The 45,911-nt window shown below is 39.1% G+C and carries 42 protein-coding genes; 17 read left to right on the top strand and 25 right to left on the bottom strand.

What is annotated here, in order from left to right:
• Together VGE44_RS10250 and VGE44_RS10255 are read right to left on the bottom strand one after the other, a co-directional pair.
• Nucleotides 1-824: sugar phosphate isomerase/epimerase (locus VGE44_RS10250; RefSeq protein WP_331078629.1), on the bottom strand; the 824-nt coding region annotated here is incomplete at its 3' end.
• Between the two features lie 9 nt (nucleotides 825-833).
• A complete protein-coding gene (locus VGE44_RS10255) occupies nucleotides 834-1,991 on the bottom strand; it encodes a Gfo/Idh/MocA family oxidoreductase (protein ID WP_331078631.1) in 1,158 nt (385 codons plus the stop codon).
• Nucleotides 1,992-2,308: 317 nt separating this feature from the next.
• Between VGE44_RS10255 and VGE44_RS10260 the strand changes: the two genes are divergently transcribed.
• Nucleotides 2,309-3,325 (top strand): DUF3500 domain-containing protein, encoded by a 1,017-nt coding sequence (locus VGE44_RS10260; RefSeq protein WP_331078633.1) that lies wholly within the window; start codon nucleotides 2,309-2,311, stop codon nucleotides 3,323-3,325.
• Between the two features lie 93 nt (nucleotides 3,326-3,418).
• Here VGE44_RS10260 and VGE44_RS10265 read toward each other — a convergent pair whose 3' ends face one another.
• Together VGE44_RS10265 and VGE44_RS10270 are read right to left on the bottom strand one after the other, a co-directional pair.
• A complete protein-coding gene (locus tag VGE44_RS10265) occupies nucleotides 3,419-3,748 on the bottom strand; it encodes a DUF3276 family protein (protein ID WP_331078635.1) in 330 nt (109 codons plus the stop codon).
• Between the two features lie 516 nt (nucleotides 3,749-4,264).
• Nucleotides 4,265-6,055, bottom strand: a complete 1,791-nt coding sequence (locus tag VGE44_RS10270) for an ABC transporter ATP-binding protein (RefSeq protein ID WP_331078637.1) — start codon at nucleotides 6,053-6,055, stop codon at nucleotides 4,265-4,267.
• Between the two features lie 210 nt (nucleotides 6,056-6,265).
• Here VGE44_RS10270 and VGE44_RS10275 point away from each other — a divergent pair, with 210 nt between their 5' ends.
• The 9 genes from VGE44_RS10275 (at nucleotide 6,266) to VGE44_RS10315 (ending at nucleotide 12,399) form a co-directional block, all read left to right on the top strand.
• Nucleotides 6,266-7,354, top strand: a complete 1,089-nt coding sequence (locus tag VGE44_RS10275; protein ID WP_331078639.1) for a Glu/Leu/Phe/Val dehydrogenase — start codon at nucleotides 6,266-6,268, stop codon at nucleotides 7,352-7,354.
• A 32-nt stretch (nucleotides 7,355-7,386) separates the two neighbouring features.
• Nucleotides 7,387-8,334 carry a transcription antitermination factor NusB gene (nusB, locus tag VGE44_RS10280; RefSeq protein ID WP_331078641.1) on the top strand — a complete coding sequence of 316 codons (948 nt, stop codon included), beginning with the start codon at nucleotides 7,387-7,389 and terminating at the stop codon, nucleotides 8,332-8,334.
• A gap of 56 nt (nucleotides 8,335-8,390) precedes the next feature.
• A complete protein-coding gene (locus VGE44_RS10285) occupies nucleotides 8,391-8,840 on the top strand; it encodes a DUF1573 domain-containing protein (RefSeq protein ID WP_331078643.1) in 450 nt (149 codons plus the stop codon).
• A 24-nt stretch (nucleotides 8,841-8,864) separates the two neighbouring features.
• Entirely contained in the window at nucleotides 8,865-9,155 is a 291-nt protein-coding gene (yajC, locus tag VGE44_RS10290) for a preprotein translocase subunit YajC (protein ID WP_305363692.1), read from the top strand.
• A gap of 82 nt (nucleotides 9,156-9,237) precedes the next feature.
• Nucleotides 9,238-10,185, top strand: coding sequence for a CdaR family protein (locus tag VGE44_RS10295; RefSeq protein ID WP_331078646.1), 948 nt, complete (start codon nucleotides 9,238-9,240; stop codon nucleotides 10,183-10,185).
• On the top strand, nucleotides 10,182-10,778 hold the full coding sequence (gene coaE / locus VGE44_RS10300) for a dephospho-CoA kinase (RefSeq protein WP_331078648.1): 597 nt from the start codon (nucleotides 10,182-10,184) through the stop codon (nucleotides 10,776-10,778). Before VGE44_RS10295 ends, coaE begins: the two co-directional genes overlap by 4 nt.
• A 1-nt stretch (nucleotide 10,779) precedes the next feature.
• Entirely contained in the window at nucleotides 10,780-11,730 is a 951-nt protein-coding gene (locus VGE44_RS10305; RefSeq protein ID WP_331078650.1) for an MBL fold metallo-hydrolase, read from the top strand.
• A complete protein-coding gene (locus VGE44_RS10310; RefSeq protein ID WP_331078652.1) occupies nucleotides 11,720-11,878 on the top strand; it encodes a DUF5522 domain-containing protein in 159 nt (52 codons plus the stop codon). The genes VGE44_RS10305 and VGE44_RS10310 overlap by 11 nt, the downstream gene beginning before the upstream one ends.
• Before the next feature lie 71 nt (nucleotides 11,879-11,949).
• Nucleotides 11,950-12,399 (top strand): MarR family winged helix-turn-helix transcriptional regulator, encoded by a 450-nt coding sequence (locus tag VGE44_RS10315; RefSeq protein WP_331078654.1) that lies wholly within the window; start codon nucleotides 11,950-11,952, stop codon nucleotides 12,397-12,399.
• A 151-nt stretch (nucleotides 12,400-12,550) separates the two neighbouring features.
• On the opposite strand, the gene VGE44_RS10320 is transcribed toward VGE44_RS10315, so the two are convergent.
• From VGE44_RS10320 to VGE44_RS10330, 3 genes are read right to left on the bottom strand one after another with little or no spacing between them, the layout of a single operon-like run.
• Nucleotides 12,551-13,264 (bottom strand): ZIP family metal transporter, encoded by a 714-nt coding sequence (locus VGE44_RS10320; protein WP_331078656.1) that lies wholly within the window; start codon nucleotides 13,262-13,264, stop codon nucleotides 12,551-12,553.
• Nucleotides 13,246-13,827 (bottom strand): phosphatase PAP2 family protein, encoded by a 582-nt coding sequence (locus tag VGE44_RS10325; RefSeq protein WP_331078658.1) that lies wholly within the window; start codon nucleotides 13,825-13,827, stop codon nucleotides 13,246-13,248. Before VGE44_RS10325 ends, VGE44_RS10320 begins: the two co-directional genes overlap by 19 nt.
• Nucleotides 13,820-14,557 (bottom strand): class I SAM-dependent methyltransferase, encoded by a 738-nt coding sequence (locus tag VGE44_RS10330; protein ID WP_331078710.1) that lies wholly within the window; start codon nucleotides 14,555-14,557, stop codon nucleotides 13,820-13,822. Before VGE44_RS10330 ends, VGE44_RS10325 begins: the two co-directional genes overlap by 8 nt.
• A gap of 96 nt (nucleotides 14,558-14,653) precedes the next feature.
• Between VGE44_RS10330 and glmM the strand changes: the two genes are divergently transcribed.
• The 4 genes from glmM (at nucleotide 14,654) to VGE44_RS10350 (ending at nucleotide 18,524) form a co-directional block, all read left to right on the top strand.
• Nucleotides 14,654-16,042, top strand: coding sequence for a phosphoglucosamine mutase (glmM, locus tag VGE44_RS10335; RefSeq protein WP_331078660.1), 1,389 nt, complete (start codon nucleotides 14,654-14,656; stop codon nucleotides 16,040-16,042).
• Nucleotides 16,043-16,151: 109 nt separating this feature from the next.
• Nucleotides 16,152-17,288 (top strand): cysteine desulfurase family protein, encoded by a 1,137-nt coding sequence (locus VGE44_RS10340; protein WP_331078662.1) that lies wholly within the window; start codon nucleotides 16,152-16,154, stop codon nucleotides 17,286-17,288.
• Nucleotides 17,289-17,378: 90 nt separating this feature from the next.
• On the top strand, nucleotides 17,379-17,561 hold the full coding sequence (locus VGE44_RS10345) for a hypothetical protein (protein ID WP_331078664.1): 183 nt from the start codon (nucleotides 17,379-17,381) through the stop codon (nucleotides 17,559-17,561).
• A 66-nt stretch (nucleotides 17,562-17,627) separates the two neighbouring features.
• Nucleotides 17,628-18,524, top strand: a complete 897-nt coding sequence (locus VGE44_RS10350) for an MBL fold metallo-hydrolase (protein WP_331078666.1) — start codon at nucleotides 17,628-17,630, stop codon at nucleotides 18,522-18,524.
• Between the two features lie 39 nt (nucleotides 18,525-18,563).
• Here the strand turns inward: VGE44_RS10350 and VGE44_RS10355 are convergent, their stop codons facing one another.
• From VGE44_RS10355 to accD, 5 genes are all read right to left on the bottom strand, one after another.
• Nucleotides 18,564-19,202 carry a response regulator transcription factor gene (locus tag VGE44_RS10355; RefSeq protein ID WP_331078668.1) on the bottom strand — a complete coding sequence of 213 codons (639 nt, stop codon included), beginning with the start codon at nucleotides 19,200-19,202 and terminating at the stop codon, nucleotides 18,564-18,566.
• Nucleotides 19,199-21,328: a sensor histidine kinase gene (locus VGE44_RS10360; protein WP_331078670.1), complete on the bottom strand. Its 2,130-nt coding sequence runs from the start codon at nucleotides 21,326-21,328 to the stop codon at nucleotides 19,199-19,201. The genes VGE44_RS10355 and VGE44_RS10360 overlap by 4 nt, the downstream gene beginning before the upstream one ends.
• A gap of 126 nt (nucleotides 21,329-21,454) precedes the next feature.
• On the bottom strand, nucleotides 21,455-22,300 hold the full coding sequence (locus VGE44_RS10365; protein ID WP_331078672.1) for a hypothetical protein: 846 nt from the start codon (nucleotides 22,298-22,300) through the stop codon (nucleotides 21,455-21,457).
• 55 nt (nucleotides 22,301-22,355) lie between these two features.
• Nucleotides 22,356-23,054, bottom strand: a complete 699-nt coding sequence (locus VGE44_RS10370; protein WP_331078674.1) for a hypothetical protein — start codon at nucleotides 23,052-23,054, stop codon at nucleotides 22,356-22,358.
• A 237-nt stretch (nucleotides 23,055-23,291) separates the two neighbouring features.
• Nucleotides 23,292-24,134: an acetyl-CoA carboxylase, carboxyltransferase subunit beta gene (gene accD, locus VGE44_RS10375; RefSeq protein WP_331078676.1), complete on the bottom strand. Its 843-nt coding sequence runs from the start codon at nucleotides 24,132-24,134 to the stop codon at nucleotides 23,292-23,294.
• Between the two features lie 165 nt (nucleotides 24,135-24,299).
• Here accD and fbaA point away from each other — a divergent pair, with 165 nt between their 5' ends.
• Both fbaA and VGE44_RS10385 read left to right on the top strand, forming a co-directional pair.
• Nucleotides 24,300-25,379, top strand: a complete 1,080-nt coding sequence (fbaA, locus tag VGE44_RS10380) for a class II fructose-bisphosphate aldolase (protein ID WP_331078678.1) — start codon at nucleotides 24,300-24,302, stop codon at nucleotides 25,377-25,379.
• Between the two features lie 63 nt (nucleotides 25,380-25,442).
• The gene (locus VGE44_RS10385; RefSeq protein ID WP_331078680.1) at nucleotides 25,443-25,871 is read left to right on the top strand and encodes a GNAT family N-acetyltransferase; all 429 of its coding nucleotides are present in this window, start codon (nucleotides 25,443-25,445) and stop codon (nucleotides 25,869-25,871) included.
• Between the two features lie 73 nt (nucleotides 25,872-25,944).
• On the opposite strand, the gene VGE44_RS10390 is transcribed toward VGE44_RS10385, so the two are convergent.
• The 8 genes from VGE44_RS10390 to VGE44_RS10425 all read right to left on the bottom strand — a co-directional run bounded on the left by VGE44_RS10390 (nucleotide 25,945) and on the right by VGE44_RS10425 (nucleotide 34,482).
• The gene (locus VGE44_RS10390) at nucleotides 25,945-26,793 is read right to left on the bottom strand and encodes a hydroxymethylglutaryl-CoA lyase (protein WP_331078682.1); all 849 of its coding nucleotides are present in this window, start codon (nucleotides 26,791-26,793) and stop codon (nucleotides 25,945-25,947) included.
• 68 nt (nucleotides 26,794-26,861) lie between these two features.
• Complete coding sequence (locus tag VGE44_RS10395; RefSeq protein WP_331078684.1) at nucleotides 26,862-28,169, bottom strand: NAD(P)/FAD-dependent oxidoreductase; 1,308 nt, start codon at nucleotides 28,167-28,169, stop codon at nucleotides 26,862-26,864.
• Between the two features lie 38 nt (nucleotides 28,170-28,207).
• The gene (locus VGE44_RS10400) at nucleotides 28,208-28,528 is read right to left on the bottom strand and encodes a 2Fe-2S iron-sulfur cluster-binding protein (protein ID WP_331078686.1); all 321 of its coding nucleotides are present in this window, start codon (nucleotides 28,526-28,528) and stop codon (nucleotides 28,208-28,210) included.
• Nucleotide 28,529: 1 nt separating this feature from the next.
• Complete coding sequence (locus VGE44_RS10405; protein WP_331078688.1) at nucleotides 28,530-29,534, bottom strand: NAD(P)/FAD-dependent oxidoreductase; 1,005 nt, start codon at nucleotides 29,532-29,534, stop codon at nucleotides 28,530-28,532.
• A 27-nt stretch (nucleotides 29,535-29,561) separates the two neighbouring features.
• Nucleotides 29,562-30,020, bottom strand: a complete 459-nt coding sequence (locus VGE44_RS10410) for a MarR family transcriptional regulator (protein WP_331078690.1) — start codon at nucleotides 30,018-30,020, stop codon at nucleotides 29,562-29,564.
• A 102-nt stretch (nucleotides 30,021-30,122) separates the two neighbouring features.
• Nucleotides 30,123-33,077, bottom strand: coding sequence for a protein translocase subunit SecDF (secDF, locus tag VGE44_RS10415; protein WP_331078692.1), 2,955 nt, complete (start codon nucleotides 33,075-33,077; stop codon nucleotides 30,123-30,125).
• Between the two features lie 115 nt (nucleotides 33,078-33,192).
• Nucleotides 33,193-33,678, bottom strand: coding sequence for a dihydrofolate reductase (locus tag VGE44_RS10420; RefSeq protein WP_331078694.1), 486 nt, complete (start codon nucleotides 33,676-33,678; stop codon nucleotides 33,193-33,195).
• Nucleotides 33,679-33,687: 9 nt separating this feature from the next.
• The gene (locus VGE44_RS10425; RefSeq protein ID WP_331078696.1) at nucleotides 33,688-34,482 is read right to left on the bottom strand and encodes a thymidylate synthase; all 795 of its coding nucleotides are present in this window, start codon (nucleotides 34,480-34,482) and stop codon (nucleotides 33,688-33,690) included.
• A 154-nt stretch (nucleotides 34,483-34,636) separates the two neighbouring features.
• Between VGE44_RS10425 and ispE the strand changes: the two genes are divergently transcribed.
• Nucleotides 34,637-35,440 carry a 4-(cytidine 5'-diphospho)-2-C-methyl-D-erythritol kinase gene (ispE, locus tag VGE44_RS10430; protein ID WP_331078698.1) on the top strand — a complete coding sequence of 268 codons (804 nt, stop codon included), beginning with the start codon at nucleotides 34,637-34,639 and terminating at the stop codon, nucleotides 35,438-35,440.
• Nucleotides 35,441-35,517: 77 nt separating this feature from the next.
• Here ispE and VGE44_RS10435 read toward each other — a convergent pair whose 3' ends face one another.
• The 5 genes from VGE44_RS10435 to VGE44_RS10455 form a co-directional block, all read right to left on the bottom strand.
• A complete protein-coding gene (locus VGE44_RS10435; RefSeq protein ID WP_331078700.1) occupies nucleotides 35,518-37,623 on the bottom strand; it encodes a S9 family peptidase in 2,106 nt (701 codons plus the stop codon).
• A 120-nt stretch (nucleotides 37,624-37,743) separates the two neighbouring features.
• Nucleotides 37,744-39,189, bottom strand: a complete 1,446-nt coding sequence (locus VGE44_RS10440; RefSeq protein WP_331078702.1) for a SusD/RagB family nutrient-binding outer membrane lipoprotein — start codon at nucleotides 39,187-39,189, stop codon at nucleotides 37,744-37,746.
• Between the two features lie 11 nt (nucleotides 39,190-39,200).
• Entirely contained in the window at nucleotides 39,201-42,326 is a 3,126-nt protein-coding gene (locus VGE44_RS10445; RefSeq protein ID WP_331078704.1) for a SusC/RagA family TonB-linked outer membrane protein, read from the bottom strand.
• Between the two features lie 267 nt (nucleotides 42,327-42,593).
• Nucleotides 42,594-42,890, bottom strand: a complete 297-nt coding sequence (locus VGE44_RS10450) for a hypothetical protein (RefSeq protein ID WP_331078706.1) — start codon at nucleotides 42,888-42,890, stop codon at nucleotides 42,594-42,596.
• A gap of 150 nt (nucleotides 42,891-43,040) precedes the next feature.
• The gene (locus VGE44_RS10455) at nucleotides 43,041-45,875 is read right to left on the bottom strand and encodes a hypothetical protein (protein WP_331078708.1); all 2,835 of its coding nucleotides are present in this window, start codon (nucleotides 45,873-45,875) and stop codon (nucleotides 43,041-43,043) included.
• Nucleotides 45,876-45,911: the final 36 nt, after the last annotated feature.

Consider the following 45,911-nt stretch of genomic DNA (forward strand, 5'->3'; position numbering starts at 1 on the left):
CCCGGAGAGCGATACCGGCCAGCCCTGTCGGCCCAGTTCTGGTATCCACCAAAGGTGCCCTGCTTGCCAGTTGAATTAAACTCTGCATCTTTCACATGGAATGCTTTGATGCGCTCATGATAATGGTCAATATATTGCACATAATCGAGGCATTGCAATACAAAGTGAGAGGGGTCATAAAGCAGACAGGCTCTTGAATGATTGTTCACTTTCTCAAGGAACATCTCATAGGTCACCCCATCGAAAAGGTCTTCGCCCGGATGGATTTCATAACAAACATCAACACCATGCTGATCAAAATGATCAAGGATTGGAAGCCATCGTCTGGCCAGTTCTTTAAATCCTGCATCAACCAGTCCGGCTGGCCTCTGCGGCCATGGATGCCAGGTATGCCATAATAATGATCCACTGAATGTCGCGTGGGCAGTGATGCCCATGTGCTTTGAAGCAATTGCAGCATATTTTAATTGTTGCACGGCCCATTCTGTACGGGCTTTTGGATTGTTATGCACACTTGCTGGAGCGAAACCATCGAAAAGCAGATCATAAGCCGGATTCACAGCAACAAGCTGTCCCTGCAAATGAGTTGAAAGCTCAGTAATTTCCATCCCGCAGGAATTAACAATCCCCTTGATTTCATCGGCATAGGTTTTACTTTCGGCAGCCTTTTGAAGATCAATACAGCGTGGATCCCAGGTTGGAATTTGTACGCCTTCGAATCCAAGACTTTTTGCCCATTTACATATTGATTCCAGGCTGTTGAATGGTGCGGTATCACCTAAAAACTGTGCAAGAAATATTGCAGGTCCCTTTATTGTCGTCATAATCTATTTTTAAACTTCAAAATTTGTCCATTTATCATTACTTAAGCTGCTATTTACCACATTATTGATAAAAGCCATTCCTCTGATGCCTTCATCAACTGAAGGGTAGTCGTATGCTTCGGGGGCTGCTTTTATACCTTCATTTTTCGCCGAAACACATAGGGCAAAATTCCGGTACAGATTAGCAAATGCTTCAAGATATCCTTCAGGATGACCTCCTGGAGTACGGCTGTTAAACGCAGCATAGCTTGATAACTGATGCCCGCCCGCTCTTAAAATTTGAACCGGCGCATCCAGCCATTTCAGAATTAAGGTATTGGGTTCCTGTTGTGCCCATTCGAGTCCGCCCTTTTCGCCATAAACCCTGATCCGGAGTGCATTTTCTTCTCCCGCTGCAATTTGCGATGCAATAAGTACTCCATTAGATCCATTATCGAATTTGAGAAGCACATTGCCGTCATCATCCAAAGCTCTTCCATCTACTACAATACTGAGATCTGCACACAATTGCGTAATCTTTAATCCACTGATATATTCAGCGAGATGAGCAGCATGGGTTCCAATATCACCCATACATCCGCTTTTTCCTGATCTTGCAGGGTCAGTACGCCATGCGGCCTGTGGGTTTCCATCCTTTTCAGATAATCTGCTCAGCCATCCCTGTGGATATTCTACAATTATCTTTCTGATCTTACCCAATTCGCCTGCTTTAACCATTTCCCTGGCCTGTTTAACCATGGGATAACCGGCATAGGTATGGGTCAGCAATAAACTGAGGCCGGTTTCTTCGGTTTTTTTCTTCAGCAGTTTAGCTTCCTCAAGTGTAAAGGTAATCGGTTTATCAATCACCACATGAAAGCCATGTTCCAGAGCCATCATTGCCGGAGCGAAATGTGCATGATTGGGAGTAACTATACTTACAAAATCCATCCGCTCACCGGCTGGAAGGCGACTCTCCTGAAGGATCATTTCTTCATAATTCGGATAAATCCGGTCTTTCGGTAGAAATAGGGTTCTGCCGCTTTCGATGGCTTTTTCCGGACTGGAACTGAGGGCTCCGCATACAAGCTCAATAAGGCCATCCATATTGGCTGCAATGCGGTGAATAGCTCCGATAAAGGCATCTTTACCGCCCCCAATCATTCCCATTCTTAATTTTCTTTTCATTACAGGTTAATATTATAACTAGTGTAAAAACAAACTTGTCAGGAACTAAAGTAATTAATCAGGTTTGGCTAAAATGTCGCTGATTTAACAATAACTATCACATTTAAAACATTTTTGCATTCTTTAATAGTTTAATAGGGTCTTCTTGAGAGATGCTCAAAGGAAAATTAAATTAAAATTCCATTGTTAAAGAAATTGCTCAATAAATGATATAAACTGATTCCCTATATTTATGTTGAATTAATTTATAATTAACTCTACTGTTCGATTAATTGCTTGTCTTTAATATAATTTATCAAGGATTTTTTAAAAGAAAAATGAAGAAAACCCTTTTTTTGCTGATCACATTGCTTTTAACGCAGGATATTGTCTTCGGACAGGATGCTGTTTCAACAGCTAATCGCTTTATTGCCTTGCTTAGTGAGGCCCAAAAGACTGAAAGTGTTTTTCCATTTGATGTGGAAGAACGGTATAATTTTCATTTTGTGCCGATGAAAAGGAGGGGGATCACTTTTAATGAAATGAATCCTCAGCAGCATAAACTGGCTTTGGATTTATTACGCTCATGTCTTAGTGAAGAAACTTTTCAAAAGACCAGGGAGATTATGCAATTGGAAGTTGTTTTGAAGGAACTGGAAAAAAGGAAACCTGAGGACAATTATCGGGATCCGGGCAATTACCACTTTACGATTTTCGGAAATCCTTCTCCTTCAGGTATTTGGGGATGGCGTTTTGAAGGACATCACATTTCGTTCAATTTCTCTTTCAACAGAAAAACACTCGTAGCTGGTACTCCGGGTTTCATGGGAAGTAACCCGGCAATCGTACTTAACGGTCCGATGGCAGGTAAACAAGTCTTAAAGCAGGAATCTGACAAAGGTTTTGCTTTAATCAATTCATTTACTGCAGCCCAGTTAAAAAAGGCCATCATTGATACGGTAGCATTCAAGGATATATTGACTTTTGATAAACGTAAAGCACTTTTGGGTAAGCCTGAGGGAATAAGGTATTCAGAATTAACTAAGGTTCAGCAATCATTATTACTGCAATTGATCAATGTTTACGTTCACAGATACAAGCATGATTTTGCTGAAAAAATGATACAGGAAATCAAAAAGGAGGGTTTGGATAATATTTGGTTTGCCTGGGCCGGGTACACCAAACCTGAGATAGGTAAAGGATCATATTATCGTGTTCAGGGACCGACAATCGTCATTGAGTATGATAATACTCAAAACAATGCTAACCATGTGCATTCTGTTGTCCGCGATTTAAAAAATGATTTTGGCGGGGATTTGTTATTGGATCATTATAAAAAGGGGCATTCACATTAAACCGGGAGTGAAGGATAAAAAAAGCCCCAACACAAGTTCTTGTTTGGGGCTTTTTTATAAATGAATAATTTATTCTGCCAGAATAAATCCGGATTATATTTCAAAAGAGAAATCATCACTATCCTTTGCAGGCTCAGTATGATTTTCTGAATATTCGTAACGCTTTTCTACGACTTCCTGGTGAGCTTTGATATAATCTATAGTTTCTTTAAGACCTTCAGCAAACTTTTCAAAGTCCTCTTTGTAAAGGAATATTTTGTGCTTGATAAAAACACCATCTTCTAAACGCTTCTTACTTTCAGTTACTGTAACATAGTAATCGTTTGAACGTGTAGCTTTAACATCGAAAAAGTAGGTGCGCTTCCCGGCTCGTACCTTCTTCGAAAAAACCTCTTCTCTTTCTTTGTTTTCGAAATCTCCCATAGTCATATTTAATTTTGATAGGGGTAAATATAATAGATATTAGTAAAGTAACAAATTGATTTTTTTTTGAAAAAGAAGGGTTTTAATTGACAATTGACAGTCACCAGCGTCTGAGGAAAGCTTGAAATGGAATTATCTAACGATTTAGGAGGTTCCAGCTTTCGCCGGAATGACAGCCCATGGGGTGGAATAGGGAGATTCCGGCGAAGGCCGGAATCTGAGTGGTATCATTACAGGTGCTTTTTGGGGTAAGCGATCCTGAGGAATTCAGGATCTCCCCGATACTAAAAAAATCATGTCATTAGATAAAATCGTATCCAATGAAAGCTGGAACCTCATTTTGCTTATCCTATAATTTTGATAAAGCAGAGGGCAAGCTGTTAAAAACGTCAATAAATCCCCATTTTATTTTATAGCCAATGCATTTGACTAGAAGTTTTATTTTAACCGGACACTACTGGTTGATAGTTTACAATATGGTGAGCGAATATCACCCTCATACCTCACACCTAAAGCCTATTCCCCCGCCGTCTGCTCCTCCAGCAGTTGCTTTTCAAACAAATCATAATAACTGCCTTTGAGGCTTATTAGTTCATCATGGGTGCCCTGTTCAATGATTTCTCCACTATCCATAACCAGAATTCTGTCTGCATTTTTAATAGTGGAAACCCTGTGAGCTATCAAAATGCTGGTTTTACCTGCCATTATTCTGCTTAGATTGTTAAGAATTTCTTCTTCTGTACGGGTGTCTACGGCAGAAAGGCAATCATCAAAAATAAGAATTTGTGGTTCTTTAATTATTGCCCTGGCAATAGAAAGTCTTTGTTTTTGTCCGCCGGATAAGGTAATTCCCCGCTCTCCAATCAGCGTTTCGAAGCCCTTGCTAAATTCCATGATATTTTCAAAAACTGCCGCATTTTTTGCAGCTATTTCAACTTTGTCTGGTTCAGTTTCTGTCATTCCAAAGGCAATATTATTATAAATTGTTTCAGAGAAGAGGAAAACTTCCTGAGGAACAAAGCCTATTTGCTGCCTGAAGTGTTGCAGATCAAGTTTTTCAATAGCTTTCCCATCGAGTAATATTTGTCCATCATCAACATCATACATTCGCATTAAAAGATTTGCAATGCTTGATTTTCCAGATCCTGTTCTCCCGATAATGGCAACAAACTCGCCACTTTTTACCTCAAACGAAATGTTTTTTATTGCCTGAATACCTGTGTCAGGATACCTGAAGTTCACATTCTTAAAGCTAATATTTCCTTTTAGCTCGGTCTTTTCTCCATTGACGGAAATAATCTCCGGCTTCGTGTTTAAAAATTCATTGATCCTTTTTTGGGAGGCAGCGGCCCTTTGTATCAGGGAGGTAACCCAACCCAGAGACATGACCGGAAATGTAAGCTGATTGACATAAACAATAAATTCAGCAATATTTCCTGAAGTGATATTGCCATTCATTACTTCAACCCCTCCGATATAAACCGTTACGATGGTACTTAGGCCGACGAGAAGCAGCATCATTGGATAGAAAAGTGCCTGAACCTGTACCAGCGACATTGAATGTAATTTGTAGTCTTCGCTTTCTGTATTAAACTTCTTCCGGATATCATCCTCCCGGACATAGGCTTTAATCACCCTAATGCCTGAGAAGGTCTCCTGAACAAAACTTGATAGTGATGAAAGCTGCTGCTGTATTTGTTCACTGCGATGGTTGATCATGGAATGAACATAATAGATTGTAATCGCCAGAAGAGGCAGAGGCAGCAATGAAAATACAGTAAGTCTTGTATTTACATTGAACATCGAGATAATGATCAGAATAAAGAGAACGCTCGTGTTAATTGTGTACATGATTCCCGGTCCAAGGTACATTCTGACCCGGCTTACATCTTCAGTTACCCTGTTCATCAAATCTCCTGTATTATTTCTGCGATAAAAGGCCATCGATAGTTTCTGATAATGCTGATAAATCTCATTTTTAAGATCGTACTCAATATGTCTTGACATCAGAATGATGGTTTGACGCATAAAAAACAAGAATATTCCTCTGAGCAGGGCTAATAGCAGTACAATTATTCCGAATAGCAATAAACTTTGGCCAAAAACCCTCGAGATCAGCTCCTGGCGTTCGAATCCATCGAAAAGTCTGAAAATAGCGATGTTTTCATTTACAAGGTCAAAAGCTATCCGTATGACCTGCGCCGGAAGTACTGCGAAAAGGTTTGAAATTATAACGAAAAGTACACCGGGCAGCAGACGCCAGCGATATTTATAGAAGAATTTATTGAGATAAGCCAGTTCTTTCATCTGATCCTTGTTTTGCAAAAGTAGATAGAATTTAGGGATTTGAGAATTGACAGTTGACAATGACAATCTCATTTTCAATGAACCAATAAATTACTGATAGCTGATACCTCATACCTGATACCTCACACCAATAAAAACAATTCCAAACCATTATGAAAAATTAAAACAACATTTTTTACTACTTTTGTGGCGTAAAGCCAGGCATCCAACATGATTTTATCTCAATTTGAAGAACATTCAGTCTTTAGTCAGCTTGACACATTCGGTCATCAAAAATTAGTTTATTGCAGCGATCCGGGCACCGGATTAAAAGCAATTATTGCCATTCATGATACTACACTTGGTCCAGCCTTGGGTGGAACCCGTATGTGGGCTTACAAAACAGAATCAGAGGCACTTCATGACGTTTTGCGATTATCACGCAGCATGACCTACAAAGCAGCCATTACAGGTTTAAACCTGGGTGGAGGTAAAGGAGTAATTATCGGAGATAGCCGATTACATAAATCAGAGGCTTTGATGCGCCGTTATGGCCGTTTTATTGAAAATTTGAACGGGTCATTTATCACAGCTGAAGAAGTAGGGACTAATCCAAGGGATATGGAATATATCCGGATGGAAACAAAATATGTTACTGGTGTTCCGGAATCGATTGGTGGTAGTGGTGATCCTTCACCTGTAACCGCAAGGGGTGTTTTCATGGGTATAAAAGCCTGTTTAAAGGAATGTTTCGGAAATGATAGTCTGGCAGGGAAGGCTGTGGCAGTGCAGGGAATAGGGCAGGTTGGTGAAAATCTCGTTTCTTTGCTTAGAAATGAAAATGCCAAGGTTTATATCAGTGATATCAATGAGGAGCGCTTGGGTCAGATTGCACAAAAATATGGTGCAATAGCTGTTGCCAATAATAACCTCTTTGATCTTGATATTGATATTTATTCACCATGCGCATTAGGTGCTACGGTTAATACAGAAACTATAAACCGTTTAAAATGTTCCATTATTGCGGGTTCTGCAAATAACCAGCTTGCTGATGAAGTTGTTCATGGCAATATGTTACTCGAAAAAGGTATTATGTATGCCCCTGATTATCTAATCAATGCCGGTGGACTGATCAATTGTTATTCAGAAATTGCCGGTTTTAATAAAAAGAAAACATTTCAGATGGCCGAAAATATTTATGAAGCCACCAGAAGGGTTTTACAAAAATCAAAACAAGAGAATATTCCAGCCAATGAGGCAGCAAATAAAATTGCTGAGAAGCGGATCGAGGATATCAGAAAAATAAAAGCTTCCTATTAATTTAGGATCAAGAAAAAAAATCGTTCTTATACATGTTAAATAGAAGGCATCTGAGGGTTAAAGCATTGCAGGTATTGTATTCTTACCAGCAATCGGAAGTAAAGGAAATATTGCCTTTTGAAAAGGCGCTTTTACAGAGTGTTGATAAGGTACATGAGATGTATTTCTGGTTACTTTCACTTTTAATTGAGGTAGCAGATTACAGCATAATTGATGCAGATGAACGGGCCAACAAACATTTGCCCTCTGAAGCTGATCTTAATGCAAGTGTAAAACTTCAGAATAATCTCTTTATCAGTTCATTAAAGCAGAATTCAGAATATCTGGCAGCTGTAAAGAAATATAAGATCTCCTGGAATTTTGACCCCGAAGTAAGTAAATCGATTTTCATTTCTTTAAAGAATTCTGCTGAGTACGCAAGCTTTAATAGTCTTGAGGTTCATACCATTCAGTCAGATAAGGATATCATCAAATATATCTTTAAGAAGCTTATCCTTAAATCGCCGGGTATTGAGCAGATCTTCGAAGAAAAGTTCATAAACTGGCCGGTGGATAAGGAAGTACTTCAGGCACTGGTGGCTAAAACATTCAAGAATTTTACAAGTGAAAATCCTGATGATAATAAACTTGCTCAGGTTTGTCCTAACTGGGATGAAGACCGGCCATTTATGCTGGATCTTTTTAAAAAGGTAGTCGCTTTTGAATCTGAATATCAGGAGATGATTGCACAAAAGACAAAAAACTGGGATTCTGAGCGTATAGCGGTGATGGATACCCTGTTGATGCGAATGGCCATTACCGAACTTATTCATTTCTCTTCAATACCTGTTAAAGTTACCATGAATGAGTATATTGAGATAGCAAAAGAATTCAGTACACCTAAGAGCAATTCATTCATAAACGGTATTTTAGATAAAATTTTAGCAGATCTGAAGACTTCGGGAAAGGTTCGTAAGTCAGGACGAGGATTAATGGAGTAAATTTGAACATGTATTTTTCATAGTGTTATTTTGTACAGCATAAATATTAATTAGTAATGAAAAAAATTTTTTTATCAATCGCCTGCCTTGTAGTTTTAGCAGCATGTAATAACCAGAAAACAGTTGAAAGCACTGCAGATTCAAAGGAAACTAGTGAAATTGCAGCAGTTGACACAGCCAGTGCACCCGCATTCAAATTTGAAAAGGAAGTTTATGACTTTGGAAAAGTCACAGATGGGGATGTTGTTACCTACGATTTCAAATTCAAGAATATTGGAAATAGCCCTTTAATTATTAGTAGTGCAACAGCAACCTGTGGATGTACTGTACCTGAATATCCTAAAGAGCCTGTAGCTCCGGGTGCTGATGGAGTTATTCGTGTGGTGTTTAACAGCGCAGGGAAACCGGGTATGCAGAATAAAATAGTAAGTATCACAGCTAATACAATACCATCTCTAACCGAACTGAACATACTTGGAATGGTTGAGGCGGCTAAAGCAAAATAAAAATCAAAATTAAACAAGAATAATATGGACATGCAACAGATCGGCCAGTTTTTACCAATGCTACTAATTATTGTGGTGTTTTATTTTTTTATGATACGCCCGCAAATGAAGAAAGCAAAGGATCATAAAAAGTTTGTGGAGGAATTAAAGAAAGGTGATAAAGTTATCACAACCTCAGGGATACATGGTAAAATTGTTGACTTGAACGAAACTACATTTCTAATTGAAGTTGAGAGCGGTACAAAGATTCGTTTTGAAAAATCTTCTGTTTCTCTGGAATCTTCAAAAGCTCTTAGCCAGTCAGCAGCTAAATAATACGATCATTAAATTAATATGAACGCCGCTTCATTTTTGAAGCGGCGTTTTTATTTGACTAAATTTGATTAATTCACCTGATATGCCTTTAATTAAATTTACTAAAATTGAAAGACGCAGGATCTCCCTGTTTTTCCTCTGCTTACTTATGGCAGTAGGAGCGTGGTTGTTCTTTGCACTTTCCAATAGGTATGTTTATCAGGTTCAGACCTTGGTACACTTTGTTGATCTGCCTGAAAACAGGGCATTCCATCCGCTTCAATCAGATACCATCAGGCTCCAGGTTGAAGGAACAGGCTGGCAATTATTGTTTTCTAAACTAAGGATAAGTCCGCCTTCGGTTAATATTGAGTTGAAGGAATTACAGAAGCAGCCTTTTATCGAACTATCTGATCAGATTCAAAAGATCAATAAGCAGGTGGGTTCTACACAAAAAGTGGTTTATATTCATCCGGATACACTTTATTTTGATTTTTCTTCAAGTACAGTCAAGAAAATTCCTGTGGTATTGAAACAGGATATTCAATTTAAAACTCAGTTTGGTATTTCAGATTCGGTTCAGATTAGTCCTGCATTTGTTACCATTACCGGACCAGTTAAAGAACTTGCGAACATAAAAAGCTGGGAGACAGAACTGCTGCGTTTGGATAAGGTGAGTGAAAGTATAAACATGAAAATTAATTTGAAACGACCTTCCAAGGCGAATATTACAATACATCCCGGCTTTGTCGATCTCAGATTAAATATTGATGAATTTACTGAGAAAGTAATTGAAATACCTGTTAAGGTTCTGAATAATAAGGAGTTCAGGAATGTAAAACTACTTCCCGATAAAGTGAAAGTTACTTTACTTAGCCCTTTAAGTAGGTATCCGGAAACCGATAGAAGTGATTTTGAACTGTTTGTTGATCTGAATAACTGGAAGGAAAAAGGATATACCCAGTTGCCGGTAAGAATAATGCGTATTCCTGAATTTTCCAGACTTGTAAAAATTGAACCTCAGACATTAGATTTTATAATTCAAAAATGATGCTGAAGATTGGTATAACCGGTGGGATAGGTAGCGGTAAAACTACGGTTTGTAAAGTATTCGAGCTTTTAGGTGTACCTGTATTCTACGCTGATGATGTCGCAAAGTCCATAATGCATACTGATCCGATATTAAAGTCAGGGATTCTTGAGGCATTTGGACAGAAATCTTATACCCAAAGCGGGGAATTAAACCGAAGCTATATCTCATCAATAGTATTCAATGATAAGCATGAACTGGAGAAATTGAATTCGCTTGTGCATCCTGCAGTTTTCAGAGCATTTGATACCTGGGTTTTAAGTCAAAAAGAAGCATCCTACGTAATTAAAGAAGCTGCTCTGCTGTATGAAAGTGATGCCTATAAGATGTGCGATCAGTCGATACTTGTAATCTCACCCATTGAAACCAGAATAAGCAGAGTTAAAGCCAGAGACGGGATTAGTGCTGAAGATATTCAATTGAGAATGAACCGGCAGTTTAGTGATGAACAGAAAATGAAGTTTGCAGATCATATTCTGAATAATGATGAGAAACAATTATTAATACCCCAAATTATTCAATTGCATCAGCAATTTTTGATGATTGGATCCTGATATGATTATTAACGATTTTTTGGTCATTAATGAGCGAGGTTTGTATTGCCGCTATGGCGATTTTTATCTGGATCCCCAAGTGGCTTCTGCCAATGCTGTTATTTCACATGCACATGGTGATCATGCCGTGAGAGGCAATGATTATGTGTATTGCACCCCAGCAACTGCTGCCATTATGCAGCATAGGTACCAAAAGAATGCTGGTTACAATATCCTTACTTATGATTGGTCTGAATCATTTGATTTAAATGGAGTATCTATCAGCTTCATTCCTGCCGGGCACATTCTGGGCTCTGCCCAGGTTCTTATGGAATACAAGGGTGTAAGATATTTATATACAGGCGATTATAAACTGCAGGATGATGCTACCTGCGAAAAAATTGAGTTTGTTAAGGCAGATGTTTTAATTAGCGAATCTACTTTTGCAGATCCCGCTGTTCAACATCCTTCGGCGTCTGATGAGATCAAAAAACTGAATTTATTTAATCATAATGTTTTGCTTGGCGCCTATTCTCTGGGCAAGGCACAAAGGCTTATTAATCTGATATCTGATCATTGTCCGCAGCGTCAGGTATTGGTGCACCATTCAATTACCGGGCTGAACAGGATTTACGAGCAATTTGGCTTTAATCCGGGTAAATATGAACTTTATACCCGTAAACAAATGAAACAGCCGGATCAGAATTTAGTCTATATAGTACCGCCTTTAACATTCAACAGCTATATCAGAGCAAAGAATGTGGTAAGGGCATTCGCATCGGGCTGGATGAATTTGCAGACAAATAATGACCTTAAAATTTTAATTTCGGATCATGTTGACTGGAATGATATACTCACCATGATCAGACAAGTTGAACCCGGGGAACTTTGGACACTTCATGGTAATGGGAAACATTTGAAATCTTATTTCAAAGACCAGTTAACTGTAAAATTGCTTAATCATGCTGATTGAAAATGTAGACTATTACATCAACGAAGAGGGTAATCTCGTGTTTACAGAAAAGTACCATTTAAAAAGAGGATATTGCTGCAAGAATAAGTGTTTGAATTGCCCATGGAAATATGGGGAGGATAAAAATATTAAGGCTAAGGTTAAATAATTTGTTATTAATTTTGAATACCTTTTGATTTTAACACTCAAATTAAGCCAGCCAATGTATTAATCATAAGAATGGAAATAGAAAAGGAAATTTACAACAAGAAATTTGAGGATAATCATCAGAAAGTGGTTGTAAACCTGATATATACTTATGGTTGGATAACCAATTTGCTCAGATTAAAGCTCAATAAACATGGTATTACACTCCAGCAATACAATATTTTGAGAATTTTAAGGGGTCAGTACCCTAATCCGGCAACGGTAAACATTCTGAAAGAACGTATGCTTGATAAAATGTCTGATGCATCCAGAATTGTTGAGCGTCTGGTACAGAAGGATCTGGTTAAACGATGTGTCAGCAATAAGGACCGAAGAGCGGTGGATATCCTGATCAGCCCAAAGGGTTTGGATATCCTTCAAAAACTCGATAATGAAGTCTCTTTGAAGGATCTGTTTTCCAAAAATCTGAGCGACGAAGAAGCCCATACCTTAAGTGGATTGCTGGATAAGATGAGAGGGTAGGATTTAGTTGACAGTTGACAGTTGACACCCGATAGCTATCGGGTTGACAGTTGAAAAATGTGTACTTAATATAATAAATTTTCCTCGAAAACGAAAATTTCTGCTTTTAGCTTTTAGCTTTCTGCTTAAAGCTTAAAGCTTTCTGCTTAAATCAGTGTAAATAAAACCCAATCAGTGCAATCCCGATACCAAGCAGCACTGCAACCATCTTTTTCAGATTAAATTTATGATCTACGCTCGACTCGAACAGGATTGTAGTTGAAATATGAAGGAATATACCAATGACTACTCCCATAATCCGGTCGAAATAAGCTTCTATATTACCTATTGATCCTCTGCCGATCTCAAAGCTTAACCAGTAGCCCATCGGACTCATCGCAGCAAAAAGAATTAATAATCCGACAATCTTAGCTTTGCCTAAATTGTTCTGCATCAAAACACTTCCCAGTGCGAATGCTGCTGGTATATGGTGTAAGGCAATTCCAAAAACAAGCTCATTATGCTGTTTCTGAGCTAAAGGCATCCCTTCCAGAAAGGCATGCAAGCATAAACTCGCCATGATCCCAACCGGGAAAACATAATGCTGATGATTGTGTTTATGGATGTGGCCGTGTTCTATCCCCTCAGAAAACTGTTCCATAACAATCTGAAGCAGAAAGCCTCCTAGAATATATAAACCTATATCCGGGTTCCCTGAATGATAAACATCGGGCATAAGATGCAGGATTGTAATAGCAAACAGATAGGCGCCACTAAAAGACAATACCAGTTTAAGACGGTTAGTGTTATCCGTCTTTAGAAGGAAGATCCCAAGGCCACCCAGCATAGAGCTGCTGAACAGCAAAATTAATTCCCAGATCCCCATCCTTTAAATGATTTATTCAGCATCAAAATTGTACTCATAACATATCCTATCAAAGAACCCAGAAGAGCTCCTCCCACTATGTCAAGAGGGAAATGGACACCGACATAAATTTGGGCAAAGCTGATAGAGAAAGCCCAGAATAAGCCAATTGGCAGAATTAGCCTCCATTTATGATAGAAAACAAGAATTAAAAATACAGCCAGTCCAAAATGGTTAGCAGCATGTGATGAAGGGAAACTATAGCCTGTGCCACAGGCAATGAGATTTCTGACTTCTTTTTTTATCTCGGGGTCATTGCATGGCCTTAATCGTTCAACACTGGGTTTGATTACTGAGGATGAAAAATAATCTGTCATGCCAAAGGTTAGTACTGCAAACAAAAGAATTAGCCAGCCTTTTTTACCATAGTTTCTTACTAAAAAGATAATAATAAACAAGTAAAGAGGAGTCCAGAAAAAGCGGTTTCTCAAAGCTGGCATAAGCCAGTCGAAAAAAGGATTACTCAGGCCCTGATTGATGCCAAAGAATAAATTCTGGTCAAACTGAATAATCTGTTCAAACATTGGCTTTTTGACAAATAAATATCAGACGGTCTGATTTTGTTTCATTGAATGGATTTAAGGAAAAGTCGCCAAAGTGATTTAAAATTTTAAAGCCACTTTTTTCGAACATATGTACAAAGTCTGCCAGAGTAAACGCCTTTACTTCTTCTTTAAATGAATAATCTTTATTCTTATGTTCAAAGGAAATGCTTTTTATGATCTTACCATCAGCTATTTTTTTGCTGATATAAAAATCAATGCCATCAACATGTTTAACCTCCTGATTGGTGAGATGGTGCATGATCTTATGACTGTTAAAATAGTCAAGGACCAGGATTCCATCCTTTTTTAATGATTTCCTGAATGTTTTTAAGGCATTAATATGATCTTTTTCTGTTTCGAAGTATCCAAAACTCGTAAAAAGGTTAAATGCAATATCAAAATAATTGATGTAAAACGGATATCGCATATCATGCACATAAAACTGAAGTTTTTCATTTTCAAACTGCTGGGCAAACTTAATATTGGATACTGACAGGTCAATTCCGGTCACATTATATCCTTTTTTATTCAGATATATGGAGTGTCTTCCACGTCCGCATGCGATATCAAGCAAATTGGAGTCTGCGCCTGGTTTCAGGTAGGCACATAGATTATCAATAAAAAATTCAGCTTCTGCATCATTGCGCTGATGGTACAGAATATGATAATAAGGAGAATTAAACCAGTTTTGAAACCACTTCTTTGGCATATGCAGATCACAGGATATAGAGGCAAATATATACATTTACTGTTTTACAGTTATGAATAGGATGTAATTGTTATTTTTGCTCAATAATTTTTAATTGTGGCTTTAATAAAATCGATCTCCGGAATCAGGGGTACAATAGGCGGATTGGCAGGAAATGGTTTGACACCAACTGACATCGTAAAATTTACTTCAGCTTATGGCCGTTGGGTCATAGCAAGTACAGGAAAGAATAAGGTAGTTATTGGCAGAGACGCCAGAATTTCGGGCGAAATGGTCCGTAATCTGGTGGTCGGTACCCTGCAAAGTATAGGAATTGACGTGGTCGATCTGGGCCTTTCAACCACACCAACAGTTGAAATTGCTGTGCCTGATGAGAATGCCGGAGGTGGCATTATTCTGACCGCCAGTCATAATCCAAAGCAATGGAATGCTCTGAAGCTTCTGAATGATAAAGGCGAGTTTATTTCTGATCAGGAGGGGCAATTAGTGCTTTCTATGGCCGAGGAGAGCGATTTTGAGTTTGCTGAGGTTAATAGTCTGGGTAAGGTTAGTTACGACGATACCTATTTACAAAAGCATATAGAAAAGGTACTGGCATTGCCGCTTGTGAATGCTGAAGCTGTGCGGAATGCTAATTTTAAAATAGCAATTGACTGTGTAAATTCTTCGGGTGGGATATTTGTTCCTGCACTGCTAAAAGCTTTGGGTGTAAAGACCATTTACGAGCTTTACTGTGAACCGGATGGTGAGTTTCCTCATAATCCTGAGCCACTACCTGAAAACCTGATTGATCTTTCGCGTATGGTAGTTGCCAAAAAGGCTGATCTGGGTATAGCCGTTGATCCGGATGTTGACAGATTGTGTTTCGTATGCGAAGATGGCTCAATGTTTGGAGAAGAATATACTCTGGTTGCCGTTTCTGATTATGTTCTAAAACATACGCCAGGTAATACGGTTTCCAATTTATCATCGACCCGAGCTTTAAGGGATGTAACCGAATCTGCAGGCGGAACTTATAATGCCGCTGCTGTAGGTGAAGTTAATGTGGTCAACAAGATGAAAGAGACTCAGGCTATTATTGGTGGAGAGGGAAATGGAGGTGTTATTTATCCTGAATCTCATTATGGACGGGATGCTTTGGTTGGGATAGCTTTATTTTTGACCCATCTTGCAATAAGCAGGCAATCTGTATCTGTACTCAGAGCTTCTTATCCTGCTTATTACATCTCAAAGAATAAAATCACACTGACTCCTGAAATGGATATCGATTCTCTCTTACTTGAGGTTGAAAAGAGATATGAAAATCAGCCCCATACTACTATTGATGGCTTAAAAATAGAATTTGATAAACAATGGGTTCATCTTCGTAAATCGAATACCGAACCAATAATCAGAATCTATTCTGAAAGTAGTTCAGAAACCGGTGCCGAATACCTCGCACAGAAAATCATATCCGATATAAAAGAAATATTGCGTTTAACTTAATAATCTGACCTAAGAACAAGTATTAATTTACTGAGTATATTTTCACCCATTTTACATCTGCTTTAACCAATGGCTGGTGTAAATTTAATCTGTTGAATAATTTATTAATATGCGTGTATACCTGGATAATGCGGCTACTACCCCTTTAGACAAAGAGGTGCTGAAGACGATTTATGAAGTAATGGAGAGTCATTATGGCAATCCTTCCTCCATTCACGCTCATGGGCGTGAGGTACGTACATTGATTGAAAAGGCGAGAAAGAGTGTCGCATCACTTCTGCATGCATCTCCCTCCGAATTTTTCTTTACTTCAGGCGGGACCGAGGCAGATAATATGGCTATTCGCTGTGGTATTATTGATCATAGAATAAAACATGCAATTACCAGTGCTATTGAACATCATGCTGTTTTGCATACTCTTCAGGCACTTGAGAGCAGTGGTTTGATCAGGTTGAGTTATGTAAATACAGATGAAAAGGGAACTATTGATTACCAGCATCTGGAAGAAATTCTCAGCACAAATGAACGCAGTTTTGTTTCACTGATGCATGCCAATAATGAACTGGGAACACTTACCGATATTGAAAAGGTGGGTGAATTATGTGAAAAGTATAATGCAATTTTCCATTGCGATACTGTGCAAACTATGGGGCACTATCCACATGATCTTAGCAAGCTGAAGGTTCACTTTCTCGTTTGCGCAGCACACAAACTGCATGGCCCTAAAGGAGTAGGCTTCCTTTATATCAACCATAATATTAAGATCAATCCAATGATTTTTGGGGGTTCTCAGGAGCGAAATATGCGGGGCGGGACCGAGAATGTATATGGCATTGCAGGTTTAGCAAAAGCACTTGAAATCGCCTATGCAGAGATGGATGAGCACCATGAGTACATTCAGGGGCTTAAATCTTATATGATGCACGAGTTAGTAAAAAACATACCAGGAATTGAGTTTAATGGTGAAACTGATCCTGAAAATAGTCTTTATACAGTGCTGAATGTTTCTTTTCCTGAAATGGAGATGGCCGAAATGCTGCTTTTTAGTCTTGATATTGCCGGCATTTCTGCATCTGGAGGCAGCGCGTGCAGTTCAGGAACCAATATTGGCTCGCATGTTTTAAATGGAATTCAGGCTAATCCAAACCGTCCTTCAGTTAGGTTTTCCTTCAGTAAATACAATACAAGGGAAGAGATTGATTATGTAGTTCTGAAGCTAAAGGAGCTTTGTCGTGTTGAGGTTTAATGCTGAATACAAATTTTTACATCTGATCAGTCTTGCTTTTCTATTCAATTTTTAGTAAATTGTATAAATACTTTAGAAAAGGAGGAAATCATGGCTAAAAAGCTTGTCCCCAAACATTCAGTGAAAGGTATTCCTAAAGATGAGCAGTCAATGCTGATACATGAAAAGCATTTTATTACAGGCTTAGTTCGGGGATACAGTTTCAGTCACCATTCCCACGGGCGTGTTAATCGTCATTCCATTGGATTCAATCATGAACCCGGAACGATGTAAATTTTTAATCCCGCAGCAGCGGGATTTTTTTTTATTTATATTTAGGATCATTTAATTTGATTTTTGATGCAACGCAGACAGTTTTTACAAGGTACAGGACTTTCACTGGCTATGTTAGCCATAGCGAATAATAAGACTCTGGCTAATTTCTTAATGCAGCCGGCGTATAAATTTACTCTTTTAAGAAATGATGTCGGGATATTTACAGAGCAGGGTGGTACAATAGCCTGGTTATCAAATAATTCAGGAATGGTAGTGGTCGATACACAATTTGTTGATCCGGCAACTCACCTGATAGCAGAGCTAAAGAAAATTTCGACAAAACCATTGAATTATCTGATCAATACCCATCATCACGGTGATCATACAGGTGGGAACCTTGCATTTAAAGGAATGGCTGAGAAGGTGGTTGGACATGCGAATTGTCTCGCTAACCATCAAAAAACTGCTGCTGCTCAGAAATCTGAAGACAAACAACTGTTTGCTGACACCGTATTCCAGAATCAATGGAAGGCTAAAGTGGGCTCAGAGCATATTCAGGCTCATTATTTTGGGGCCGGACATACCAATGGTGATATCATTGTACATTTTGAGCATGCCAATATTGCCCATATGGGGGACCTTATGTTTAATAAAAGATTTCCATTTATTGACCGACCAGGTGGGGCGAATATTCAAAGCTGGGTGAATGTTTTGGATAAAACCATTTCTAAATTCGATAAGGATACTTTATTTGTATTTGGTCATTCTGCAGATCCTTTGAAAGTTACAGGTGGTAAAGAGGAAATTAAGGCCATGCAGAACTACCTCGAGAAGCTGCTTTTGTTTGTAAAAAATGAGTTGAAAGCAGGAAAATCTAAAGATGATATCTTAAAAGCCCAGAGTATTCCTGGCGCAGAGGATTTTCAGGGGCAGGGAATACAAAGGAGTTTGACGGCTGCTTATGAAGAGCTAACAACATAGGTCTATTTAGTAGTTATGTGGCTTTAATTCAATGATAAATTATTGAATTAGTTTCATCGAGTATGCATATTTCATCAGACCGATAAGGGATTGGGTATTTGTCTTTCTGAAGATATTTTTGCGATGTGATTCTACCGTTCTTTCACTTATAAACAGCTTTTCAGAGATTTGCTTATTGCTATATTCCTGTTCGATCAAGCGTATAATTTCTATTTCCCTCGGTGTCAGTCTTTTTTCATCATTTTTATTGCTGAAGCTGTTAAGTATTTCTCTGGTGACATTCTCATCAAAGTATGTGCCTCCTGCCGCTACTTTGGCAATAGCCTCAATCAGTTCATGTTTTCCAGTGTTTTTTAAGATATAACCGGAGATTCCGGCATCAAGCATTTCTTTAATAATTTGATTTTCTCCATGCATGGAGATAGCGATTACTTTAAGATCCGGAAAGTCCTTTTTTAATAAACGTGTTAACTCGATTCCGTTCATTGCAGGCATACTTATATCAGTCAGCAAAATATCTGAGGGGAAAGTTCTTAGCCTTTCGGATACTTCCAATGGGTTTGTGGAAGATCCCGATATTCTGAATTGTTCAGACCCCTTAATCAGGGAAGAGATACCATCTATCACCAGTTGATGATCATCTACAATGAAAATATTATATATTGATTCTGTATTCATGATTTAGCTTTATTAGGAATATGTATGGCTACCAGTGTGCCTTTACCGGGCTCTGAGGAAATTTCTACAGTACCTTTAAGATAATTAACCCTGCTGATTATATTTTTTAATCCCATTCCAAAGTTTGTGTCAGAATTGGGTTTGGAGAATCCTTTTCCATTGTCTTCAATCATAGCATTGATGCCGTCCTCATCTCTGGATAATTGGATGTCAAGAGAACTGGCCTCGGCATGTTTAATAACGTTATTGACTGATTCCTGAATTATCCTGTACAAAACGGCTTCAATATTCTGATCGAGCTTTTCTTGTAAACCAAAGGTTTCCAGATTGATTTTTAGCTTTCGTGCGTCAATCTTATTGATAAAATCACGAATTGCAGCTGTCAAACCAGATTTCAGCAAAACATTAGGAGCCATTTGATGTGAGATGACTCGTACTTCTCGACAACTTTCATCAACCATATCCAGGGTTTTGCTAAAAATACTTTTACTTTGATCATCTCTGAACTCAATATGATCTGTGATTCCTGAAAGGTTTAATTTGACAGCTGAGAATAGCTGACCCAGACCATCATGTAACTCAGCTGCAATACGCTGACGTTCACTTTCTTCTGCCTTAATTACGGCCTGAGCTGCCTTTTCCTGCTGTTTAAGCATTTCAGACTGAAGTTTATTCTGATTCTTGATCTTAGATCTGTTATAAAGTAAAATTGCAATGATAATGAGTAAAAGCAAAACCCCAATGATAATTGCAATGATTATGTTTCTTTTCATTAACTCAAGTTTTTGAACTCTGTTTTGGGTGTCCAGAATTTTGATCTTTTGTTCTTTGTTGGTGGCCTCAAGCTCTTGCTTGCTAAGCAGATCCTTTTGCTGCCTCAGGTTCAGATCCTGATTATTTATCAAAAGTTGATTAGATTTTAGCTCTAGTTCATTGTTGATCAAAACCAGGTTTTTCTGGCTTAATTGGAGCTTTTGCAATTGATTTTGATTGTCAAGCAGAGTTATTCTCAAATCTTTTTTCTCTGTTTCATATTTTGTCCTTATTTCATTAAGGTTCTTATTATTGGTTTCATTGAGAATGATCTGATTCAGACTGTCTTTTGCCAGTACCGACTGATAGGCGGCCCTGAAATCACCGGATTTAGCATTAATAGCTGATAAGTACGAATATATTTTTTCAAGTGTATAAACCTGTTTGGTTTCAATAGCCAGATCTCTGGCTTTCATTGCATATTCTTTAGCTTTTTCATATTGAGATATTCCATCGTAAACTATGCTCATATCATGATAAATGATACTAAGCTTAGGCTTATCCCCATAGTCAAGCGCAAGTTTTTCTGCTTTGCTTAAAAAGTTCAGGCTTTCATTTGCATTCTTGTTTAATCGCCAGAGAACATCTCCAAGATTTAAGTTGATGCTAATCTGGTTTTTCAGGTTTTTGTTTTTTTCGGCAAGCTTCAGTGCCTCCCTGTAAATTTTCAGTGCTGATTCGTATTGATGGTTACTTAAATATGCAACTCCAAGTGAATTATAAAAGTTAGGCCGCATATTCTCTTCTTTAAGCCTAAAAGAGATTGAAATTGCTTCCTCAAAATACTGAATAGCATCTTTTGGCCTTTTCTGGCTGACCAGAATATTGCCAATATCAGCTAGTGAACCTGCTTTCAGTTGATAGTTTCCAAGTTCATCATATATTTTAATAGCATCAAGGCAGGCCCTGATTGCCAAGTCATATTTGCCTATTTCCTGAAGAGGGATATTTTTATTGGCAATTGCCTTTGCAAGAGCCAGCTTGTCATTGGCCTTTATAGCCAATCGTTCACTGTTACTAAAGTATTTTAGGGCGGAGTCGGGGCTTGAAGTAAAAGCCATTATTACCCCTTTTATGTTCCATCCGGTTGCCTCCGGTAGGGCTAGTTTATTTTTCTGACTTAACCTGATGATTGTATCAGCAATCAGGTTACCTTTAGCAGGATTTGTGAAAACCAGAGATTTTGCAAGCTGTGCCTTTTGGTTTAAATATTCCTCAACAGCATTCTGAGCAGAAGCTCTAGAGTTCAAAAGCAGGATGAAAGCGTAAATCAGAGAAATTTGAAAAAGTCTTCCAGAATGCCGGTAAATCATGCCGCCAATTTAATATTTATCCCTTATTTGATATAAGAAAGAGTTTAATTTTTGATCAGCCAATTTCGATTGAAATTGGCTGATCAATTTTGAAATTGCAATAGTGAGATTTTTGAACTAACAGTTTTATTCAAACTTTCCAATAAACTTCTTATCGTATTCTATTGAACCAATTGTTTTTCCATTGGTGAATGTAATCCTGTTGAAAGTGAAATAATTCACACTTGGATCGCCGGGTTCGAATCCGGGCTTTGTTACCTTTGCTTTCAATACATTTCCCTTTTCATCATACACGAAACTGCTTGTGTGAGCCTTTCCGTCTATTATTTCGGAAGTAATATTGCCATATTTATCATACTCATAAGCTAAAGTTTCCTGATAATAAGGTGAAATGGTTTTTTTGCTGATGAGATTGCCATTCAGGTACTTGCTTTCAATAGTGCCATCTTCCTTATTGTCTTTAAACTCAACTGATTTCATAAGGTATGTTCCCTTGCCATTATGTTCTGAATAAACACTGCTTAAAATCAGATTGTTTCCCTTATAGGTAAAGTCCTTTATTAAGTTCCCACTGGCATCATATTCAAAAGTCTTTTTTACAGGATCTTTCCCCTCTGTCAATATTTCAATTAATCTTCCGTTTTGATATTTGAATTTATCTATTGAGGTTCCGGCATCACCCTTTTGGGTTGACATTGCAAGTTGATCTCCATTGTATTGGAACTCAGTATTACTTGATACCAAAAAAAGATAGTTGAATTGTTCATCAATTCTTTTAGCCAGACCTTTCTCAAACAAAATGGTTTGTTTTTTGCTTACGTAATAGGATTCAAGTTCCTCATCGTAAGTGCATTCCATTAATTCGAATTTTGCCACATCAGGCGAAAGTTTAAAATCTGATGTTCTGTATTTTGGTTGGGAAAAGGAAATGCCACTCATAAGAAGCAATCCTGCAGTAAATAGTTTCTTCATAATTATATTAAAAAAATAGTTTTTTAAATAGTGATTCAGGCCTTGGTAATGAGGATCAGAATAGATATTGTACTCCAAATCCTATATGATTGCTTTTAAAGGATGAGGTTCCTCCATTTGCATTGGTCCATTTATATTTTCCAGTATCAAAAACCGCATTAAGAGTCATTTTCTCAGAATCCGACTGGAATATTTGGGGTTGTAATCCCCATCCGCTGAATTTCATGTTTCTTTTAACTCTAGCATCCTGAAATGTAGATGAGGAATAAGCTGTTTCAAGAATATCACCTTTTCCATATCCCACATCAAAATGGAGTCCGTTCAGTACAGATGCAATGGCAAAAAAAGCCGGAATTTGAATCAGAAATGGAAGTTTTCCCGGCAGAATTTTCTCAAGTCCATCTTCCATATGCTTGTTATAGGTGAATGGATAAATGCGGGCTCTGAAGTTAGGGACAAACACCTTGACTTCTGTTGAGAAATCATTTGCCCGGAAATTTGCATTGTCAGTACCTACAACTCCAGCCAGTCTGAAACCATAATTATCCTTTTTTGAGTAATTGATGTGGTAGGAGGCTTCAAGACTTGTAAATAGTTGCATCTCGTTACCTTTGGTTGCTACTTTACCGATATCGTCCATCGGTTTTGAAAATGAAGTTCCGAAATTGAATTTGACACCAAATTTGTTCGATTGTGCATTTAATGCTGATGAAATTATCATCAGTAAAATGAGAGGGATGTAATTAATTTTCATTTGATTATTTCTTTTTGTTGAATAAACTAAAGGTCGTTTGTAGTTTAGTCAACTAAAATCCCATCCTAAGGGTATTTTTCTATACCCACCAGCACGGATAAGAAAAGGGGGAGTATCGGCTTTAGCCATTATCAGGGGCTAATTTGGCGTGATTATCAAGAATTGAAAATTGCCTAAAATGCAGAAAGCCACGAAATAATCGTGGCCAGCTTTAAGTTCATAAGGATTGTAATATAATTAGCTGAGCATCTTCAGGAAAGATCCTAGTTTGGCTTTCATTTGTCTTCTGTCCACAATAAAATCCAGAAATCCATGTTCCAGAACGAATTCTGAGGTTTGGAAACCTTTAGGAAGATCTTTTTTGATGGTTTCTTTGATGACTCTCGGACCGGCAAAACCAATTAAAGCGCCGGGTTCTGAAATATTAATGTCGCCAAGCATAGCATAGGAGGCGGTAACTCCACCTGTTGTCGGATCAGTCAGTAATGAAATATATGGGATCTTAGCTTTGCTTAATAGTGCTAATTTGGCTGAGGTTTTTGCCATTTGCATAAGTGAAAAAGCAGCCTCCATCATCCTTGCCCCACCCGATTTTGAGATCATCAAGAATGGAATCTTATGCTTGATGCTGAAATCAATAGAACGGGCGATCTTCTCACCAACAACAGAACCCATTGAACCTCCAATAAAATTAAAGTCCATACAGGCTATTACCAGATTTTGCCCGGCTAATTTACCCGAAGCAGATCGTATTGCATCGTTTAAGCCGGTTTTTACATAACTTTCTTCCAGCCTGTCTGTATACTTTTTAGTATCGGTAAAATTCAAAGGATCAGCTGATCGTATATTTGGAAATAATTCAGTGAATTCATTGTCATCAAAAAGAATTTCAAAGTATTCTTTTGAGCCGATGCGTAAATGATAGGCACAGTATTGGCAAACGTATTTATTTTCTACCTGCTCTGCGTAATGCAGTGGTTTCTTACATGACGGACATTTATTCCACAACCCATCGGGTGTTTCTTTCTTCTCCTCTGTGGAAGTTATAATCCCCTTTTTTTCTCTCTTAAACCAGGCCATTTCGGATTTGTGTATAGCCTACAAAGAAACAAAAATTTTAAGAAAGCAATGCCCTTCAAAATGATAGAATAAAACTTATCCTTAAATGGATATAATAATTAAGCTCATTGCTTGATTTTGAGGCTATTTTTCATAATTTCGATCATCTTATAAAAAACTAAAATCATGAGTTTAAAAGAATTTAAAGGGGTTTTACATGGTGACGCTGTTCAGGAATTATTCGAAGTGGCCAAAAAACATCAGTTTGCCCTGCCAGCGGTTAATGTAATTGGTACAAATTCAATCAATGCCGTAATGGAGACAGCAAAGGCTGTTAATTCCCCTGTAATTATTCAACTTTCAAACGGAGGAGCTCAGTTCTATGCCGGCAAGTCCCTGAATAACGATAATTTAAATGCCTGTATACTTGGAGGAGTATCTGCGGCACAACATATCCATCTTCTGGCCGAGCATTATGGAGTAGCCGTTATTTTACATACAGACCATGCAGCCAAGAAACTTTTACCCTGGATTGATGGACTTATGGATCATGGTGAACGGTTTTTTGCGCAATACGGTAAACCACTTTATTCTTCACATATGCTTGATCTGTCTGAAGAGCCGATTGAAGAAAATATTGAGATCAGTAAGAAGTATTTAAGCCGGATGAAGGGATTGGGGATGACTCTTGAAATTGAGCTGGGAGTAACCGGCGGAGAGGAAGATGGCGTTGATAACAGTGATGTAGACAGTGCAAAATTGTATACTCAGCCTTCTGAAGTTGCTTATGCTTACAGGGAACTGAGCACCATCAGTGAGAAATTTACTGTTGCTGCTGCCTTTGGAAATGTGCATGGAGTCTATAAGCCTGGCAATGTGAAATTACAGCCGGTTATTCTGAAGAATTCTCAGGATTTTGTTCGTTCTGAGTTCAATATCAGTGCAGAGAAACCTGTGAATTTTGTGTTCCATGGTGGCTCAGGATCCACACAGGAAGAAATTCGTGAGGCGATATCCTATGGTGCTATTAAGATGAATATTGATACAGATATGCAATGGGCATTCTGGGAAGGAATAAAAGATTATTACAAGTCGAAAGAGGCTTACCTCCAAAGCCAGATTGGTAATCCGGAAGGGGAGGACTCTCCAAATAAAAAGTACTACGATCCGCGGGTCTGGCTTCGAAAGGGGGAGGATAATTTTGTCAAAAGACTGACCAAGGCATTTGAAGACCTCAATTGTATTAACGTCAACGACAGACTATAAACTATTTTAAAGGGCTTTTCTATATAGAAAGGCCCTTTATCTTGCTTAAATAATTTCAGGAAAATGGAAGATCAGATTAAAGTTGAAAAGGTTGCAAATGAAGCAGATCTTCAGCAGGTTTTTGCCATCCGGAGAAAAGTGTTCGTTGATGAGCAAAATTGCCCACCCGAACTGGAATGGGAATTTGAAGATGAGTCCATACATTTTCTTGCTAAGTTCAATGGTTCTCCTGCGGGTGCTTCGCGCTGGCGGAAAACTGAAAAAGGATACAAACTTGAGCGTTTTGCCGTGTTAAAAGAATTCAGAGGAAATGGAATGGGACAGGCACTGGTGGCTGCAGTTTTAAATGACCTTCCCGGGGATGCTGAGTATGTTTATCTGCACGCACAACTTGACGCAATGCCATTATATGCTAAATTCGGATTTAAAAAGGCAGGTGAACAGTTTGAGGAGGCGGGGATACAGCATTTTAAAATGACTCTCCAAGCTTAAAGCAGCAAGCATAAAGCTTAAAGCTGGAATTTGAGTTAAACGTCAAATCTCATTGTCAATTGTCAACTGTCAATTAATAAAACACCTTCGAAGAATATTCCATTGCTTCATTCCATTTCTCCAGATCAAGCCCATGATCTTCACCTTTTGCTTCCAGAAACGAAATAAGGCTCTCTGTTGCGATATTTCCTGTGAGATGATCAGATGCCATCGGGCAGCCTCCGTAGCCTTTCAGTGAGCTATCAAATCGTCTGCAGCCACTGCCCCAGGCGGCCTCTATTTTTTCGTGCCACGTAGATGGGGTACTGTGTAGATGAATTCCAAATTCGATTTCCGGAAAGCAGGATACCAGGTGTGGATACAGATATCTGATCTTTTCAGGGCTGGAGACCCCTGTTGTATCGGCTAATGATAGAATACTGGCACCTCTTTTTGCCAGTTCAGCAGCCCAATGTTCTACGATTTCATTACTCCATGGATCTCCATAAGGATTTCCAAAGCCCATTGAAAGATAGATAACCGCTTGCTTTCCAGACTTTTCACAAAGATTAAGTAATTTTTCAACCATAAGTAAGGATGTTTCAATTCCGGCATTGGTATTTCGCTGCTGGAATGTTTCAGAAACTGAAAAGGGGAATCCCAAATAAGAGATTTGCGGATGTTTTATAGCCTCCTCAATTCCTCTCAGATTGGCAACAATTGCCAGAAGCTTTGTTTTTCCCTCACTGAGATTCAGTTTGTCCAGTACTTCACTGGTGTCTTTTAGCTGTGGGATGGCTTTTTCTGAAACAAAACTCCCAAAGTCAATCGTATCAAATCCTACCTGTAAGAGCAGATTGATATATTCAGCTTTGATTTCAGTGGGAATAAAATCATGAATTCCCTGCATGGCGTCACGCGGACATTCGATCAGTTTTGTCATTGAAAGTTATCTCCTTTAAAAGTCCCGATAGCACAATCTTGTTATTCCGGATTTGATCCTGAACGGTATTACTTCGAATAAGTATCCTCAGTCATCGATTCCCTGCTGAACCTTCGAATGATGAGCCTTGTTCCACGGTCATAGCTGAAATAACTCCAGACCCAGTTTACAAAGGTGACAACTTTATTCCGAAATCCAACCAGCGACATCAGATGTACAAACATCCAGACAAACCAGGCAAAAATACCCTGAAAGCGGATTTTTCCAATATCAACTACCGCAAGATTACGCCCCACAGTGGCCATAGAACCCTTGTCGAAGTATTTAAATGGCTCAGGTTCTTCATTATTAATGATATGGATGATGTTTTTTGCCAGTTGGGTACCTTGCTGGATAGCTACCGGAGCTACCCCTGGTAAGCCATTCGGTTTTTCAGGACTAATGCATGCAGCCACATCGCCAATAGCAAAAATATGATCTTCTGCCTTCACCCTGTTAAATTCATCTACAAGGATTCGGTTTCCACGGGTTATTGATTCTTCTTTCAATCCAGAAGGTGTTGCTCCTTTAACTCCTGCCGACCAGAGGACATTTTTAGTGTCAATTGACTGTCCGTTAGAAAGTTTAATGACATTCCCATCATAGCTTTCAACCCTCAGATCTGTGAATACCTCAACACCTAGTTTCTGCAAAAAAACTTTTGCTTTTCCGGATGCCTGAGGCGACATTGAGCCTAATAATTCGGGTGAACCTTCAATCAGATAGACTTTAATATCTTCAACACGCAATTCCGGATAATCTGTTGGTAGTACGTGTTTTTTTAATTCTGCCAGGGAACCTGATAACTCCACACCGGTAGGACCTCCTCCAACGACAACAAATTGCAGGAGGGCACTCTTTTTTACCGGATCAGATTCAATTAAAGCTTCTTCAAGATTCTGAAGAATCATGCTCCTGAGGTTTAATGCTTCAGGAATAGTTTTCATCGGCATCGAAAAATGCTCAATCTCCTTCTGTCCGAAATAATTCGTATCAGAACCAGTGGCAATTATCAGAAAATCATATTCAATTTCGCCAATTGTTGTAAGTACAAGCTTTTTTTCAGGCTCAATGCGCTCCACTTCGGTTACCCTGAATGTGAAATTTTTCTGATTTTTAAATATTTTCCGCAGAGGGAAGGCAATAGAATCAGCTTCAAGGCCACCTGTAGCCACCTGGTAAAGAAGGGGCTGAAAGGTATGGTAATTATGCCTGTCGAGCATAATAATTTCAACTTCCTTGTCTTTTAAACGTTTGGCTATCTCAATTCCACCAAATCCACCGCCAATAATTATTACTTTGGGAAATGCAGTCGATTTATTCATAGGTTTTTCCATAGCACCGTTTTTTATTCTTTGAATTTATTTTATAAGAATTAAAGTTCATCCCCTCTGATTCGAAAAATCATGCCATTAAGATTCTCGGTTATTCTGATCTGGCATGCAAGTCTGCTGTCAAATCCCGCATCAGGTAAGGTGTCGAGCATGTCCATTTCTTCATTTCCGGCTGGCGGAAGATTATCAAGACCTTTGAGAACCTGGACATGACAAGTGGCACATAAAGCCATCCCACCACAGGTTGCAAGGATATTATAATCTGAGGCCTTTAAAACCTCCATTAAACTCAGGCTTATTTCTTCTGGAATCTCAATGGGCTGCTGCTCCCCGTTTCTGTCTTCAATTGTAATGTTGATCATTTTAGAATGCGTTTACACCATATACAGTAGTGTATTTAAAACTTAATTTCTGGTCGGGATATACATATTTGAAGGCACTTTGTACCATTAATGCTGCTTCGTGAAAGCCACATAGTATAAGTTTCAGTTTACCGGGATATGTGTTTATGTCTCCAATGGCATAGATGCGTTCCACATTGGTGGAATAGTCAAAAGTATCAACCTGTATCGCAGATTTGTCAATATTCAGTCCCCAGCCGGCTATCGGACCCAGTTTCGGACTTAAACCAAATAAAGGGATCAAATAATCCGTTTGAACTGTTCGCGTAACCTGGTCACGCCCAATGAATGATACTTCTTTCAGACTGCCATTACCACCAACACTCAGCAGGTTTGACTGCAGGATTAGGTCGATCTTGCCTTTGCTGGCCAGCTCATGAACTTTTTCTGCTGAATCTGGGGCACCTCTGAATGTATCACCACGGTGGATCAGTGTTACTCTTTCGGCGATATCAGCCAAAAATATGGTCCAGTCGAGTGCAGAATCACCACCACCTGCCAATACAACCCTTTTGTCTCTGAAGTTTTCAGGCTTCTTAACCATATATTCCACGCCCTTGCCTTCAAAGTCAAGTAATCCCTGAATTTCTGGTTTGCGTGGCTCAAAACAACCCAGGCCACCGGCAATCACCACGACCTGGCAATGTACCTGGGTTCCATCATTTGTTCCGACAATAAAGGAACCATCCTCCTGCTTTTCAAGTGATTCTACACGTTCACCCAGAGTAAATCCTGGATCAAAAGGGGCAATCTGTTCCATCAGACGTTCAACCAGTTCCTGTGCTTTAATTTCAGGATATCCGGGTATATCATATATGGGCTTTTGAGGATAAATTTCTGATAACTGTCCGCCAATCTGCGGTAGTGTGTCAATCAGATGGCATCTCATTTTTAATAGTCCGGCTTCAAATACGGCAAACAGTCCCACAGGACCGGCTCCGATTATGCAAATGTCTGTTGAAATCATTTTAATATAAATTGTGCTAATGTTTGTCTATAATTCGGGTAAAAGTTTCTCCTGTTCGTCCAGATTCGTATAAATCGTATCCAGGATACGCTTCAGATTCTTGTAATCTTCTTCTGTAAGATTCTGCCAGGCTTTCATTCTGATCTCAGCCATTTTTGGGCTCCACTCTGCAACCCGCTGTTTACCCAGTTCGGTAAGGTGAATGGTGAAACATCGGCGGTCATTCGGCTGAATCTTTCTCTCTGTGAGACCTTTCTTGCATAAGAGATCGATAATACGGGTTAGGGTTGGATGATCCTTACCTGTGATCTCAGCTAACTGACTTTGATTCATATCGTTATCATTGTTCAGGTTTTTTATGATTAACCATTGATCAACTGTGATATCGTAGTTTTCAGCATTAAAGCGGCGTTGGGCATATTGCTTTACTTTTCGTGCTGTGCGATCAAGCAGATAGGAATAGGTGCTGAATAATTCTGTTGCCATACGTATTGTTAGTATGACAAATATCTGAATAAATTAATTATTAAACAAAAAAAAAGCATCCGCCCGGGGGTGGATGCTTTTAAAATATTTCTAAAAAAAATATTAAGCCTTTGCTTTGTCTTTATCTTTAATGAATTCTACAACAAATGGCGTTGCAACGAACAGGGAAGAATATGTTCCGAAGATAACACCGATTAACATAGCGAAAGAGAATCCTCTTAATATCTCTCCACCAAAGATGAAGATAATCAATAATACTGCAATAGTACAAATACCTGTGATTACAGTACGGCTTAAAGTACTGTTCAGAGCGTTATTGATTACTGAAGGAAGATCCTCGTTTTTGGAGTGGTGCTGCCCGATATATTCACGTACCCTATCAAATACAACCACAGTATCGTTGATTGAATAGCCCATCACGGTTAATATCGCTGCTATAAATGCCTGATCAATATCCAGTGAGAAAGGTAACCAGCCATTAAATATGGTGAAGATTGCCAGTAATACGAGCACATCGTGAACAAGTGCCAGAATTGCTGCAAATCCAAATGCCATTCTTTTAAATCGTGCCAAGATGTACAGGAAGATGACCAGTATAGAGAATATTGTAGCGTAAATAGCTGAGGTTTTAATGTCTTCGGCTATTGTAGGTGTCACTTTCTGTGAATCCTTTATCTCATATACAGGATTAATTTTCTTAAGACCGGATGCCAATTTTGAGCTAACCTGGTCGTTTGCCTGATCTGAGTTGTCGTTGATAAGGTAGGCAGTAGTAATTTTAACCTGATTGGAAGAACCAAAGGTTTTTACTTCAACCGCTGTACCAAATTCATCAACTAAAACAGAACGAACATTTTCAACTTCAACAGGTTTGTCGAATGCAACAAAATAAGCTCTGCCACCCTGGAAATCCACACCAAGGCTGAAGCCCTGGGTAAAGGCAGAGATGATTCCGGCAACGATTATTACGGATGAAAGGATATAAAAACGTTTTCTGCCGGTGATGAAGTCAAATTTGGAATCTTTAAATAAATTTTGTGTTGCTTTAATTGAGAAGCTGATAGGCTTTTTTCTGTCAAGTAACCATTCAAATACCAGTCTGGAAATGAATATTGCTGCAAACAGGGAAGTGATAATACCGATCATCAGCGTAGTAGCAAAACCTACAATTGGCCCCTGTCCGAATATGTACAGAATTACACCTGTTAAGAAAGTGGTGATATTTGAGTCAAGGATAGAAGGCATTGCTTTTTTGAAGCCTTCAGTAATTGCTAATCTTGCAGATTTTCCCTCTGCGAGCTCTTCCCTGATCCTTTCATAGATCAGTACGTTAGCATCTACAGACATACCCAGAGATAAAACGATACCTGCAATACCCGGTAAGGTTAATACAGCACCTAAGGATGCAAGTACGCCCATCAGGAAGAACAAGTTTACCAATAAAGCAATGTTAGCAACTAAACCGGCTGTACTATAATACATTGCCATAAATAGTAGAATAAAGATGACACCAGCAATGGTAGAAATTAAACCTGCAGAGATTGATGCTGCTCCTAATGATGGACCAACAACATAATCACTTACGATTTTTGCCGGAGCAGGTAATCTTCCTGCTTTCAAAACGTTTGCAAGATCCTGAGTGTCTTCAACTTTAAAACTTCCACTGATTGATGAAATTCCGTTTGGAATTTCTCCCTGAACTGTAGGAGCAGAGTAAACCAGATTATCAAGTACAATAGCAACACTTTTTTTATTATTTGGATCAGCTGATGCAGCAGCAGTAATTGAACGCCATGCCCTTGCACCATCCGCGTTCATAACCATGACAACTTCAGGATTTCCTTTTTGATCGTAATCAGAACGGGCGTCAGAAATCACATCTCCTTCTAATGCCGGTCCGCCACCTAAATTGCTGGTTTTAAGAGCATAAAGTTCAAATACCTTACTCTCTTCTGACATAGGCTTCACTCCCCAGAATAATCTGATATTCTGTGGGATAACAGCTCTGACAGCTGCAGAAGAAAGGTATGAGTTTACTTTTGCAGTATCTTTTAAAGCAGCATAGCCAACAACTGGTCCAGGGCGTAAATTAACCTGACCATCTTGTCCCTGATAAGTTGCAGGATTTAAAAGTGCAAACAATGGATTTTGTTTTGCCTGTTCGGCTTGTACTTTACTCAAAGCAGCTGCACTGTCAACAGCAGAACTGTCTTTCTTACCTAAAGCTGCAAGCTTACTTTTACTTGTATCCTGAGCGACAGATGCGCTCGAAGTATCTGTTGATTTAATAGTTGACGCCAGAATACTGTTCACATTCTGAAGTAAACTAAAGATCTCAGCATTATCGTAGGTCTCCCAAAATTCAAGTTTTGCTGATCCCTGAAGTAATTTACGAACGCGATCCGGATCTGTAACACCAGGAAGTTCAATCAGAATGCGGTTTGTTCCCTGTTGTTTTTGAATGTTAGGAGAAGTTACTCCAAATTTATCAATACGGGTACGGAGAATATTGAATGACAGGTCGATTGCACCATCTGCAGATTTTCTCAGAAAGTTTAAAACATCCTCATTGCTGGCATCAATCTTCAGGTTTGCAGAATTCTCTTTTGTTGCAAATAATGGTGATAATTTCGTGTTCGGACTAATTTTTTCGAATTCTCTGCCAAAAACCCCAATGAAATCACTTTCACCTGTTGCCATAGCAACTTCAGCATTTTTGATTGCTGCATTGAAATTTGCATCAGTACTGTTATTTGCAAGGTTACGAACCATATCACTCAATGCGATCTCCATGGTAACGTTCATACCACCTTTTAGGTCAAGTCCAAGTGGAATTTCACGTTCCTTTGCGTACTGATAGGTGATATAACTCAGGCTGCTAAACACTGGTAATGAGGCAACTGAATCAAGATAAACTTTCTCTTTTACAGCATTGCCTTTTGCAAATTCCTGTGCATCTTTTTCAACTTTATTCGCTATCCACGTAAACGAGAGGGAATACAAACACGCTATAGTGAGCGCTATTGCTGCGAATTTTACTAATCCTTTACCTTGCATTTTATTTTAATTGTCTATTAATGTTGATTTAAGCCTATTTTGGTTAAGACGCCAAAGCTAACTAAATTTTTGTTTTTTGGAATAATTCTTTAACACAGAAAATTACGGCAGAAATTCAGGCTTTTTTGTATTTGATAAAACTATAAGAATATAAGTTCTTTTCATCAGGTTCATGAAGAATTTTTTCTTGCTCAGTCCATTCATTCATGTTAATAACGGGGAAAAATACATCAGCATCAAAATCCTGATGAATAATAGTAAGGTAAAGTACATTAGCAAGAGGAAGTGCCTGTTCAAATATTTGTGCTCCCCCAATCACAAATACATCTTTCTCGTCTTTACATAATTCAATTGCATCATTCAATGAACTGCATAATTCAGCTCCTGGAATCACCAATCCGGATTGTCTGCTTATTACGATATTTCTTCTGTTTGGCAGGGCTTTCCCGATAGAATCAAAGGTTTTTCTTCCCATAATAATCGGATGCCCGGTAGTGATCGTTTTAAAATGTTTCAGATCAGCCGGCAGATGCCAGGGTAGGAGATTGTTTTTGCCAATTCCGTTCTTTTCGTCAATGGCAACAATCAGATTAATATTCATATGCTTAGATTAGATAGCTACAGCTCCCTTTATGTGGGGATGCGGGTCATAGTTTTCCAGACTGAAATCCTCAAACTGAAATTCAAAAATATCTTTAATCTCCGGATTTAGTTTCATTACCGGTAGTGGTTTGCATTCCCGGCTTAATTGCAGCCTGGTTTGCTCCAGATGGTTATTGTAAAGATGTGCATCTCCAAAGGTGTGTACAAAATCCCCGGCTTCCAATCCGCAAACCTGTGCTACCATCATGGTCAGGAGGGCATATGAGGCAATATTAAATGGAACCCCCAAAAATATGTCGGCACTGCGCTGATAAAGCTGGCAGCTTAACTTACCATCTGCAACATAGAATTGAAAGAAACTGTGGCAGGGTGGAAGCGCCATATTTTCAATTTCTGCAACATTCCACGCAGACACAATTAAGCGTCTTGAATCAGGATTATTGCGGATCTGTTTGATTACTTGTGTAATTTGATCAATATGTCCGCCATCAGGTGTTGGCCATGAGCGCCATTGAGAGCCATAAACAGGTCCAAGTTCACCATTTTCATCAGCCCATTCATCCCAAATACTAACCCCATTATCTTTTAAGTATTTAATATTGGTTTCACCCTTCAAAAACCAGATCAATTCGTGAATAATAGACCTCAGGTGCACTTTCTTGGTGGTTACTAGCGGAAATCCTTCCTGAAGATTGAAGCGCATCTGGTAGCCAAATACACTGATCGTACCGGTTCCTGTGCGATCATGCTTTTGGGTTCCGTTTTGCAGAACATGCTGCATCAACTCGTGATATTGTTTCATGATTTGGTTATCTGTTGTCTATTGCCTGTTGTCTGAAGTTAAAAAGTTCATTACTTACAACTTTTAACTTAATACTTACAACTTAAGTGCAAATAAAATAAATGTAATTTTGGCATCCTAAAATTGTTCATAAATATATCAGTATGTTCACAATATGATTCTTTTTCCGACTGCTAAGATTAATATAGGCTTAAATATTATCAGTAAGCGTCCAGACGGTTACCATAATCTGGAATCGATCTTTTATCCACTCGCAATCAAAGATGCTCTGGAGGTGATTGAGGCTGATGAACTAAAGTTTAGTTCATCTGGCATAAATATTCCGGGGAGTGCTGATGATAATCTTTGTCTGAAGGCCTATCATTTGCTTAAAAAAGATTTTACTGAACTGCCTCCTGTTAATATTCATTTACACAAACATATTCCAATTGGTGCCGGATTGGGAGGCGGGTCTTCTGACGCTTCATTTTTCATCCGGCTACTGAATCAAAAATTCAGTCTGGGAATGGAAAACTCCAAAATGGAGCAATATGCCTCTAAAATTGGTTCTGATTGTGCTTTTTTTATTCAGAATAAGCCGGCTTATGCAATTGAAAAAGGAGATCAGTTGAGTCTTCTGGATCTGGATCTGAGCAAGTATTTTTTTGTATTGGTAATGCCTGATGTGCAGGTTTCGACCGCAGAAGCTTACCAGGGCGTTCAGGCTGCTCCGGTTTCTGCTCCCTTAAGCAGGCTGATCAAACTTCCAATAGAGGACTGGAAATTAAATATCAAAAACGACTTTGAGCCATCAGTCTTTTCAAAATATCCTGCGATTCCCCGAATAAAGGCTGCATTGTATGAGGCCGGTGCTCTTTACGCCTCAATGAGCGGAAGTGGTTCATCAGTATACGGAATATTTAAGGAGCCTCTGAAATTGCCGCAACTGGAGAAGGAAAATAAAGTTTATTATGTATAAAGTTGATAATTTAGAGTGGAGAATTGATAATGAAGCTAATAATTCTCCACTCTCAATTCTCCACTCTCAACTAATCCTTATCGTTTCATCAGTTTTCGCCTCAAAAAATCCGCAGTAACCTCACTTACCTTCAGTGCATTGTTGAATTTCATCCAATGATGTGTATCATCAGGAATTGCAAGGTATTCAAAGGCGAATTTTTTGTCTTCAAATCGTCTGGCTAAATCCACACTCTGACTGAAAGAAACATTACGATCATCATCCGCATGAATGATCAAAGTAGGGGAGGTCCAGGTATCCAGATAGCTAACAGGAGAAGATCTGATCATCGCCTGTTCTGCTAATTCGGCATCCGGAGCAAGCGCTCTGGAACTTGAATTTGCACCGCTAAAACGATTATTTACTCCATGTATATCAACCCCGGCAGCAAATAGCTTTGAATCCTTTCCCAAAGCCAGTGCGACCAGGAATCCACCATAGGAACCTCCATAAATACCGATCCTTTCGGGATCTATACCTGGCTGTGCAGCAAGCCATTCTCCCGCTGCTTTAACATCCTGATATTCTGAAGCACCTAAAGCGCCTGCGTTTATAGCTTTCTGGAATTTGAAACCATACCCGATTCCCAATCTGTAATTGACCGACAGAACTGTAAATCCTAAGCTTGTCAGATACTGATTCAGTGCATAATCGATCGAATAATAATCCATGAAATGCCATCCAAGAAGCATTTGCCTTTGTGGTCCGCCATGGACATATACAATAGCTGGTCTTTTAGCTGATGAGCGGTTTTTTGGTTCAAACAATTGTCCGTAAACAGTCTGGCCGTCAGGAGCTTTAAAAGTAATATGCTTAGGGCTAACCAGTTGTTTTTGTGGAAAATCTGCAGGTATCAAATCCTCACATAATACCCTGTGAAATTTCCCATTAGCATTCATCACTGCAGGCAGAACAGGTCTTTGTGCTGTTGAACTTAAATAAGCAATCGTGTTCTGATCACCTGTAAACACAGGATTTGATTCGATCCCGTTTCCCTGGGTCAGGATTTCAATTCCCGGTTGATCGATACTGACTTTGCCAATATGTCTTCGGTCAAGATCGAATTTGTCTTTACCGGTATTTGCGGCAAAGATGAGTGAATTGCCATCAGGACTTAATTTTATATGTTCTACCATGTAATTCCCCGGGCTTAGCAGCAATTCTTTGCCTCCCTTTGCAGGAATTGAATACAGGTGGGGCCAGCTATCCTGGAATGATACGAACACGATCCTCTCGGCTTTTGCCCACATTAAGTTTGTGCCGCCTTCTGTGGATGGGAATGAGCCTTCAAGAGTCTCTGGAGCTTTCCATATTTGCTCCCCGGTGCCAGCTGCGATATCTGCCGTCCAGATCGCCCAGGGCTGATGTTTTCTTGCGAAGATAGAATCAGGCGCTCCGCCGGAACCAGGGGTTCTGATAAATGCCAGTTTTTGCCCGTCGGGAGACCATCTTGGAGATGCATCCCTTGAAAATGATGGCAATATCCAGTTTATGGGAGTTTCATCGTTTGTGTAAATGCCAATGAACGAATGATCGCCCCTGGAAGATACAAAAGCTAATTTTGAACCATCAGGCGACCATCTGACCGATCCAATAGAACCCCGGGCATAAAAAAGAGCTTTGGCAGGCGCAGAACCATTTATTGCTGCAGACCAGACCTGTCCGCCTTTTATAAAGCTTACCTTTTCGCTATTCGGTGAAATTTCAGGATAATCGGCTTCTGCAAGGACGATAGGCTTCCCTCCGTCAAAAGGAATACTGACAACCTGTACCTTTGCTCCAAGAGGGTCGAAAGCGGCTTGTACGGGTACACTAGCTTCCCTTGAACCATGATCACCACCACGAACAAATACAATCCATTTCCCATCCGGAGAGATCGAAAGACTGCTGATCTCCTGACCATCATCCTTAGTATAGGCAGTTAATTTTCTCGGGGTAAAATCTGGTCCTTCAGCTACATAGACATTTCTCAAGCCTTTTTCATTCATCGCCCAGGCAATTTTAGATCCTCCTGAGCTACTGACAAGTTCGGAAGGAAATGGATAACTTAAGATACTTTCTACCGAAAATGATTGAGCTTTAATTTGTGAAGAGAGAATGCTTAGGTTAAGTAACAGGACAATAAAAACAAACTGCTTTTTCATAGATTATTATTTTTCAGAAATGAATAGGGTTTCAAGATATAAATTGTCTTAAAACAATGTTAATGGACATAAAAAAGCCCCAACCGAAGTTAGGGCTTTCTTTTTATTGGCTCAGATTAATTATAAATCCCACCATAATTTAGTAGTTCTTGCTACTCCGGCAGGAACATTTGCACCATTTTTGCTTCTTTCTCCTAATGGATAATCAAGTCTTCTGATAAAGGAAGTCAGCACTGCGTTTTGTGGCAAAGTGAAATCCTTGTACTTGAAATCATTTCTGCGTACATCATTGAATGCTTCAGGATTCAGGTAAGTAGCGACATATTTTTCTTTAAAGATCAGGTCTTTGGTAAGATTAGCTGCACCAACTGCAACCCGACCGTCTGCAAGATATGCATCTCGCTCTTTTTCAGGTACCAGTAATTTATCCATGTTAGCTTTGATTCCGGCCAGGTAAGCAGTATATGCTCTTGTGGGGTCTGTAGCTAATGCTGCTTCAGCTTCGATGAATTTCAATTCGGCAAAAGTTACAATCAATAATGGAGCGGTATCGCTAGTCCAGGGAGAGCTATTGGAAATATAGTTCTCATCTTTTACCGTATTGTTATGCGGGGGATTGATCCGGTTTCCTGCACCATTTACTGTACCAATATAGGCAGGATAGGTTGGGTTTCCCGGAACAACAGTCACATCGGTAATTTTCTTGATTCTTGGATCGAACAGACCATAAGTTTTTCCGTTCAGGTGATCAACAAATTGTTCTGATAACCATCCCCCAAGACTTAAAGCCGCATTATTTCTGGAAACAGTTGCCCAGTTATTACGCAGGACAAAAGTAGCCATGCCAGCGTCGTCTGTATTTGATGTGTATGAACTTCCTACTGCTGTTAACACAGATGCAGCATTGAAGGTGGTAGTTTTACTGGCCTTAATCAAAAGGCGGGCTTTCAGCGCATAAGCTGTTTTAAGCCATTTAGCACGGTCTCCTGCATGGATCAGGTCACTCGCAGCGGCTAATTTAACAGTCGCAGTAGTTTTCGCCAGTTCAGTAATCGCCTCGTTAATAAGTGATACTGTTGCAGCGTATACTGCTTGTTCAGTATCATATTTCGGAGTAAAATTACTTGGATTAAATGCCTCTGAATAAGGAGCTGCTCCCCAAAGGTCATTGACGAGCATCAGATTATAGGCAAGTAAAACATTCGCTACCCCCAGATATTCACTGGAGCTCTGGCTAGCTGCAAGTTTTTTCATCTGATTCACATCGGCCATTGCGAAATAGAGGTTATCCCACATACTGGTATGATCAATAGTTTCATAGATATCGCTAGCAGCAGCAGCGGTAGGATTGGCGGTATACTGTACATAAGCTGATGTATTGCTAGCGACAGTATAGGAATTGATTCCGGCCTTACTCGTTGAGGTAGCCAGAAGAGCCGGGAGTGTAGCGTTAGTTACCTGATTAGGATTGGTACTAAGCTCATCAAAATACTCCTTTCCGCAGCCATGTAAGGCAAGTACGGATGTGGCTAAGATGATCAGGGTATTTTTATATAATTTATTCATTTTCATATTCTTTAAAAGCCAACATTAAGTGAAAACAGGAATGTTCTTGCAGCAGGATAGGTCATACCTGCAGAACCATCTACGTTACTTCCGCTATCCGCAGATAAGGATTCCGGATCCAATCCATAGTAATCTGTACGTAAAAGCAAGTTATTACCTGTAACCGATACAGATGCATTACGGATTGCTTTTTTAGGCAACCATTTTGAGGGTAATGAATACGAAAGACTTGCTGAACGTAAACGAATCCAGGAGGCATCCTGAACAAATGGCTCAGAAAGTGATCTGTGGTAAAGTCTGTAATAACCTTCACCATAGTTTACACCATCAGGTCCCATAGACTGTCCTAACCAAACTTGTTTTGTATTTGGGGTGCCATTAGCTAGATTTCCCGGGAAGGTATAATAGCTTCTGCGATTAACAGTATAATCTGCAATACCAAATGCTGAATTAAAGTTTTCAAGTCTGTTGAACTTTTCAAAGCCCCAGCGCGCATCAATCAATGTTGACAAACTTAATCGTTTGTAAGTGAAGTTATTAGATAATCCACCGATCCAATCTGGTTGTGAATTTCCCAATAATTTTCTTTTCGTAAGTGATGAAATAGGGAAACCGTTAGCACCAATTAATAAAGGTTTTGATTTATCGGTACGGTTTGGATCTTCCACATCCGTTCCATAATAGCGAAGATAATAAGAGCCATAAATATTGCCATAAGGCTCTCCAGGGATCAGTTTGAACTGTACCGGTGAGTTGATATAACCACCTGTAGCTGCACCATAAATAATTTCAGTCAAACCTTCTTTAAGGCTCATTACCTTATTTCTGTTTGCAGAAAAGTTAAGTGATGCATCCCAGGTGAAATTCTTTGTTTGGATTGGTGTTCCACCTAAAACAAGCTCAATACCTTTGTTACGGATAGAACCTGCATTGATTGATGCAGTTACATAACCTGTTGTGGAGGAGATCTGAGCCTGTGTGATTTGGTCCTTACTTAAAGAGTAATAGTAAGTAAAATCAAAACTCAGGCGATTTTTAAAAAATGCCATTTCAAGCCCTGCTTCGTAGGTGTCTGTAAATTCAGGTCTTAAATTGATATCCCCAAGGTTTGAAGACATAGTAAGACCTGTTGTACCAACGGGCAATCCTGAATAGTTTGAGAAACCGGATGATGTAGAATAAGGTGCTGCATCCTTACCAATCTGTGCATAAGACAATCTCAATTTACTCTGACCAATAAATGCAGGTAGTTTGACATTGTCAGAGAATACATAACTCAAACTGGCAGATGGGTAAAAGAATGATCTGTTATCTGAAGAAAGGGTAGAAGTGATGTCATTACGTCCTGTTAAGGTTAAGAAAAGGTAATTCTTATAATCAAAAGTTGCCTCTCCGAAGAAACCATTCGAGCGATACTGATTTAAGGATTGATTTAAAGTAAGAGTTTTTGCATTCATCAATCTGAAATCGTTGTAAATGCTTAATACACTACCTAATATACCATGATCTTTTGTGCTTCTGTCATAAAGTTCATAACCCAATCTCAGTGTTCCATTAATATCTTTTGTGATTTGTTTTGATGCAGTAGCAAGGAATGTGGAGTTGATTGCACGATACTGAGTTAGGTATTCACCTACAAAACCATCTGCATTATCATAAACTGCTTCTCCTGGTATACCTAATCTTCCGGGTGCGGTACGTTTACGTGCATCTGTATAGGTATCTACCCCCATTCGATAATTGAAATTTAACCAGGAGGTTGGGGCGTAACCAACATTAGCACCTGCGATGAAACGGTTCACATTGTCTTTCAATCTGTTTGTCGCTGCTCCGAAAATCGGATTATTGGTTCCTCTGTATTTTTGGGTTCCATTTTCATTTATATAGTCTCTCACATCCCAGCGACCAGAGTAATAAGTTAAGCTCTCACCATAACGGTCGGCATCATAACGATAACCTCCTGAATTATTATAACTTAAATTCACACCCGCTACAATCTTTGGACTAATTTTAATATCAGTATTTAACCTTGCAGACAGATTCTGGAAATCTGTAAATGGAAGCATTCCATCATGATTGAACTGAGATACTGATGAAAATATTTTTACTGCATCTGAACCCCCTGTAACTGAAACTGTGTTTCTAAGCTGGCTGCCAGTATCAAATGCATTTTTGTAGTTTTCGTAAATAAAATCAGGATGAGTAGGGTCTAAAGCCTTTGCTTCTGCTATGGTCGGTCCCCAGGCCGGACCAAGTCCTATTGGAGTATAGACACCTAAAATACCTGCTGTATATTCTTTCTGAATGGCAGGAGTTTTGTTAATGTTTTCAAAACCATAAGTGCTCGAAAAATTAGTTCTGACTTCATTACCTTTTCCTTTTTTGGTAGTGATTAAAACAACTCCGTTTGATCCTCTCAGACCGTACATCGCCGTTGCAGCACCTCCCTTAAGAATGTTGATCGTCTCAATATCATCAGGATTTATATCAGATACCCTGTTTCCTACCGAACGTACGTTTGCTCCTGATCCAGCACCCTGTATAGAAGTGGAGTTATCAATCTGTACCCCGTCAATAACATAGAGAGGATCGTTTGATGCTGATGCATCGATAGAGTTGATACCCCTGATGCGGATATTTGCACCCTGACCCGGACCTCCACCCACACTGCTGATTGTTGCACCTGCAACTTTACCCTGCAATGCATTCAGAATGTTCGGCTGCCGGTTAATGTTCAATTCTTCAGAATTAACCCCCTGCGCAGCATAGCCCAGCGATTTTTGCTGCCGGCTAATGCCAAATCCTGTGGTTACAATAACTTCCTGAAGCTGTTTACTGTCGGTATTCATAGCGATATTTATTGTGCTCTGTGTGCCGACAATAACTTCTTGTACAGAAAAACCAATGAAGGTGAATACAAGAATAGATTCATTAGCCGGAACCTGAATACGGTAGGTGCCATTAGGACCCGTGGTAGTCCCTATACTGGTACCTTTAACCCTTACACTTACTCCCGGAAGACTGGATCCGTCTTCGGAGATGGTAACTTTACCATTTATCTCCCTAACCTGCGCATTGACGCTTATGGTTAGAAACAATAAAATTGGTAAAAATAATAGAGTAGAGATTTGTTTCATAATTTACTGGTTTAGTTTAAAAGAAATGTGAAATTATGAATATTTAAGGAAATGAAACATTCTTGATACAAATTTTTATTAAAGTATAATTTTGAAAAAAGGAATACCGTTGTGAATCAGTCTTTTAATGTGAATCGGTATAGATAAATGATTGGGAGGTTTGGGGTTAAATGGGGAATAGGGAATAGGGAATAGGAAATAGGGAATGGGAAATAGGAAACAGGTTAAAGGAGTGGAGATGGAATGTATGATGAAGGCAGTTTGCTTCTATCTGATATAATCACGATCCTCATCGCTCAACTGATTAGGATCATCTTTAACAAAGTCATAATCTTTATCCTGAAGTGATTCGGCAGTGTTGAAAGTCTCAGCTTTGATTCTTTTACGTGGTCTTCCGGCCATGAAGCCTATTATCAGGCCCAGACCGAACATTACACCAAGTACAGCCAGTTTAGACAATCTCACATCGCCGAAAATCCAAAAACTAACTTCATCGGTATTATTCATGAGTATGATAGTCACAAGTACCGTGACAACGATTATGAAGATAGTTTTAAAGGTCATACTGTGAATAATTTATTTATGTGAATATCGGAATTGCAAGTGAAATTAATAAAATTATCTCTGTCTTCCGAGTCTTAGAAAAATCTCATGAGTATTATGATTCAAAATTTATACCAGTATTTTGTTTGGTTGGATTATCTGTCCTGATTCCTAGAAATCATATGCAAATCCAAGCTCAAAGATCGGCTTGTTTAGTGCATTCTCTCTCGCAAAGATCAGCTTACCGGCAAGTTCAAAATTTGGAAGCATAAATCGCATAAGATTCATATCTGTGCTTAACTCGAGTCCGAAAGTGCGTGGCTGGAACGGGTTTCCTTTTCCTATATTCTCAAAATCAGCGAAAAAACCACCCTTCAATCTTTTAATATAAGCAATGGGGCCTAACTCGGCATCAGGATAGAATAGCGGGAAACGATAATCAAGCAACAAAGTGTTTCTAAGGCGGCTATTTAAACTTAAATTTCTGTATCCGCTGATTCTTGGAATCTCCACACTAAAATCATAGGCTCCGCTGCTCTCCTGATAATTGAAACTTGCCTGAAATGAATGATTGCTTAAAAGTCCGGGAGTATAAAATACACTTCTAAATGACAAGAGCGACCCATCAAGCAAATTCTGGAAGGGAAGATGAAAATAGGATAATGAAAAGTTTTGTCCCCAGGCTGGAGCGAGATCTCTGGCACTTCGCCGGGCATTCCGGCTAAAGTAAAACTGATATTTCATCGGAAATTTCAATTTTTCAATAAAATTAGTAGGCTTATTCTGAATTTCATACCTTGAAGTAAAGCTGCTTGAACTTCTCATTCCCATGCTGTAGTTCCGGTTAAGACGATTAAATTTAAAAGGTATGCTGATTTCAGCTTCCGTTATGTTTTCGCGCCAGCTAACCGGAACCAGACGATTGTTTTGCCGGGAATAGGTCAAATTTGCCCTGTTTGAATAACTAATGTCGAGAATAGGATAGAAGCGTTTATAACTGAATCCGGCAAGGTATTCACTTTTCCTTAATCCTGAATTAAATTGGTAAGCTCCATACAAATCGAGGGTATTTAGCTTATTGTTTGATTTGAACTTAAGACCAATGCTCAGGTCATCGTTAGTATCACTGTTTTCGGCAACAGGTGACAGGCTATGGAAATTGAGAAGATTACTGAATTCCCTGTAAGGTTTGGATGGGTATTTTTTTTGAGGTATTGAGTCGAGAATATTGGCGTTTGCCTCCTGACTAACCAGCGGTGATGCATAATCAATGAATGTGTCAGCATCTTTCTCTTGTTTCTCTTGTAATTCAAAGGGTATGCTGACTATATCATATCCCCTTATTTGATAATTATTGAACAGTACCCTGTTCCTCTTCTGGTCATATGACGGATATGTAGCCCCATAGGGAGCCGAAGTAAGCGGTATGGTCTCGTATTCAGGTGTAAGGCAGTAAATATTGTTCAGGCCTTTGTAATGAGCCCTGAACAAAATGTTCTTGCCGGCATAAACCGGACGCATAATCTGTTGCCTATGAAATGGAGTAATAATTTTATTGCTATTATCTGACCTCTTGAATTCCATTAAGGCAGCACCATCCTTGCTCATTACAACACAGATGATTTGGTCTCCCTGCTGATTGTATGACGGGTTTTGCAAACTTAAGCCCTCCTTAACCGGATATTCCCGAAGGACACTTCCATTTTCAGCATTCAGCTCAATCAATGAGAACAGGTTTGATGTGCTGATTTTTACAGCCACAATCGATTTTGCATCGGCAGAGAGGCTAGGAGAGAATAAACGGCTTTTATGGCTGATTTGCTTAACCTGATCAGTCGCTAAATCAAAAATATTGACCACACTATAAGAGCGTTTTCCATAGCGTTTGTCAAATCTTAGTTCATCCCATACAATTTTTCCTGCGGCGTACCTGAAATTAGGTTCAGTTTGATAGCCGATTTTACGAAGTATGCGCTCACTGCCTACGGAATCGATAAGGATTAGTGCAGGCGTATGACTCAGATTTTGCCTTAAAGCAATAATCTCACCGTTGGGAGTACTTGCCGGTAGCAGATAGTCGGCAGGTATTGAATCTTTTCTTTTGTTAATTGGAGTATAACTTACCTGTATCAGATCAGCGGACTGTTTTTGCCAGAGTGTCTTCAATTCAGCAATAGTAGAGTCATGAAGCATCTTGCTGTTAAGTCCGGTAAATTTTTTAATCGAATTGCTAAGACTGTAAGGTCTCAGAGGGTTTTGCTTAATCCTTGTCATAATGCTGTCGATTATTTCCTTGCCATAGTCCCTTTTTAGTTTCGTGGTCATAAAATAACCTAACTGATAATAGCCCGGTGTCAGATCCCTGAGTGAACCAAAATAATTCTTTGAGTAGGAGTAAGGATGGGTACTTAGTGTATTTGTTCTGAAAATTAACTCCCAGTCAGGGAGCCTTCCGCGACCTGCATGACTTAGGGCCGTTTCGATGCCGACAGCATCCCCTTCATAGAACCAGGGAGGGAGGGTAATTCCGAAAATGGCAAGGGCTAATTCTTCAAAAAAAGGAGCCTTAAGTCCGCCGCTTAATTTATCAAATTGAACCACATGCCTGAGTTCATGGATAGCCATGCCATTGAGCCAATCCTGGAAGTCGAGGTTCTGAGGTGGGGTAGTGTAGAACTCCGAACGCCGGGGTGCAAGCTGTACAAAACCATTCGATATGACACCTTGATTCTGCAGAATAATGGTTATCGGCCGGGGTCTTTTATTAAGGGATTTGCTGACCCCGTCTATCAGATGTTCCAGGGTATTTGACATTCTCTGGGCTTCATCTGACAGCTCTCCGGAGTAGATGATCTGAAAATTTTCTGTCCTGATCTGCATCCATTTTACACTGGGAGGGTTCTGTTCAGCATCAAAAATCTGCGCAAAAACTGATGCTATATTTAAACATAATATAAATGATGTAAATATACTGATATATAGATTTTTAAGTATTAAAATTTTCATCTATTTTATGCTTTGCTAATTATTTTAGTTTTATAA

The organism is Daejeonella sp., assembly GCF_036405355.1.
In the GTDB taxonomy this organism is placed as follows: domain Bacteria; phylum Bacteroidota; class Bacteroidia; order Sphingobacteriales; family Sphingobacteriaceae; genus Daejeonella.

Coding starts and splice junctions, on each gene's coding strand:
- VGE44_RS10305 (WP_331078650.1), top strand. CDS start 10,780: ATGATTATTAACGATTTTTTGGTCATTAATGAGCGAGGTTTGTATTGC.
- VGE44_RS10400 (WP_331078686.1), bottom strand. CDS start 28,528: ATGATCAACATTACAATTGAAGACAGAAACGGGGAGCAGCAGCCCATT.
- VGE44_RS10425 (WP_331078696.1), bottom strand. CDS start 34,482: ATGAAACAATATCACGAGTTGATGCAGCATGTTCTGCAAAACGGAACC.
- VGE44_RS10350 (WP_331078666.1), top strand. CDS start 17,628: ATGCAACGCAGACAGTTTTTACAAGGTACAGGACTTTCACTGGCTATG.
- VGE44_RS10355 (WP_331078668.1), bottom strand. CDS start 19,202: ATGAATACAGAATCAATATATAATATTTTCATTGTAGATGATCATCAA.
- VGE44_RS10310 (WP_331078652.1), top strand. CDS start 11,720: ATGCTGATTGAAAATGTAGACTATTACATCAACGAAGAGGGTAATCTC.
- VGE44_RS10360 (WP_331078670.1), bottom strand. CDS start 21,328: ATGATTTACCGGCATTCTGGAAGACTTTTTCAAATTTCTCTGATTTAC.
- nusB (WP_331078641.1), top strand. CDS start 7,387: ATGTTAAATAGAAGGCATCTGAGGGTTAAAGCATTGCAGGTATTGTAT.
- VGE44_RS10285 (WP_331078643.1), top strand. CDS start 8,391: ATGAAAAAAATTTTTTTATCAATCGCCTGCCTTGTAGTTTTAGCAGCA.
- VGE44_RS10275 (WP_331078639.1), top strand. CDS start 6,266: ATGATTTTATCTCAATTTGAAGAACATTCAGTCTTTAGTCAGCTTGAC.
- ispE (WP_331078698.1), top strand. CDS start 34,637: ATGATTCTTTTTCCGACTGCTAAGATTAATATAGGCTTAAATATTATC.
- VGE44_RS10345 (WP_331078664.1), top strand. CDS start 17,379: ATGGCTAAAAAGCTTGTCCCCAAACATTCAGTGAAAGGTATTCCTAAA.
- accD (WP_331078676.1), bottom strand. CDS start 24,134: ATGGCCTGGTTTAAGAGAGAAAAAAAGGGGATTATAACTTCCACAGAG.
- VGE44_RS10390 (WP_331078682.1), bottom strand. CDS start 26,793: ATGACAAAACTGATCGAATGTCCGCGTGACGCCATGCAGGGAATTCAT.
- VGE44_RS10340 (WP_331078662.1), top strand. CDS start 16,152: ATGCGTGTATACCTGGATAATGCGGCTACTACCCCTTTAGACAAAGAG.
- VGE44_RS10270 (WP_331078637.1), bottom strand. CDS start 6,055: ATGAAAGAACTGGCTTATCTCAATAAATTCTTCTATAAATATCGCTGG.
- VGE44_RS10405 (WP_331078688.1), bottom strand. CDS start 29,534: ATGATTTCAACAGACATTTGCATAATCGGAGCCGGTCCTGTGGGACTG.
- VGE44_RS10420 (WP_331078694.1), bottom strand. CDS start 33,678: ATGAATATTAATCTGATTGTTGCCATTGACGAAAAGAACGGAATTGGC.
- VGE44_RS10325 (WP_331078658.1), bottom strand. CDS start 13,827: ATGTTTGAACAGATTATTCAGTTTGACCAGAATTTATTCTTTGGCATC.
- VGE44_RS10255 (WP_331078631.1), bottom strand. CDS start 1,991: ATGAAAAGAAAATTAAGAATGGGAATGATTGGGGGCGGTAAAGATGCC.
- secDF (WP_331078692.1), bottom strand. CDS start 33,077: ATGCAAGGTAAAGGATTAGTAAAATTCGCAGCAATAGCGCTCACTATA.
- VGE44_RS10330 (WP_331078710.1), bottom strand. CDS start 14,557: ATGCCAAAGAAGTGGTTTCAAAACTGGTTTAATTCTCCTTATTATCAT.
- VGE44_RS10365 (WP_331078672.1), bottom strand. CDS start 22,300: ATGAAGAAACTATTTACTGCAGGATTGCTTCTTATGAGTGGCATTTCC.
- VGE44_RS10445 (WP_331078704.1), bottom strand. CDS start 42,326: ATGAAACAAATCTCTACTCTATTATTTTTACCAATTTTATTGTTTCTA.
- VGE44_RS10265 (WP_331078635.1), bottom strand. CDS start 3,748: ATGGGAGATTTCGAAAACAAAGAAAGAGAAGAGGTTTTTTCGAAGAAG.
- VGE44_RS10410 (WP_331078690.1), bottom strand. CDS start 30,020: ATGGCAACAGAATTATTCAGCACCTATTCCTATCTGCTTGATCGCACA.
- VGE44_RS10435 (WP_331078700.1), bottom strand. CDS start 37,623: ATGAAAAAGCAGTTTGTTTTTATTGTCCTGTTACTTAACCTAAGCATT.
- VGE44_RS10450 (WP_331078706.1), bottom strand. CDS start 42,890: ATGACCTTTAAAACTATCTTCATAATCGTTGTCACGGTACTTGTGACT.
- VGE44_RS10385 (WP_331078680.1), top strand. CDS start 25,443: ATGGAAGATCAGATTAAAGTTGAAAAGGTTGCAAATGAAGCAGATCTT.
- fbaA (WP_331078678.1), top strand. CDS start 24,300: ATGAGTTTAAAAGAATTTAAAGGGGTTTTACATGGTGACGCTGTTCAG.
- coaE (WP_331078648.1), top strand. CDS start 10,182: ATGATGCTGAAGATTGGTATAACCGGTGGGATAGGTAGCGGTAAAACT.
- VGE44_RS10315 (WP_331078654.1), top strand. CDS start 11,950: ATGGAAATAGAAAAGGAAATTTACAACAAGAAATTTGAGGATAATCAT.
- VGE44_RS10295 (WP_331078646.1), top strand. CDS start 9,238: ATGCCTTTAATTAAATTTACTAAAATTGAAAGACGCAGGATCTCCCTG.
- VGE44_RS10455 (WP_331078708.1), bottom strand. CDS start 45,875: ATGAAAATTTTAATACTTAAAAATCTATATATCAGTATATTTACATCA.
- VGE44_RS10370 (WP_331078674.1), bottom strand. CDS start 23,054: ATGAAAATTAATTACATCCCTCTCATTTTACTGATGATAATTTCATCA.
- VGE44_RS10395 (WP_331078684.1), bottom strand. CDS start 28,169: ATGGAAAAACCTATGAATAAATCGACTGCATTTCCCAAAGTAATAATT.
- yajC (WP_305363692.1), top strand. CDS start 8,865: ATGGACATGCAACAGATCGGCCAGTTTTTACCAATGCTACTAATTATT.
- VGE44_RS10260 (WP_331078633.1), top strand. CDS start 2,309: ATGAAGAAAACCCTTTTTTTGCTGATCACATTGCTTTTAACGCAGGAT.
- VGE44_RS10440 (WP_331078702.1), bottom strand. CDS start 39,189: ATGAATAAATTATATAAAAATACCCTGATCATCTTAGCCACATCCGTA.
- VGE44_RS10320 (WP_331078656.1), bottom strand. CDS start 13,264: ATGGGGATCTGGGAATTAATTTTGCTGTTCAGCAGCTCTATGCTGGGT.